The organism is Rhizobium leguminosarum (assembly GCF_010668065.1).
GTDB lineage: Bacteria > Pseudomonadota > Alphaproteobacteria > Rhizobiales > Rhizobiaceae > Rhizobium > Rhizobium leguminosarum_S.
Genome location: NZ_WUEN01000011.1, coordinates 57,672 through 113,884 on the forward strand (window position 1 = coordinate 57,672; position 56,213 = coordinate 113,884).

The window sequence follows — 56,213 nt, forward strand, 5'->3', positions numbered from 1 at the left end:
CGCGGACCACGGCAAGATCGTGTGAAATGAACAGACAGGCAATGCCCTGTTCTTTCTGCAGGTCGACCAGAAGCTCCAGGATCCTGCCGCGCACGGTCACATCGAGCGCCGAGACCGCCTCATCGAGCACCAGCAACGAGGGCCGTGTCGCAATCGCTCGCGCAATCGCCACACGCTGCCGCTGGCCACCGGAGAGTGCCCGCACCAGACGGCCGGCATGATCTGCGGTGAGACCGACACGCTCCAGGAGCTCGACGATCTCCCCGGGGCGCCGGTCTTTTGCGACGCCGTGGATGCGAAGCGGATCGTCGAGCACTGCATCAACGCTCGCCAACGGATTGAAGGCGGCGAGCGGATCCTGAAACACCATCTGCATACGTGCCCGCCGGCGGCGCAAAGGCGCGCCGTTCAGCGCGAGCCAATCCTCTCCCTCGAAGCGAATCGAGCCGGCATCGGCAGCAACAAGCCGCAGCAGGATGCGCGATAGCGTCGATTTTCCACTGCCGGAGGCGCCGACGAGGCCGAGCGTTTCCCCGGCCGCGATGGTCAGCGACACATTGTCGAGGGCGGCGACCCGACGGCCGGAGGAGGAAAACCCCTTCGACAGGTTTTCGATGGAAAGCAGCCCGTCGTTCATGACGCCACCTCTTCGATTAGCGGCGGCGTCGCGAGGTCGCGATGGCTGGCGATCAGGGCGGCGGTATAGTCGCTTTTCGGCGCAGAGAGCACCGAACGGACGGGGCCTGCTTCGACCAGCCTTGCATTGCGGAAGACAGCGATGCGGTCGACGAAGCCGGAGGCCAGCGCGATGTCGTGGGTGATGAAGAGCAGCGTCATGCCGTCCTCGCGCACCAGCCCGTCGAGCAGGCGGACGATCTCGGCCTGGACGACGACGTCGAGCGCGCTGGTCGCCTCGTCGGCGATCAGCAGCGCAGGTCTCGCGGCAATGGCCGCCGCAATCGCCACGCGCTGGCGCTGGCCGCCGGAAAGCTGATGTGGAAACGCCCGCATCGCCTTATCAGGCTGCGGTATCCGCACCCGCTCAATCAATTCCTCGGCCCTGGCATAGGCCTGTTTCCAGCTGAGGCCGAGATGGCGCCTGGCGCCCTCGGCGATCTGCTCGCCGATCGTCAGGACGGGATTGAGGCTGGAGCCCGGATCCTGGAAGACGAAGCCGAAATCGCGGCCTGGGCGGGGCGGATGGCCAAGGCCGGGCCAAAGTATCTCGCCGCCGACCGTCGTTCCCTCCGGCAGCAGACCGGCAAGCGCGCGGGCAAGCGTGCTCTTGCCGGAACCGCTTTCGCCGATGATCGCCAGCCTTTCGCCGGCGACGATATCAAGGTCGATATGATCTAGCGCGGCTGCACCGCTGCTGCCCCCATAGGTGACCGAAAGCTGTCGCAGGCTCAAAAAAATCCCGCTCATGCCGCCCTCACGCCATTGTCGCCAAGCGCCTTGCCGAGACCCTCGCTGAAGAGATGGACGCCGAGCACGGTCACGGCGAGCGCCGCACCCGGTATGACCGAGAGATAGGATGCCGAACGCAACACGCTGCGGCCCTCTGCGATCATCGAACCCCAGGTGGCGATATTGGGGTTGCCCAGACCCAGGAAGGAAAGCGCTGCCTCGGTAAGAATCGCACCGGCGACGATGGTGGCCGAAAGCGCCAGCACCGGCGGCAATGCATTCGGCAGGATTTCGCGGAAGGCGATCTCGGCCGGATGCATGCCGATCACCCTTGCCGAGGCGACATAATCCTGCTCGCGGATCGCAAGCACCTGCGCTCTCGTCACCCGCGCCGGGTCGGCCCAGGTGCCGAGTGCGATGGCAAGGACGACAACCGGCGTCGACACGCCGATGGTGCTGACGAAAGCGAGGGCGAGCAGGAAAGCCGGCACGATCTGGAAGGCGTCGACCACTCGCATCAGCGCCTCGTCGATGAGCCCGCCGGCAAAACCGGCCGCAAGGCCGACGCAGAGCCCAAGCACCATGGCCGCAAACGCCGCCGCCAGGCCAACGGCAAGCGAGGTTCTGGCACCATAGAGCAGGCCCGCCAGCACGTCGCGGCCGAGACGGTCGGTGCCGAGCGGAAACCCGGGATCGGTGAACGGCGCCAGCAGGGCGCGGCCGGCAATTTTCAGCGGATCGCCCGGCGAAATAACGGGAGCGAGCAGCCCGGCCACAAGCAGGACGAGAAGGATCGCAAATCCTGCCGCACCTTCCGGCGTGCGCAGCAGCCGCCGCAGCCAGCTCATGCGCCGCCCTCCGATGCGCCGATGCGCGGGTCGAGTGCGGCATAGACAAGATCGACGAGGAAATTGACCGAGATGACCAGGACGGCGCTAGTGACGATGATGCCCATCAACAACGGCGCGTCACGGCCGTTGACCGCCTCCTGCGCCAGCCGCCCGAAGCCCGGGATTGCAAAGATGCTCTCGATCACCACGCTCCCGCCGAGCATGGCCGCCGACTGCAGCCCGAGCATGGTGACGAGCGGCAGCAGCGCGTTGCGCGCGACATGGCGCAGCACGATCCGGCTCCGCGACAGACCCTTGGCCCGGGCAAAGAGCACGAAATCGAGCTTCCATGCCTCGGCCATGCCGCTGCGCATCACCCGCAGGAACAGAGCGAGATAGATCAGCGCCAGCGCACCGACCGGCAGAACGAGGTGATCGGCGATATCGAGCGCGCGCGAAAATCCTGTCTTGCCAGAAGCGATCGTCTCGACGCCGGCGATCGGAAACCAGCGCAGCTTCACCGAAAAGGCGATGCTCAGCACCAGTCCGAGCCAGAAGCTCGGAATGGCATAGACGATCAGCGAGCCGATCGACAGCAGCCGGTCACGCAGACCGCCCGGCCGCGCTCCGGCAAGGATGCCGAGCGCTGAGCCGAGGCCAAAGGATAGCGCCGTCGCGCTGCCCATCAGCAGCAGCGTATTGGGCAGGCGTTCGGCAATGAGCGCACCAACCGGCCGGCCGAAGGCGACCGACCAGCCGAGATCGAAGCGTGCGAGTGAGGAAAGATAGAGCCAGAGGCGCGCGAACATCGATTGGTCGAGGCCGTAGCTCTCGCGCAGCGACTGCCTAAGTGCGGCATCGCCGCCGCCGATCGAGCCGAGATAGGCGTCGACAGCATCGCCCGAGGCGGATTCAAGCAGGAAAAAGGTGAAGATCACCACGATCAGCAGCACCGGAATGCTGCTGATCGCCCTGCGCCTCAGGAGGATGATTGCACGTCTCACGCCGGACAGGGCCTCTGGAAGAGAATTGCCGCCGATCCTATCACGATTGCAGCGCCGTATCGCCCCAGTTCGAAACGGCCCAGCGCGGATTGTCCGAGACGTTGAGCACGCTGTCGCGTGCGACGGTGATGAAACCCCATTCCGCGACGTTGATCAGCGGCAGATCGGCGACGACGAGCTGCTGGAACTTGCGGTACAGATCGGTGCGCGCCGCCGTGTCGACAGTCTCCGAGGCCTGCTTGGTGATCTTGTCGAGCTCCGGATTGACGTAGCCGCCCTGATTGGAGAAGGGCACGCCCGCTGGCGTCCCGGACTGGACGAGAATGGTGGTGGAGATCGCCGGATCACCGCGGAAGACCGGCGGGCCGACGGCGAGGTCGAAGTCGTGGTCGGTATAAACCGCCTTCTGGTGCGCGGCCGCATCGGCATTGACGATCTCGGCATTGATGCCGATGACGGCGAGCGCCTGGCGAAGATAGTCGCCGAACTGCCTCGTCTCGTTGAAATAGGGCGCGGGGCGGAGTTTCAGCGTAAAGCGGTTGCCGTCCGGCCCTTGGCTGTAACCCGCCTTGTCGAGGATGTCGTTGGCCGCCGCAGGATTGAAATCATAGGTCGCGACATCCGGCGTATAAAACTGCGGCGCATTCTTCGGCACCGGGCCGGTCGAGGCGGCGGCATAATCGAGGAAGATCGTGTCGACCACGAATTTCTTGTCGATCGCCTGGGCGATCGCCTGACGGACCCTGAGATCGGCCAGTTCCTTGCGGCGATGATTGATCTCGACGACGAGCTGGTAGGTCAAAGCCTCGTAGCCCTTCGAGATCACCTTGATGCCGGCGACTTTCGAGATGCGGTCGAGATCGGCCAGCGGCACGGCCGAGAAGGCGGCAAGCTGGATTTCGTCTGCTTCGAGTGCTGCACCCGCCGACTCGCGATCGGGCAGCACGCGGAAGACGATCTCGTCGAGCTTCGGCTGCTCCTTGTCCCAGTAATTCTCGTTGCGCGTCAGCCGGTAATATTCGCCGGGCTTGTGTTCGGCGAACTTGAACGGACCGGTGCCGATCAGCGTGTTGTTGGCCGGGTTGGTGGCGATGTCGGTGCCGTCGAAAATGTGCTTGGCGACGACGCTGGTGACAACGGGCAGGGCGTTGCGGATGAGCTGGAACGGCGTCGGCTTTGAGAAGCGGAAGATGGCGGTGTAATCATCGGGCGTGTCGACGGCTTCGAGATTGGCGAAGACCAGGCGGCCGAGATTCTGCAGCGGTTTCCAGATGTTGAGCGCGGAGAAGGCGACATCGACCGAGGTGAACGGCTTGCCGTCGTGCCAGGTGACGCCGTCGCGCAGTTTGAAGGTGACCGAGAGGCCGTCATCCGAGCCCTCCCAGGAGGTGGCGAGGCGCGGTGAAAGCCCGTCCTTGCCGTCGAACGACGCTTCGGCCAGCGGCTCGATCACCTTGCTGGCGACGAAGAAGACGCCGTTCGAGGCGACGATGGCAGGGTTGAGGTTCTTCGGCTCGGAATCGGCCGCAACGATCAGCCGACCGCCGCCGGACGCGGTCTGCGCGAGCGCCTGTCGAGCGAGCGCCGTCGATGCAAGCAGCAGGGCAGTGCCCTTCATCAGCGTGCGCCTGGAGATAGATGATAAGGTCATGACCCCTCCTGATCGGTGAACAATTCGCACGACTATATTCGAAGCGAAAAGATCATTGCGACGGATATTAAATTCAAATGCGCAAGCCGGGCGAGATATTTTTCCGCCCCTTGCGCATTCGCCTGAGAAACCCGCGCCGGTCAGCCGCCGGCGGCAAGCCTGACCGGTTCTCCCGCCAGATTGCGATAAGCAGCACCCGGATGCGGGGCAACGAGACGAGGCCCCGCTCGCCCAAGTTTTTCCCGCAACGTTCCCTTGGCGTAGTCGGCCTTGTAGACGCCGCGCTTTTGCAATTCCGGCACCAGCAGATCGACGGCATCCTCAAAACTCTCGGGCGTCACGGCATAAGCAAGGTTGAAGCCGTCGACATCGGTATCCTCGATCCATTCCTGCATCAGATCGGCGACTGTTTGCGGCGATCCGACGAAAACAGGGCCGAAACCGCCGATGCCGACCCACTCGGCCATTTCGCGCACCGTCCATTCCTTGGTGGGATCGATTGTCGTGAAGGTCTCGACAGCCGATTGCACCGCATTGGTATGGCGGTGGCGCAGCACCTCGTCCGGTCCGAACTGGCCGAAATCGATGCCGGTCCAACCGGAAATCAGCGTCAGCGCGCCCTCGAAGGAGGCATATTTGCGATATTCGTTGAACTTCCGCTGTGCCTCTGCATCGGTTTCGCCGAGGATCACGGTCTGCAGATTGAAGGCAAGGATTTCGCGCGGGTTGCGGCCGACGCGTTCCGCCGCCTCGCGGACATTGGCGACGTAACGCTTTAGCACTGGCTTCGACGGGGATGCGACGAAGATGCACTCGGCATGGGCGCCGGCGAAATCCTTGCCGCGGCTGGAGGCGCCGGCCTGGTAGAGCACTGGCGTGCGCTGCGGCGAGGGTTCGCTCAAGTGAATGCCGGGCACGTTGAAATGCTTTCCGGAATGGCGGATCGGATGGACTTTTTCCGGATGGGTGAAGATGCCGGTTTCCCGGTCGCGGACGACGGCGCCGTCCTCCCAGCTTCCCTCCCAGAGCTTGTAGCAGACCTCGAGATATTCCTCGGCAAGGTCGTATCGGTCATCATGCTTGGTCTGCGCCGGCTGGCCGATATTGAGCGCGCCGCTGTTGAGGTAGGAGGTAACGATATTCCAGCCGACGCGGCCTTTGGTCAGATGGTCGAGCGTCGATATGCGGCGGGCGAAGGTGTAGGGGTGCTCGAAGGAGAGTGACGCCGTCAGGCCGAAGCCGAGATGCTCGGTCTCGTAGGCCATGGTTGGAATGAGCTGCAGCGGATCGTTGACCGGCACCTGCGCCGAATGGCGAAGTGCAGCATCGACATTGCCGTTCAGCACATCGTAGACGCCAAGCACATCGGCGATGAACAGCCCGTCGAACCTGCCGCGCTCCAGCGTTTTTGCCAGATGCACCCAGTAGTCGAGATCCTTGTAGGTTGAGGACTTGTCGCGCGGATGGCGCCAGAGCCCCGGCGACTGGTGTCCGACGCAATTCATGTCGAAGGCGTTCAGCCTGATTTCGCGGGTCATGTTTTCTTCCTTGGAATTAGGGATTGCTGCGGCCGAGGCCGTAGGTCAGCGCTAAGGCTCCGACGAGCACGGCGCCCTTGACGAAATCCTGGGTGTAATAAGGGGCGTTCAGCATGGTGAGACCGTTCAGCAGCACACCGACGAAGACCGCGCCGGCAATGGTGCCGAGCACGTTTGGGCGGCGCAGGTTGAAGACGGCAAAGCCGATCAACGCGGCAGCGACCGAATCCATCAGCAGCGAGCCGCCGGACGAGATATCGCCACGCCCGACGCGAGCAGCGATGACAATGCCGCCGAGCGATGCCAGCGTGCCCGATAGGACATAGGCGAGCGTCTTCAGCCGCACCGTCGAGGCGCCGGCAAGCCGGGTCGCGACCTCGTTGCCGCCGGTCGCAAACAGCAATCGGCCGATGCGGGTGCGCTCGGTGAGAATGAAGAGTGCGATGGCGACCACCGCCATCAGCACCACGGAAACGGGCAGGGTGCCGAGGATGCTGTAGCGGCCGATCAGCAGGAAGGCGGGGTCGTAGGCGCCGGTCGCCTTCGAGCCGTCGGGCAGGGTGAGGCCGGCCGAAATCGATCGGCCGGCGGTCGGGATCAGCTGCAGGCCGGAAAGCAGGAACATCATCGCCAGCGTCGCCAACAGATCCGGCACCTTCAGGCGCACGATGAGGAAGGCGTTGACGAGACCGACCAGGGCGCCAAAGGCGAGCACCAGCGGCACCGTCGCATAGGCATCAAGGTGCCAGACGATCATCGCATAACTCGCCGCCATCACACTCGATGCGGCCACCGCGCCGATCGACAGGTCGAAACCGCCGACCGCCAGCGTCACGGTGACGCCGGCGCCGAGAATGGCGACGACGGAAACCGCCTGCAGGATGCTCATCAGATTGGCGATATTAATGAAGGCGGGCTGAGCGAAGGTGAAACCGACGATCAGCAGCGCAAGCAGGATGAACACCGCGCCGGCGCGAAGGAACGCACCGAGAGCGGCAAGGCGGCTGCCGCCGGCCTGCGGCACCGCACCAGTTCGCGGCAGGGTCTCGTCATCGATCGTCGTCATGCGGATATTCCCTGGATGGCGGAATGAAAAGCAGCCTCGCCGGCCGCCGGTCTCAACACGTGGCGGTCGATGACGAGGATGCGGTCGGCCACTTCATAGGCCTCCTCCGGATCGGAGGTCGCAATCAGCGTCGCCCGATCGGTGCGGGTGCGGATCGCCTGGATAATGTCGCGGCGGGCGCCGACGTCGACACCCTGGAAAGGTTCGTCGAGCAGCAGCAGCCGGCTCGGTTCCGCCTCCCAGCGGGCGATCACCGCCTTCTGCTGGTTGCCGCCGGAGAGCGACCAGACCGAGGCGAGCGGGCCTGCTGCCTTGATGCCGAGACGGGTGATTGCCTGCTCGGCCTCGCGGCGCTCACGCCCGCCGACGAGGAAACCGTGCGGATACCATTTGCCAAGATGCGGCAGGCTGATCGTCGCCGACAGCGAATGGCCGGGCCATGCCGGCGGCATCAGTGAGGAACGATGACGGTCTTCGGCCACCATCGCCACACCTGCGGCGATCGCCTCGGCCGGGCCTTTCGGCCGGTAGGGCCGACCGCCGAGAAACATCGCACCATCGGCAAGCGCCGTCACCCCGAAGATCGCCGACAGCAGCCGGCTCTTGCCGGCGCCAAGCACACCGGTCACCGCCACCACCTCGCCCTCATGCAATGACAGATCGAAGGAGGCGGCCCCAGGGAGCAGGCTGATATCGCGCATCTCGAAAATCACTGGTCCGGTCGCAGGCCGCGCATCCGGCCGAGCCGCATCCAGTCTGCGGCCAATCATCGTCTCGATGGCGCTTGAAAAATCGATCGGCCGTGAGAAGGTGCCGACGACGCGGCCGCCGCGCATGACGAGCGCGCGGTCGGCGATGGCTTCGAGATCGGCGGTGCGGTGCGAGATATAGAGGATCGCCAGGCCCCGCTTGCGAAGCTCCAGCAGAATATCGAAGAGGCGGCGGCTTTCCTCTCCGGAAAGGCTCGCCGTCGGCTCGTCGAGGATGAGGAGGTCGGCGCGGTTGGCAAGCGCCCGGGCGATCGCCACCAGCTGCCGATCGGCGCTGGCGAGGTCACCGAAATCACGGTCCAGCGGCAGGGTGAAGCCGGCGGCGTCGAGCATCGCCTGCGCCGCACGGCGGATGCCGGCGCGCGAAACGAAGAAGGGTGTGCTGCGATCGGCGAACCGGTTGAGCAGCAGGGCATCGGCAACGGTCAGACCGGCCGCGCCGACGAGATCCGTCGACTGATGCACCGTGACGACACCGGCCCTTGCCGCTTCGGCCGGGCTGCGCGGTGCAAAGGGGCGGCCATTCAGATTGATCGTGCCACTATCGGCCGGAAGCACGCCGGAAAGGATCTTGACCAGCGTCGATTTGCCCGCGCCGTTTGCGCCCATCAACGCCACGATCTCGCCGCGTTCCATAGAAAAATCAGCGCCGGCAACCGCCCGCGTCGACCCGAAACTGCGGGTGATATTTTCAATGTGAAGAAGCGACATCGATAAAGGTCCGGGACTGCGATCGAAGCCGGAGTGTGCCCTGTCCGGGCGGTTGAACTCCAGGCACGCCTTTCCCCGGCGAACTGCCCTCGGGAAACAAAGAATCTCCCACAGCCCATAAAATCGGATCATTTACTCTACTAAAAACATAGAGATTATATCTAATAATCCAACGCGTCGCGAGGGCTGCCAGACCTGTCAGACGACGCTCCCGATTGCTAAAAGGAACGCGACGATGAAATCCCTCGCACGGCTCGCACTGTCCGCCGCCGTCATTCCGTTCATTTTCATTCAAGGCGCAAAAGCCGACGGTCTGTCCGGCGCTCCTGCCCCTTTCGACAAGGGCGGCGTCAAAGTAGCGCTGATCAGCTACATCTCGGCCGGCGATTTCTTCCAGGCGTACCAGGCAGGGGCTGAAGCCCAGGCCAAGGCGCTGGATATCGACCTGCGCATCTTCCCCGGCCGGCAGGATGCCGCCGAGCAGCGCGAACAGATCCTTCAGGCGATCAATCTCGGCGTCTCCGGCATCGTCATCGACCACGGCCTGCCGGAATCGCTCGGCGACGTCGTGCAGCAGGCGCTCGACAAGGGCATCAAGGTCGTGGCCTTCGACGTCAACCTCAACAACCCCAAGATTCCGCAGGTGGAGCAGAGTGATCACGAACTCGCGTCACTGGCGCTCGAACAGGTGGTGAAGGACAACGGCAACAGCTTCAACGCCGGCTATGTCTATGTCGCGGGCTTTGCGCCGCTCGACCGCCGCAACGAAGTCTGGGACAAGTTCAAGTCGGACAATAAAGGCGTGGTCGAAAAGGCCCGTTTCGGCAATGTCAGCGACACGACGGCAACTTCGACCGCCGATCAGGCGAAGGCCGTGCTCACCGCCAATCCCGATATATCGGTCATCTTCGCCCCCTATGACGAATTCGCCCGCGGCGTGAAGCTCGCGGCCAACGATCTCGGCATAGCAAGCAAGCTCAAGATCTATTCGGCCGACGTCTCGACGGCCGATATCCAGGAAATCACCGAGGAAGGCAGCCCTTGGGTCGCGACCGTCGCGACCAATCCTGCCGTCGTCGGCGCCGTCTCCATTCGCGCCGCAGCACTCGAAATCGCCGGGCAGAGGGTTCCCCACCAAATCACCGTGAAGCCGACGCTTCTGACGCAGGAAAGCCTGCGCGCAGCCGGTGTCAAGACGATCGAGGAGCTGGCCGAAAAGATCCCGGCCTTCAGCACGAGCGATGCGGCAACCGCCAGCTGGATCCCGGACAAGCTGTTCTGAAACCTCGCATTTCGATCCTTCCGGCGGAAGCGTGCGGCTCCCGCCGGATCATCTTTTTGGAGAATTGGAGTTCCGCCCATGAGCCAATCCAATGTCATCTTCGCGGCCAGCCGAAACCCGACGCGCGAAGACCTCTTTGTCCGTGCGGAGGAAATCTCTGCCGACCTGTCGCGGCGCGCCGCAGACCTCGACCGCGAAGGCCGTCCGCCGCTCGCCGAGATCGTCAAATTGAAGAATGCCGGGCTGCTCAATGCGCTGCATCCCACGCAAATCGGCGGCGGTGGCCTCGATTGGGTCGACGGGCTGAGGCTGGTGCGCATTCTCGCCCGTGGCGAGAGCTCGATCGGCCAGCTGCTCGGCTACCACTACGTCAATAGCCAGTACATCTATTGGGCCCTCGATGCGGCGCGCGCCCATGCGCTAGGCAGCGATACGGTCGCCAGGAACCTCTATTGGGGGGCGGCCGTCAATCCGCGCGATCCCGGGCTGGTGCTCACCCGTCGCGGCAACGGCTATGTGCTGAACGGACGCAAGTCCTTTTCCACGGCGGCTCGGGTGTCCGACTATATCAATGCCAATGCGACGCTCGACGACAAGATCGCCGGTTTCGCCGTGCCGACCAATCGTCAAGGTTACGTCGCCAATGACGACTGGGACAATATCGGCCAGCGCCTGTCGGACAGCGGTAGCGTCGAATTTCATGATTTCCCCGTTTACGAGGAAGATTTCGTCGGCGCGCCAGCTGCACCCGACGTGGCGCCGCCGGTGCTGTCGACCTTCAATACGCCGTTCATCCAGCTGGTCTTCGTCAATTTCTATCTCGGCACCGGGGAGGGCGCGCTGCAGGCGGCTGTCGATTACGTCCGCAACACGACCCGGCCGTGGATCACGTCCGGTGTCGAGCGGGCGGCGGATGACCCTTATATCCTCGAACGCGTCGGCGAATTCACCGCCGCGCTGAAGGCCTCGGCGGCCCTTGCCGACAGTGCGGCAGCCGCCGTGCAGGCGGGCCTTGCCCGCGGCCGCGACGTCACCGCGCGTGAGCGCGGCGAGGCGGCGGCGGAAGCCTATGCCGCCAAGGTCCACGCGACCCATGTCTCGCTCGACATCACCTCGCGCGTCTTCGAGCTGACGGGCGCTCGCTCGACCGCCGACAAATACCGTTTCGACCGGTTCTGGCGCAATGTCCGCACTCACACGCTGCACGATCCCGTCTTCTACAAGGCGAAGGAAGTCGGTGAATTCGTGCTGAACGACAAGATACCGGAGGTCAGCCTCTATAGCTGAGGCGGCCATCTTTCATCGAAAGCAAAAACCCCACTGCCGGCCCCGGCGGTGGGGTTTTCGGTTGGAAAACGGAGAGATTTCAGAGCGCGCCGTTCTTCGGCGGCGTTACGCCGTTCAAATGGTAGTTGCCGACGACGTGATATTTCCAACGCACGGGATCATGCAGCGTATGGGTGCGGGCATTGCGCCAGTGGCGGTCGAGGTTGAGGCTCGCCTGCACCGACGAAGTTCCGGCAAGCTCGAAGAGCGTGTTCGAGGCCTCGATCGCCACTTCGGTCGTCAGCACCTTGGCGGCGGCAACCGCCAGCGTCGCCGCGATCACCTTTTCCTCCGTCGTCTCGACCTGCGCGGCATCGACCTTGTGGCCGGCGCGCTCCACGAGAGCCGTTGCGGCTTCCAGGCGAATGGCGATCTGGCCGACCTTGGCGATCGTCAGCGGGTCGTCTGAGGCACGCTCAAGGCCGCTATCCATCCAGGGGCGCGATTTCGTCCTGATGAAGTCAAGCGTTTCGGCAAAGGCCGCCCGTGCAATACCGAGATCGACGCCGGCATGGATGATCTGACCAACGGAGCCGATCGTCGTCGGCCGCTCGAAGCCCTTGTGATGGAAGACCACGGAATCGGCGCTGACATAGACATTGTCGAGGATCGTCGTGCCGCTGCCGGTGGTGCGCTGGCCAAAACCGTCCCAGTCGTCGACGATCTCAACACCTTCAGTGCCCTTCGGCACGAAGGCCATGGTCAGGCGATCCTCCGGATCGAGCGCGAAGATGGTGATCCAGTCGGCGAAGAGGACGCCGGTCGAATAGAATTTGCGGCCGTTGATCCGGTAACCCGGACCGTCGCGGGTGATGCGGGTATTGTAGTGGCCGACCGTCTTGGTGCCGCGCTCGGAAAGCGCATTGCCGAAACGATCGCCGGCCAGCACCCGGCCGAAGAAATAACGCTGCTGCTCCTCGCCGCCGTCGGTTCTAAGCGCCTCGAGAATATAGAAATGGTTCTGCGGGATCTGGCCGATCGAGCCGTCCGCCTCCGACAGGATCGCGGTGATCTCGGCAAGCACGGCGTTGGAGACGTCGAGCCCGCCATATTGCGCCGGCACGGTGATCGCCAGAAGGCCTGACTGGGCGAGAAGATCGAGTTCGCTAAACGGCAGGATCCGGTCGGCGTCGCGCTCGGCGGCACGTGCGGCAAATTGCGCCGCCAGTCTACGGGCGGTGGCGATCGCCTCATCATCGCTGCCGATACGGTCGGCCACGGGCCGGATCTGGTCTGCTTGCCTCAGCACGGTGTTCATCGATGTCTCCAATTCTGACGAGCCTATCGGTGAAAGAAATTAAGCGTCGAGATAAGAGCACAAATTCTATAGATGCGATGGAAAATGAAAAGTGTTTGCTTATCAGGCTTCGACCGCCGCGATTAGTGTTGCGGTCCGACACTCTTGCGACGAAGTCGCCTGAGAAGCGATAAAATTCCTGCCCAGAACTGGCGCTTCCGGTCTCGTTTTGACGACGGCGACCTCCTACGTAACCGATGTCAGGTGCGTCACCGCGCCGGTTGCAGAAAGAACGCCCAATGCGGGGCAGGGCGGCCGCCTTGCCCGATCCATGAGGAAAATCATGACACGTTCACGGCAGTTGCGCCTCGGCGCCTTCATGCGTCCCGTCAGCCTCCATACCGGCGCCTGGCGCTATCCCGGTTCCTATCCTGACGCCAATTTCAATTTCGCCCATCTGAAGTCCTTCGCGCAGGCGCTGGAACGGGCGAAATTCGACGCCTTCTTCATGGCCGATCACCTTGCCGTGCTCAACATGCCGGTCGAGGCGCTACGCCGCAGCCACACCGTGACCTCCTTCGAGCCCTTCACGCTGCTGTCGGCGTTGGCGGCGGTGACGGAGCGCATCGGCCTCGTCGCCACCGCCTCCACCACTTTCGACGAGCCTTATCACATTGCTCGTCGTTTCGCCTCGCTCGACCATATCAGCGGCGGCCGCGCCGGCTGGAACATCGTCACGACGTCCAACCCCGACGCCGCGCTCAATTTCGGCCTCGACGAACATGTGGAGCATGGCGAGCGTTATCATCGCGCCCGGGAATTCTATGATGTGGTAACCGGGCTCTGGGATAGTTTCGCCGACGATGCCTTCATCCGCGACCGGGAAAGCGGCCTGTTCTTCGATCCAGAAAAGATGCATGTGCTCGGCCACAAGGGCGAGGAACTGAGCGTGCGCGGGCCGCTCAATATCGCCCGGCCGCCGCAGGGTTGGCCCGTCATCGTCCAGGCCGGCCAGTCTGACCCCGGCCGCCAGCTTGCCGCGGAGACCGCCGAGATGGTCTTCTGTTCGCCGCGCGATCTGGCCGCGGGCAGGGCGCTTTATGCCGATATCAAGGGTCGCATGGAAGCCATCGGCCGCAACCGCGACCATCTGAAGATCCTGCCCGCCGCCTTCGTCATCGTCGGCGACAGCATCGACGACGCCCGCGCCAAACGCGCCACGCTCGACAGCCTGGTGCATTACGACAGCGCCATCGCTTCGCTTTCGATCGCGCTCGGCCATGACGCTTCGGGCTTCGATCCCGACGCACCACTGCCGGCCGATATTCCCGACACCAATGCCAGCAAGACCGGCCGGGCACAGGTGCTGAAGCTTGCGGCGGAAGAAAATCTGACGGTGCGTCAGTTGGCGCAGCGTTATGGCGGTTATGCCGGCCTTGCCTTCGTCGGCACGCCAGCCAGCATCGCCGACGAGATGGAGCGCTGGCTTGACGAGGAGGGTTCGGACGGTTTCAACATCGTCTTCCCCTATCTGCCGCAAGGTCTGACCGACGTCACCGAACGGCTGGTTCCCGAACTGCAGCGCCGCGGCCTGTTCCGCAGCGAATATGAAGGCACGACGCTGCGTGAACATCTCGGATTGCCGCGGCCGGAGAACCGGTTTTTCGCCGCCAATGCGTAAGGCGCTACGGGCAATCCCCGCGCGGCAATACGATGGCGTAACCGTCAGAATTCGACGGTCCTGTTGTCGAAGCCCAGCCGCGCGGGTTCGAATTCCCTTTCATCAGCGGAGGGATCGCGCAATGCCTCAAACAGCGTCTTCGGCGTCCAGTTCACCTGAAATTCAGCATAGCTGACAAGGACATAGGCCGCTTCGCCGCGATCAGTGATCACCAGCGGCCGCTCGCTCGCTTCCTTCTTCGCCTTGCTCGGATTCCGGTTGAAGGCTGCGCCGGTCATGAAGGACATTTTCATCGAAACCATCCACTCTACATCAAGAGGGAATATACCCAACCTGCCGGTCTCAGACCATGGCCCCCACATCGAATGCATCGCTTTCGCCCGGCATCAGTTCGAGGGGCCAGATGATGTTGCGCTCGCCTCCCGGATAGAAATCTCGATAGGCCGGCATGTTGGCGAGAAGCATCCGGCCGAGCGCGACGCCGAGATCGTAGAGCGAGATGCGGAAGCAGCTCAGCGACGGCTGCAGGAACCGTGCGCGCGGAGCGTCGCGGAAGCCGATCACCGCAAGGTCGCGGCCGGGCATGACGCCCGATTCCATCAGGCGGCGGTAAAGGCCGATCGCCATCAGCTCGTAGATCAGGATCACCGCCGTCGGCCGCTCTTCGAGCAGCAGCAGCTCATGGGCCGCCTGATAGCCGCCCTGTTCGCTCGACTTGACGCGGATGACGAGCGACGGATCGAAGGCAATATCGTGCCGCTCGAGCGCCCGGCGATAGCTGTCGATAAAGAGATAGCCGAGGTTGGCCTCGCTCGACGGCGCGGTGATCGCGATCCGGCGGTGGCCCAGCGCGATCAGCCGCTCGACGGCATGGTCGGCCACGCCCTCGAAATCGAGATCGATCCATGGAAAATTGCTGGCCGAAAGGCTGCGGCCGAGCGCGACGAAGGGGATCTTCGCCCGCGACAGAAAGTCGATGCGCCGGTCGACGCGCTGCGTGTCCGAGATGATCATCGCATCGACGATGCGCCGCGCCACCATCCGCTTCAGATATTCGTGCGGATCCTCGTCGCTCGGGCAGGGCAACATGAGGAGATCGAGCTTGTGGCGGGCAAAGACGCTCTGCAGGCCGCTGGTGACGCCGAGGAAGAAGTTGTCGGCGTTCTCGACCGTCTCCTTGCTGGATTCGATCATCAATCCGATGACCTTCGTCTCCCCCTGCCTCAGGCTCCGCCCAGACTGGTTGGCGACATAGCCGAGTTCCTCGGCCGCCGCCAGCACCCGCCGGCGGGTTTCCTGATTGACATCGGGCTTGCCGTTCAGCGCGCGGGAGACCGTGCCGATCGAGATATTCAAGTGTTCGGCAAGCTGGCGAATCCCCTTCATCGCTGACGATTTTCCCCGGAGCATGATGCCGAAAAGTGTGCGCGGTTTTCGGACGACATCATGCTCCATTTCTATAATTCAGATCCGTCCGGATCTGGGCCCGTAATTTCCCATTTGCCGTCTATTGACACCGCAAAATGTTTTCGCCTACAGTCGTAAACGTTTACGGAGTGCGTGTCACGAGGAGAGTTGACACCGTTCCCTTGGAGGAAATCGTGAAATTTAGTGCCATTCTGTGCGGGTGCGGAGCTATGTCCAAAGGTTGGTTGCGCGCCATCGCTTCCAACCCTCTGCTGGCCGACTCCGTCACCATCGTCGGCCTCGTCGACCTGAATCGGGAGACGGCGGAAAAGCTTGCCTCGGAGTTCGGCCTCGACGGCGCCGTCATCGGTTCGGACCTGTCCGACGTCATCGCGGCCACAAAGGCCGACCTGGTCTTCGACATCGTCATTCCGGCTGCGCGCTACGACGTCGTTTCCACCGCACTCAAGGCCGGCTGCCATGTGCTCAGCGAAAAGCCGATGGCGGCCTCGCTTGCCGAGGGCGCCGCGCTGGTCGATCTTGCCGCCGAGACCGGCCGCATCCACGCCGTCATCCAGAACCGCCGCTTCATATCAGGCGTCAGGCGCCTTCGCCGCTTCGTCGAAAGCGGCGCGATCGGCGAACTCACCGGCATCCATTGCGACTTCTTCCTGGCGCCGCATTTCGGCGGCTTCCGCGAAGAGATGGACAATGTCCTGCTTCTCGACATGGCGATCCACACCTTCGATGCAGCGCGCTACGTCGCCGACAGGAAGCCGCTTGCCGTCTATTGCGTCGAGCGCAATCCGAAGGGTTCGTGGTATCGGCACGGCGCCTCGGCCAACGCCATCTTCGAATTTTCCGACGACATCGTCTTCACCTATCGCGGCTCCTGGTGCGCCGAGGGCGAGCGCACCAGCTGGGAGAGCCAGTGGCGTCTCGTCGGTTCGAAGGGAATGCTCACCTGGGATGGCGAAGAGAGTTTCAAGGCGACTGTTACCGGCGAAGAGCCCGGCCTTCTACGCGGCTCAGTTGCCGTAAACGTTCCCGGTCCGGAACATGACGAGGAAACCCATGGCCACGCCAGCGTCATCGCCGACTTCATCGCGGCGATCGGCACCGGCAAACGGCCCGAGACGGTCAATTCCGACAATATCCGAAGCCTTGCCATGGTCTTCGGCGCGATCGAAAGCGCCAAGACGGGCAGGCGCGTCGAAATTTCAGCATAGGATGACGTGACGTGAGCAACCCTGCAAAATCCATTCGTATCGGCACCATGGTCAGCGGCAACAAGGGCGATGCCGCCACCCGCATCGGCGAGATCGCCGGCATGGGCTTCGAAAGCTTCGAACCCTTCTTCTGGCAGACGACCAAAGGGCAGAACCTTGCCGAACTCGGCAAGCGCTGCCTCGATGCGATCGGCGACCGCGACATCACCATCTCGACGCTCGGCATGTTCGGCAATCCGCTGGAAGAGAGCGCGATCGACCTCGAGACGCTGCAGGGCTGGAAGGATTGCATCGACAATGCCCATCACTTCGGCGCCACCTGCGTTGCCGGCTTCACCGGCCGCATCCGTGGCAGGCCGCTGACCGACAGCCTGCCTCGCTACAAGCAGATCTGGAGCGAGCTTGCCAAGCGTGCCGCCGACAAGGGCGTCAAGATCGCCTTCGAGAATTGCGCCATGGACGGCAACTGGGCAAGCGGCGACTGGAACATCGCCCACAATCCCGATGCCTGGGAACTGATCTTCAACGAGACGCCGGACGACAATATCGGGCTGGAGTGGGAACCGTGCCATCAGATGGTCTATCTGATCGACCCTTTGCCGCAGATCCGCAAATGGGCCCACAAGTTCTTCCACGTCCACGGCAAGGACGCGACCATCCGCTGGGAGGTCATCAAGGAACACGGCATCTTCGGCAAGGAGAAGTTCGTCTTCATGCGCACGCCGGGCTTCGGCGACAGCAACTGGACCGACATCATTTCCGAGCTGCGCCTTGCCGGCTGGTCGGGCTCCATCGATATCGAAGGCTGGCACGACCCGGTCTATCGCGACGCGCTTGAAATGACCGGCCAGGTCTATGCGCTCAACCACCTCAAGCATGCCCGGGGCGGCGAATTCGTCGTCGATCCGGTCTGATGATATCGTGGCCGGCAAGGAGGAATTGCCGGAAACGGGGATAACCACAAAGGAGGAGAACCATGGCTATCCGCAAATATGCAATTCTGGGCGCTCTGGCGCTTGCAGGCATCTCGCTCACCGGCCTTTCGGCCAGGGCCGAAGACGTCACGCTGACGCTCTGGTCGCTGGACAGGGACATCCAGCCGGCGCCGAACCTCGTCAAGGAGTTCAACGCCCAGAACAACGGCATCAAGATCGAGTATCGGCTGATCCAGTTCGACGACGTCGTAACCGAGGCCATGCGCGCCTATGCGACCGGCCAGGCGCCCGACATCATCGCCGTCGACAATCCGGAGCATGCGCTGTTCTCGTCGCGCGGCGCTTTCCTCGATCTCACCGACATGATCTCCAAGTCGACGGTGATCAAGCCGGCAAACTATTTCCCCGGACCGCTGAAATCCGTGGAATGGGACGGCAAGTATTTTGGCGTGCCGAAGGCGACGAACACGATCGCGCTCTACTACAACAAGGACATGTTCAAGGCGAAGGGCCTCGATCCGAACAAACCGCCGCAGACCTGGGACGAACTCGTCGAGGATGCGCGCAAGCTGACCGACCCCGCCAAGAACGTCTACGGTCTCGCTTTCTCGGCCAAGGCCAATGAGGAAGGCACCTTCCAGTTCCTTCCCTGGGCTCAGATGGGTGGCGGCAGCTATGAAAATATCAATGCCGACGGCGCGGTGAAGGCGCTTGAGGTCTGGAAGACGATCATGGACGAGAAGCTCGCTTCTCCGGATACGCTGACGCGCGGCCAGTGGGATTCGACCGGCACCTTCAACTCAGGCAATGCGGCAATGGCGATCTCGGGTCCCTGGGAACTCGACCGCATGAGCCAGGAAGCGAAGTTCGACTGGGGCGTCACCCTGCTTCCGGTTCCGAAGGAAGGGGCTGAACGCTCGTCGGCCATGGGCGACTTCAACTGGGCGATCTTCGCCACCAGCAAGCATCCGGCCGAAGCCTTCAAGGCGCTCGAATTTTTCGCCTCGCAAGACGACAAGATGTTCAAGAATTTCGGCCAGCTTCCGGCCCGTTCCGACATCTCGATCCCCGAGACCGGCCAGCCGCTGAAGGATGCCGCCCTCAAGGTCTTCCTCGAACAGCTGAAATACGCCAAGCCGCGCGGGCCCCATCCGCAATGGCCGAAGATCTCCAAGGCGATCCAGGACGCCATCCAGGCAGCCCTGACCGGCCAGATGAGCCCGAAGGAAGCGCTCGACCAGGCGGCCGACAAGATCAAGGCGGTTTTAGGGTAAGAAGCGGTTCGCTGCAATCGATCCAGTGAATCGATTGCAGCGACGAACGCCCTGAGCCCAGAGCGAAGGGCCGGGGGCGCCACTTGTTCCTCTTCTTCCCCCAGGGGGAGAAGAGACAACTCAACCATTTCCTCCCGGCAGGGGCCGTCTTCCGCATCATGCGCCAGGCGGCCCCGTTCGGAGGATCGGAGGACGCATGAAGAGGATATTGATGAGCGTCAGGGACGGTCGCGGTTTCGATATCGTACTGGTCGCTTTCCCGCTCGGTTTTCTGTTCCTGATGGCGGGGTTGCCGCTGATCTACAATGTCGTGATGAGCTTCCAGGAGGTCGACATGTTCAGCCTCGGGACCTTCTCGCGTCCCTTCGTCGGCTTCAAGAATTATACCGACCTCTTCGCGCAGCCGGAAACGCTGCCGATCCTCTACAACACCGTCATCTTCGTCGTCGGCTCCATCGCCGGCCAGTTCCTGATCGGCTTCGGCCTGGCGCTGTTCTTCTGGGTCAATTTTCCCGGCGCCTCATGGATGCGCGGCCTGTTCCTGGTCTCCTGGGTGATGCCCGGCCTCGTCGTCGGCGCCATCTGGAACTGGATTCTCTCGGGCGATTTCGGCGTGTTGAATTTCATTCTCAAGGAAAGCGGCATCATCTCCGGCAACATCTTCTGGCGCTCGGACCCGCATTATTCGCTCTATGCCGTCATCATCGCCAATGTCTGGCTCGGCACCTCGTTCAACATGATCCTGCTGTCCGTCGGCCTTGCCGGCATCCCGGCCGATCTCTTTGAGGCGGCCGAACTCGACGGCGCCAATGTCTGGCAGCGCTTCTGGACGATCACGCTGCCGATGATGCGCTCGACCATCGGCGCGATCATCGCACTCGGCCTGATCTTCACGCTGCAGCAGTTCGATCTTTTCGCCGCGATTACATCGGGCGGGCCGAACAATTCGTCGAACGTCACGCAATACTGGGCCTGGGATCTCTCCTTCCGCCAATACGACTTCGCCAAGGGCGCGACGATCTCCGTCATCATGATCGTCTTCGTCATGTTCGCGTCCGTCGTCTATGTCCGGTCCACACGCCATGAGGTGCGCGGATGAATACGACGAACCGCGACCGGCTGATGCTCGCGATATCGATCGTCATGGCGGCGATCTATCTGTTCCCGCTCTACTGGATGTACATCACCGCGCTGAAAAGCGGCTCGGAGATGTTCGCGACGCCGCCGAGCTTCTGGCCGACCTCGCCGCAATGGGGCACCTATGCCGCGGTCTGGGAAAGCCGCGACATGGGCCGCTACCTCTGGAACTCACTGGTCATCGCTCTTGGTTCCGTGGCGCTGATCACCCTGCTCGGCGTCGGCTGCGCCTATGTGCTTGCCAGGTACCGCAACGTCTGGGTGGATATCGGCCTGTTCCTGATCCTGATGCTGCAGGTCCTGCCGGCCTCGCTGATGATCACGCCGATCTTCGTCGGCTTCTCGCAGATCGGCCTGCTTTCCACTCCGCGCCTTGCCGTCATCATCGCGGTCGCGGCAAAGAGCATGCCTTTCTTCGTCATCCTGGTGCGCGCCACCTTCATGAGCGTTCCCCAGGAGCTGGAGGAGGCGGCACTCGTCGACGGCAATTCGCGCGTCGGCGCCTTCTTCAACATCGTGCTGCCGCTGGCCCGCAACGGCATCCTGGTCAGCGCCATCCTGATCTTCATGCAGGCCTTCGGCGAATTCGTCTATTCGAAGTCGATGATCCAGGCGGCCGAGCTTCAGCCGGCAAGCGTCGGTCTCAATTCCTTCATGGGGCCGAACACCAACGAGTGGAACAACATCATGGCCTACGCCACGATGTATGTGACGCCGATCCTTGCAATCTTCGTTCTCTTGCAGCGCCGCATCGTATCCGGCCTCACCTCTGGAGCCCTCAAATGACCACACAGATCGAGCTCAGAGGCGTCAACAAATACTACGGCGCCTTCCACGCCCTGAAGAATATCGACCTCTCGATCGCCAAGGGCACTTTCGTTGCGCTCGTCGGCCCGTCGGGCTGCGGCAAGTCCACGCTGCTGCGCTCGCTTGCCGGCCTCGAAAGCATTTCGTCGGGCGATCTCAGGATCGCCGGCGAGCTGATGAACGGCGTGCCGCCGCGCAAGCGCGACGTCGCCATGGTGTTCCAGTCCTATGCGCTCTATCCGCATATGACGGTCGAGGAGAACCTGACCTACAGTCTGCGCATCCGCGGCATCGCCAAGGCCGAGGCCAAGAAGGCCGCCGAGGACGTGGCGGCGACGACAGGTCTTTCGCATCTCCTGAAGCGCTATCCGCGCGAGCTTTCCGGCGGTCAGCGCCAGCGCGTCGCCATGAGCCGCGCCATCATCCGCCACCCCAAGGCCTTCCTGTTCGACGAGCCGCTGTCCAATCTCGATGCTGCGCTGCGCGTCCACATGCGCAAGGAAATCCGGTCGCTGCACGACCGACTGCACGCCACCTTCGTCTACGTCACGCACGACCAGGTCGAAGCGATGACGATGGCCGACCATGTGGTGGTGATGCGCGACGGCGTCATCGAACAGCAGGGCGCGCCGCTCGACCTCTACGACCGGCCGGCGAACCGGTTCGTTGCCGGTTTCATCGGTTCGCCGGCCATGAATTTCATCCCCGCGATCGCCGCGGAAGACGGAAAGAGCCTGATCCTGGATTTCGGCGCGGTGAAACAGACGCTTGCGATATCACGCACCATCGAGCCTGGGCGTAAGCTCATGGCAGGCATCCGGCCGGAACATATCGTCGTCGTCGAGCCCGGGCATGGCAGCTTCGATGTGCCGATCGCCTTCGTCGAATCGACCGGCTCGTCGACCTTCATCGTCGCGGAGACCCAGCCGGAACTGACGATCGTCGAGACGCGCCGCGACAGGGTCAAGGCTGGAGACATGATCGGACTGTCGGTCGATCCGGGCCAGGTCCATCTCTTCGACGCGTTAACGGATCACCTGATATAACCTCAGTCGAGCAGCCGGTCGGGCAGAGCAACCGTCGTCTGATTGTAGGAGACGTTGCCCGCCTCCTTGATCTTGCCGCGGGAAGCATGCCTCCGGGTCTCAAAGAACTACAGAACGGACAGTGCGTGCCGCGGTCAGGTCATGATCACTCGGGCGGGGCGTTGTGCGTGTCGTGAATATTACAATTTCATGACGCTTCTGGAATAAAAGCCAAGAAACTCGCGATCCGTGCAATGTCATGGAACTTTGAAAAAGTGGTCATCGCGCTGCAATAATCGCGGTTCAAACAGCCCCGCACAAGCGGGGGCGCCATGCGCAAGAAAAATGTTCTACTCATTGTCGTTGACCAATGGCGAGCCGATTTCGTTCCGCACGTTTTGCGTGCCGACGGGAAAATCGATTTCCTGAAGACGCCTAATCTCGACCGGCTCTGTCGCGAGGGCGTGACCTTCAGGAACCATGTGACGACCTGCGTTCCCTGCGGTCCCGCCCGTGCGAGCCTGCTCACCGGCCTCTATCTGATGAACCATCGCGCCGTGCAGAACACGGTGCCGCTCGACCAGCGCCACCTCAACCTCGGCAAGGCGTTGCGCGGCGTCGGCTACGATCCGGCGCTGATCGGCTATACGACGACGGTGCCGGATCCGCGCACCACTTCGCCGAACGATCCGCGCTTCAGGGTGCTTGGCGACCTGATGGACGGCTTCCATCCGGTCGGCGCCTTCGAGCCCAATATGGAGGGTTATTTCGGCTGGGTGGCACAGAACGGCTTCGAGCTGCCGGAGCATCGTCCTGATATCTGGCTGCCCGAGGGCGAGGACGCCGTTGCCGGCGCCACCGACCGTCCGTCACGCATTCCGAAGGAATTTTCGGACTCGACCTTCTTCACCGAGCGGGCGCTGACCTATCTCAAGGGCCGCGACGGCAAGCCCTTCTTCCTGCATCTCGGTTATTACCGGCCGCATCCGCCCTTCGTCGCTTCCGCTCCCTATCATGCCATGTACCGGCCGGAAGACATGCCCGCGCCGATCCGCGCAGCCGATCCGGATATCGAGGCTGCACAACACCCGCTGATGAAATTCTATGTCGACAGCATCCGGCGCGGCTCCTTCTTCCAGGGGGCCGAAGGGTCAGGTGCAACGCTCGACGAAGCGGAACTGCGCCAGATGCGCGCGACCTATTGCGGCCTCATCACCGAGGTCGACGATTGCCTTGGCCGGGTCTTCGACTACCTCGACGAAACCGGACAGTGGGACGATACGCTGATCATCTTCACCAGCGACCACGGCGAGCAGCTCGGCGATCATCACCTGCTCGGCAAGATCGGCTACAACGATCCGAGCTTCCGCATTCCGCTCGTCATCAAGGACGCCGGCGAAAATGCACGCGCCGGCTCAATCGAAAGCGGCTTCACCGAGAGCATCGACGTCATGCCGACCATACTCGACTGGCTCGGCGGAAAGATCCCGCACGCCTGTGACGGCCTGTCGCTGCTGCCCTTCCTGAGCGAGGGCCGGCCGCAGGATTGGCGCACCGAATTGCACTACGAATACGACTTCCGCGACGTCTATTATTCCGAGCCGCAGAGTTTCCTCGGCCTCGGCATGAATGATTGCAGCCTCTGCGTCATCCAGGACGAGCGATACAAATACGTTCATTTCGCAGCGCTGCCGCCGCTGTTCTTCGATCTGCGGCACGATCCGAACGAATTCACCAATCTCGCCGACGATCCGGCCCACGCCGCGCTCGTGCGGGACTATGCGCAGAAGGCGCTCTCCTGGCGCCTGAAACATGCCGACAGAACCCTGACCCATTATCGCTCCGGCCCCGAGGGCCTGAGCGAACGCAGCCATTGATCCGAACCACCAGAGAACCCAAGGAGATATTCCCATGGTCACCTTCACCCGTCGCGGTGCTCTCGGCCTTGCCACCGGCGTCGCCAGCTCGCTGATCCTGCCGCGCTTTTCCATCGCCCAGGCAGACAACCGTCCTTCGATCACCATCGCCGTCCAGAAGATCTCGAACTCGAACACGCTGGACACGTTGCGCGAACAGTCGAATGTCGGCCAGCGCATCTTCAATTCGTCGCTCTGGGAAAGCCTGATCGGCCTCGACTGGCTCGGCAACCTCTCGGCCGTTCCGTCGCTCGCCACCGAATGGCGCCGCATCGACGACAAGACCGTCGAGCTGAAACTGCGCCAGGGTGTCAAATTCCACAATGGCGACGAGATGACGGCCGAAGACGTCGCTTTCTCCTTCAGCAAGGAACGGATGTTCGGCGATACGCAGCCGAGCACCGGCAAGACGATCTTCGTCACCGAAAAGAACCCGCTCGGCCGCGAAAGCAAGGAGCTGCCGGTCGAAATTCCGGCCGTCGCCCGCCGTATCTGGCCGGCCCTGCTCGGCATCGAAATCGTCGACAAATACACCGTCCGCTTCGTCAACGGTTCGCCTGACGTGACGATGGAAGGCCGCATCTCCGTTGCCGCCAGCGCCATCGCCAATCGCCGCAGCTGGGATGAGGCCAAGAGCTATCTCGACTGGGCCCGCGCACCGATCACGACCGGTCCCTACCGCGTCGCCGAATTCAAGCCGGATACCTACCTGATCTACGAAGCGCATGACGAGTATTGGGGCGGCCGTCCTCCGGTGAAGCAGATCCGCTTCGTCGAAGTTCCGGAAGTCGCCTCGCGCGTCAACGGCCTGCTGTCCGGCGAATATCACCTCGCCAGCGACATCCCGCCGGACCAGATCGAAGGCATCGAAAAGAACGCTGCCTTCGAAGTCCAGGGCGGCATCATCACCAACCACCGCCTGACTGTGTTCGACAAGACCCATGCCCAGCTCGGCAACCCGCTGGTTCGCCGCGCCTTCACGCATGCCATCGACCGCCAGGCGATCGTCGACTCGCTCTGGGCGGGCCGCACCCGCGTTCCGGCCGGCCTGCAGTGGGACTTCTATGGCGACATGCTGGTCAAGGATTGGACCGTGCCGGAATACAATCCGGATCTCGCCCGCCAGCTCCTCAAGGAAGCCAACTACAAGGGCGACCCGATCCCGTATCGCCTGCTGAACAACTACTATACCAACCAGACCCCGACGGCGCAGATCCTCGTCGAAATGTGGGCGCAGGTCGGCCTCAACGTGCAGATCGAGATGAAGGAAAACTGGCAGCAGATCCTCGAAAAGACGCCGACGCGCGCCGTCCGCGACTGGTCGAACTCCGCCAGCTTCCCCGATCCGGTTTCCTCAATCGTCGCCCAGCACGGTCCGAACGGCCAGCAGCAGCAGGTCGGCGAGTGGACCAACCCCGAAATGAACACCCTGTCGACCTTCCTCGAGACCAGCACCGATCGCGCCAAGCGCCATGACGCTTTCGCCCGCATGCTGCAGATCTGCGAGCGCGAAGACCCCGCCTACACAGTTCTCCACCAGAACGCCGTCTTCACCGCCAAGTCGAAGTCGATCAATTGGAAGGCCGCGTCGGCCTTCGCCATGGACTTCCGCCAGGGCAACTGGTCCTGATCAAGGCCCGACGACATCAGCGAGCCGGGGGAAACTCCGGCTCACTGCCATTTGGTACACCGGCTATCCGGAAACCAGGCAAGCCCGACAGGCACGAACATGATGCCGAAAAGTGTGAGCGGTTTTCGGACGACATCATGCTCTCGTTCGGATCTGGCGGCCGGCGGGAATGCGAGAAGGAGAGGCTGAAATGCCATTGGTCGAAATTTCCAATTTGAACGTCGCTTTCAGCGGTATCGCAGTCCTGCACGGCGTCGATCTGGCGATCGAGAAGGGCGAGGCGGTGGGTCTCGTCGGCGAATCCGGCTGCGGCAAGTCGGTCACCTGGCTGGCGGCACTCGGGCTCCTTCCTGGAAAGGCTTCCGTCTCAGGCAGCGTGCGTCTCGGCAGCGATCAGCTGATCGGCGCGTCGCGCACGAAGCTCGAAAGCATACGCGGCGGCCGCATCGCCATGATCTTCCAGGACCCGTCGAGCTCGCTCAACCCCGTCATCCGCGCCGGGCGCCAGATCGCCGAAGCCGTCGAACTGCACCGCGGGCTGACCGGCAGGGCCGCCCGCAACGAGGCCGTCCGGCTGATGGAAATGGTCGGCATTCCCGACGCGGTGCGCCGTTTCGACAATTTTCCGCATGAATTTTCCGGTGGTCAGAACCAGCGGCTGATGATCGCCATGGCGCTCGCCGGCAATCCTGACCTGCTGATCGCCGATGAGCCAACGACGGCGCTGGACGCGACGATCCAGGCGCAGATCCTCGATCTGCTGATTTCAATCCGCGAGAAAACCGGCATGGCGATCGTCTTCATCAGCCATGATCTCGGCGCGGTGTCGCAGATCTGCGAACGCGTCTGCGTCATGTATGCCGGCAACATTGTCGAGAAATGCCCGACGGAATCGTTGTTCCGGTCGCCGCGCCATCCCTATACGCACGGACTTTTCGATGCCATTCCGCGTATCGATGCCGGCCGCGACCGGCTGGCACCGATCCCCGGCACCGTGCCGCAGCCCGGCCGGATGCCCGGCGGCTGTGCCTTTGCGCCGCGTTGCAGCCATGCCTCGGAACTCTGTCATAACAAGGTGCCGCCGCTCGTCGCACTTGACGACGACCGTGCAACCGCCTGCTTCCATCCGCTCAGTGCCGGCGCCACCGCATCGAAGCCGAACCTCATGCAGGCCCAGCAGGGAGTGGCATGGGCATGAGCGAACATCAGCTGATCGAAGCGAACGACCTCGTCAAGACTTATACGATGCGTCGCGGCGTCTTCGGAAAGCCCAGCCATGTCCGGGCGGTCGACGGCGTTTCACTGTCGGTCGCGCCGAAGACGACGCTCGGCATCGTGGGTGAATCCGGCTCAGGAAAATCGACGATGGGCCGGCTACTGCTCGGGCTCGAAGCTCCGACCGAAGGCAGCGTCCGCTTCGACGGGGAGGCGATGCCGGCACTCAGAACGCCGCGCTGGCGTAGCCTGAGGGCGCGCATGCAGCTGGTCTTCCAGGATCCGCTGGCAGCCCTTGACCGGCGCATCTCGATCGGCGCTCAGATCGGCGAACCGCTTGCCATCCATGCCGTCGGAAGCGAGGAGGAGCGGCGCGAACGTGTCGACGAACTGCTCGTCGCCGTCGGTCTTCGCCGCGATCAGGCGGAGCGTTATCCGCACGAGCTTTCGGGCGGTCAGCGCCAGCGCGTCGTCATTGCACGCGCCATTGCCACCAATCCGGAGCTTCTGGTCTGCGACGAACCGGTCTCGGCTCTCGACGTCTCGATCCAGGCGCAGGTGATCAACCTGTTGCGCGACCTGCAGGAAAAGCGCGGCATCGCCATGGCCTTCATCAGCCATGACCTGAAGGTCGTACGCAACATCGCCGATCGCGTCGCGGTGATGTATCTCGGCCGGATCGTCGAGGAAGCAGCCTCGGAGGATATCTTCCGCAGCCCGTTGCATCCCTATACGCAAGCACTGGTCTCCAGCGTTCCGGTTCCCGGCACGGCGCTGCGCGACCGTATCATCCTGCAGGGAGAACCGCCGAACCCGGCTTCCCGGCCTGCCGGCTGCGCCTTTCATCCCCGCTGCGGCCATGCGGTCGCGCGCTGTCGCGTCGAGACGCCTGAACTCGTCACCGTCGAGGCGGGCCGAAAGGCCGCCTGCCACCTCGTCACGCCCGCATCCGCATCAACGCTCATGGAGAGCTGAGCCATGATCCGTTTCTTCCTGATAAGGGCGTTCCGCGCGCTGATGACCATCGTGCTGGTGGTGACCTTCGCCTTCGTCGTCCTGCGCCTTTCCGGCGATCCGGCCCTGACGATCATGGGTCCGGAAGCGCCGCCGGAAGCGATCCGCGCCTTCCGTGCCGCCTGGGGTCTCGATCAGCCGATCTGGGTGCAGTATCTGCGCTATTTCGGCGCGATCGCCCGCGGCGATCTCGGTATCTCGATGCGCGACGGCCAATCCGCAATCCAGCTCGTGCTCGACCGCATTCCGGCAACGTTGGAGCTGACGATCCCAGCCCTCATCCTTAAGCTCGTGATCGGCATTCCGGCCGGCGTCTACGCCGCCCTCCACCGCGACAGCTCGACCGACCGCGCCGTCATGGCGAGCGCGGTGGTCGGCTTCACCATGCCGAGCTTCGTGCTCGGCCTCGTGCTGGTGCTGATCTTCTCAGTCACGCTCGGCCTGCTGCCGTCGGGCGGCCAGGACAGCTGGATGCATGCCATTCTGCCGATCATCACCATGAGCATTGGTGGTGCAGGCATTCTTGCCCGCTTTGCCCGAAGCGCGATGATCGAGGTGCTTGGCCAGCCCTATATTCGTACGGCCAGCGCCAAAGGCACTGCCTGGCGAAACGTCGTCTGGGGCCATGCGCTGCCGAATGCGGCGATCCCGATCGTGACGATCGCCGGCTTCATGGTCGGCACGCTGATCGCCGGCGCCGTCGTGGTGGAATCGCTGTTCTCCTGGCCCGGCGTCGGCCGGCTTCTCGTCGTCGCCGTCTCCAACCGCGATCTCGCCGTCGTCCAGTGCATCCTGCTGTTGGTGGCGGCGACCATGGTGTTTTCGAATTTCGTCGTCGACATCCTTTACGGCTATCTCGACCCGCGTCTGCGCAGCAACCAGGCAAGGCATTAGGGAGCGAACCATGACAAATATCTCTGCTCAACCGGCGACCGTCATCCACGAAGTGCGCGAGAAGAAGAAGCGCGGCGTGCCCGCTTTCGTGATCATCGGCTTCGCCTGGATCGCCGTCGTGATCCTGATCGCGCTGACGGCCGACTGGATCCGGCCCTACAATATCACCGCCTTCGACCTGAAGAACCGGCTGTCACTGCCCGGCAATGCCGCGCATTGGCTCGGAACGGACGAACTCGGCCGCGATGTTCTCTCCCGCCTCATCGTGTCGATCCGCATCTCGCTGCTGATCGCCTTCGGCGCAACGCTGATCTCGGCCTTCGTCGGCACGACGCTCGGCTTTCTCGCCGCTTATTTTCGCGGCGTCGTCGAGCAGCTCGTCGTCATGCTTGCCGATTTCCAAGCGGCCATGCCCTTCCTCATCATGGCACTTGCCGTGCTCGCCTTCTTCGGTAGTTCGCTGCCGTTGCTCATCTGCCTGATGGGCTTCTACGGCTGGGAACGCTATGCGCGCATCGCCCGCGGCCTTGCCATCGCCGCCAGTGGCCAGGGTTATGCCGCCGCCGTCACGCAGCTCGGCGCCAAGCCGGCCCACGTCTATCTCAAGCATATCCTGCCGAACATCGCCTCGACGCTGATCGTCTCGATGACGCTGACTTTCCCCGAAATCATCCTGATGGAAAGCAGCCTTTCCTTCCTCGGCCTCGGCGTGCAGCCGCCGATGACCAGCCTCGGCAACATGGTCGGCTACGGGCGCGAATATCTGACCCGCGCGCCCTGGATCATGCTGGCGCCGTCCTTCGTCATCATGCTGACGACGCTGTCGATCAGCATCACCGGCGACTGGCTGCGCGACAAGCTCGACCCGACGATCGGCTGACCGCCTGCCGGTCGAGCTTCGATCGGCTGGCAAGAAAAACAGATCCTGCACGTTCATTGCTGTTGACAATAGCGAGCAATCGATATTGTCTTGTAAAGCGGTTTACTAAACCGCTTTACAAAGGGTTCAGTCAATGGCCAAGGGAACGACACCGAGCCTGAAGGATGTTGCGGCGGCCGCCGGCGTGTCGGTCACCACGGTGTCGCGTTTCGTCAACGGCAGTCTCGATCTTCCCTTTCAGACCAAGAAGCGCATCGAGGATGCGATCAAGACGCTGAACTACCGGCCGAACCCGCATGCGCGGCGGTTAAGCAGGGGGCGCTCGGACACGATCGGCCTCGTCGTGCCCGATATCGCCAATCCCTTCTTCGCGACGCTGGTCGCCGCCGTCGAGCAGGCGGCCGATGAAAAGAAGCTCGCGGTCTCCTTGCACGCCACGCTCAACCGGCCGGGACGCGAGATCGAATATCTGCAGCTGATCGAGCGCAATCACGTCGACGGCCTGATCTTTGTCACCAACCATCCCGATGATGGCGCGCTTGCCGCGCTGATCAACGGCAGCGGCAAGGTCATCATCGTCGACGAGGACATTCCCGATTCAAAGGCGCCAAAGCTGTTCTGCGACAATGAGCAGGGCGGTTATCTCGCCGGCCAGCATCTGGCTGAGCAAGGCCATCGCCATGTCCTCTTCATCGGCGGCGACGAGCGCATGATCAGCGCCCGCAGGCGTTATGACGGCCTGCTGAAGGCGCTCAGGGAACGGCATGGCGGCGAAGCCCGGGCCGATCGTTATGCCGGCGAATATACGATCGAATACGGCCGTGCGGCGGCGCTCGACTATCTCTCCGGCGACCGAAAGGCGATGGCGATCTTTGCCAGCTCCGACGAGATCGCCATCGGGCTTGTCGAGGTCTTCAGAAGCCGAGGCGTCTCGATCCCCGGCGACATCTCGGTCATCGGCTTCGACGATGTCGGTCCGCTTCATCTCTTTGCGCCGCCGCTGACCGCCATCCGTCAGCCGGTGCGTGAGATCGGAAGGCGGTCGCTGGAACTGCTTCTGGAAACCAATTGGCACGAGTGGAAACCATCCGCCTCGGAAGAACTCCTGCCTGTCGAAATCGTGGTGCGGAACTCCGTTGCGCCGCCTGCGAAATAATAATCAGCAACGTCAAAAAACCAAAAGAGGATGAGAACATGACATTGAATTTGACAAGACGAACGATGATCGCAGCCGCCGGCTTTACGGCATTGACCTTCATCGGCCTCACCGGCGCTCAGGCGCAGGAAAAGAAGACCGTCGCACTGGTGCAGATCAACCAGCAGGCGCTTTTCTTCAATCAGATGAATGAGGGCGCCCAGAAGGCGGCCGACGCTGCCGGCGTCAAGCTGGTGATCTTCAACGCCAACAACGAGACGACCGCTCAAAACAGCGCGATCGAAACCTACGTCCAGGAAAAGGTCTCCGGTCTTGCCGTCGTGGCGATCGACGTCAACGGCATCATGCCGGCGGTCAAGCAGGCGGCCGATGCCGGCATTCCCGTCGTCGCCATCGACGCCATCCTGCCTGATGGCCCGCAGAAGGCGCAGATCGGTGTGGACAATGCCGCAGCCGGCGCCGACATGGGCAAATACTTCGTCGACTACGTCAAGGCGAACATGGGCGGCAAGGCCAAGCTCGGCGTCGTCGGCGCGCTGAACTCGTTCATCCAGAACATCCGCCAGGATGGCTTCGAGAAGACCCTGAAAGGCGTCGACGGCATTGAGATGGCCGGCGTCGTCGACGGCCAGAACATCCAGGACAACGCTCTTGCGGCAGCTGAAAACCTGATCACCGCCAATCCTGACCTGACCGCAATCTACGCCACCGGCGAGCCGGCCCTGATGGGGGCGATCGCCGCCGTCCAGAGCCAGGGCAAGCAGGACAAGATCAAGGTGTTCGGCTGGGATCTGACCGCCGAAGCCATTGCCGGCATCGATGCCGGCTTCGTCGTCGCCGTCGTCCAGCAGGATCCGTCCGCAATGGGCGGTGCTGCCGTCGACGCGCTCGTCAAGGCCTCGGCCGGCGAGGCCGTCACCAAGACGATCTCGGTGCCGATCACCATCGTGACCAAGGAGAATGTCGAGCCGTACCGGGCCGTCTTCAAATGATCGGCAACGGACAGCATGATATCGCTGTCGCCGGTTCCGGAGGGGTCGCACCCTCCGGAACCGGAACATCCGGCAGCACCCGATCCGACCCGCGCATCTCGCTGCGCGGCATCCGTAAGTCCTTCGGCTCGCATCAGGCGCTACGCGGCGTCGATCTCGACATCTTCCCGGGCGAATGCCTGGGTCTCGTCGGTGACAATGCCGCAGGCAAGTCGACGCTGACCAAGATCATCTCGGGAACCTACATTCCCGATGCCGGCACGATCACGATGGAAGGCGAAGAAGTTCGCTTCTCCGGCCCCGCGGATGCGCGTGGGCGCAACATCGAAATGGTGTTCCAGGATCTCAGCCTCTGCGATCATATCGATGTCGTCGGCAATCTCTTCCTCGGCCGCGAGCTCAGCCGCGGACCGTTTCTCGACACCAGGACGATGTTGTCCGAAGCGCGCAAGATGCTGGATTCGCTTGAGATCCGCATCCCGAGGCTGACCGGCAAGGTTGCCCAGCTCTCCGGCGGGCAGCGTCAGGCGATCGCCATTGCACGCGCCGCCTCCTTCAAGCCCAAGGTGCTGATCATGGACGAGCCGACATCGGCGCTTGCCGTCGCCGAGGTCGAAGCGGTTCTGGCCCTGATCAACCGCGTCAAGGCAAACGGGGTCTCGGTGATCCTCATTACCCACCGGCTGCAGGATCTCTTCCGGGTCTGCGACCGTATCGCGGTGATGTACGAGGGCACGAAGGTGGCCGAACGGCAGATCGGCAGCACCAATCTCGAAGATCTCGTCAGGCTGATCGTCGGTGAAGGAGCCAGACAATGACGGCTTATACGGAACGCGGTCACGGCTCGCGCGTCGCCGATTTCTTCGGCGAACACGCACAGGTCCTGTCGATCGCCATCTTCTTCCTGGCCTGCATGATCTTCTTCTCGATCGGCAGCGAAACCTTCTTCACGCTCGGCAACATCCTGAACATCATCAGGCAGGCGGCCCCCATCCTGATCGTCGCCATCGCCATGACCTTCGTCATCATTACCGGCGGCATCGATCTTTCGGTCGGCTCGCAGGTCGCCCTCGTCAACGCGGTGGCGGCGATCGTCATGGCGATGGGTGTTCCCTGGCCGTCTGTGGTCATCGGTATGCTCGTGCTCGGCGGCTTCATGGGGCTGGTTCAGGGCTGGTTTACCGCCTATCAGGGCATCCCGGCCTTCATCGTCACACTTGCCGGCCTCTCGATCCTGCGCGGTCTGGCGCTCTATCTGACCCAGGGCTATTCCATTCCGATCAAGGATGCGCCGGGCTTCTTCGCGCTCGGCCGGGGCGAAATCCTCAGCTTCCCGATCCCTGCGGTCATTGCCGTCGTCATCGCCATTCTCGGTTACGTCGTCATCACCGCGACCAAATATGGCCGCCAGGTCGTGGCGGTCGGCTCCAATGCAGAGGCGGCCCGGCGTGTCGGCATGCCCGCCAAATGGATCATCGCCTCGGTCTATATCATCTCCGGCATCGCCTGCGCCGTCGCCGGCCTGCTGATCGCCGCTCGCCTCGGCTCCGGTTCGTCCAATGCCGCGGTCGGCTTCGAGCTGCAGGTAATCGCCGCTGTCGTGCTCGGCGGAACGTCGCTGATGGGCGGACGCGGCACCATCCTCGGCACCGTGCTCGGCACGCTGACCATCGCCGTCATCGGCAACGGCCTGATCCTGATGCATATATCGCCGTTCTTCACCCAGATCGTCACCGGCGCCATCATCCTCGTCGCCATCTGGCTGAACACGCGCATCTTCACGGCCAATTTCCATTTCCGGCTGGGCAGGAAAGGATGAAGCGATGAGCGAACAGACAGCAGAAAGCCTGTCCGAAGCGCATGTCCGCTCCGGCAAGGTGATGACCGTTACCGGCCCCGTTTCGGCGGATGCGCTCGGCGTGACGCTGATGCACGAGCATATCCTCAACGACTGCCGCTGCTGGTGGCACGCGCCGAAGACGCCGGAACGGCAATATCTCGCCGAAAGCTTCGTCTGCATGGAGATCCTCGGCGAACTCCGGCAGGACCCCTTCGTCAACAAGCACAATATCACACTGGATGACGAACATCTGGCGGTGGCCGAACTCAAGGATTTCGCAACGGCGGGCGGGCGCACCGTGGTGGAGCCGACCTGCAAGGGCATCGGCCGCGATCCGCTGGCACTGAAACGTATCTCCGAAGCGTCAGGCCTCAATATCGTGATGGGGGCGGGCTATTATCTCGGCTCCTCGCATCCGGAAGGCGTCGCCGCGATGAGCGTCGATGACATCGCGGGCGAAATTGTCCGCGAGGCAAGGGAAGGCGTCGATAGCACCGGTGTCAGGATCGGCCTGATCGGCGAGATCGGTGTCTCCTCGGATTTCACCGCCGAGGAGGAGAAATCGCTGCGCGGCGCTGCGCGGGCGCAGGTGCTGACCGGACTTCCCCTGATGGTGCATCTGCCAGGCTGGTTCCGTCTCGGCCACCGCGTGCTCGACGTGGTGGCGGAAGAGGGGGCGGATCTCCGTCACACCGTGCTTTGCCACATGAACCCATCGCATGACGACATTGCCTATCAGAGCGAGCTGGCGGAGCGTGGCGCCTTCATCGAATATGACATGATCGGCATGGATTTCTTCTATGCCGACCAGCAGGTGCAGTGCCCGAGCGACGAGGAGGCGGCGCGTGCGATCGTCCGTCTCGTCGAGGCCGGCTATCTCGACCGGATTCTCCTGTCGCACGACGTCTTTCTGAAGATGATGCTGACGCATTACGGCGGCAACGGCTACGCCTACATCCTCCGCCACTTCCTTCCCCGTCTGGAGCGGCACGGCCTCGACACGACGGTTCTCGACGAGATGATGCGCGGCAATCCCCGACGCGTCTTTGACGCCAGAGCCTAGCTCTATCCATTCAATCGATCACAGGTAAACGCAGACCATGACCAAGAAAATCCTCCTTGTCGGCGAGAGCTGGGTCAGCTCGGCCACGCATTACAAAGGCTTCGACCAGTTCGGCAGCGTCACCTTCCATCTCGGCGCCGAACCGCTGGTCAAGGCGCTCGCCGGCAGCGCCTTCGAACTCACCTATATGCCGGCGCATGAGGCGGTGGAGAAATTCCCATTCGATATGGCGGGGCTCGATGCCTATGACGCCATCATCCTCTCCGATATCGGCGCCAACTCGCTGCTGCTGCCGCCGGATGTGTGGCTGCATTCGCGCACCGTGCCGAACCGTTTGAAGCTCCTGAAGGCCTGGGTGGAGAAGGGCGGCGGTCTGCTGATGGTCGGCGGCTATTTCTCCTTCCAGGGCATCGACGGCAAGGCGCGCTGGCGGCGTACAGCCGTCGAAGACACGCTGCCGGTCACGTGCCTGCCTTATGACGACCGCGTCGAAATCCCTGAGGGAACCGTTGCCGAGGTGATGAAGCCTGAGCATCCGACGATGCAGGGCCTCGAAGGCGTCTGGCCGGTGCTTCTCGGCGTCAACGAAGTCGAAGTGCGCGATCGTGCCGATGTCGAGGTCGTCGCGCGCCTGCCCGAGGATCAGGGCGGCCACCCGCTGCTCGTCGTCGGCACGCACGGCGCTGGCCGGACGGCAGCCTGGACATCGGATATCGGCCCGCACTGGCTCTCGCCCGCCTTCTGCGAATGGGAAGGCTACGGCAAGCTCTGGAAGAACATCCTCGGCTGGCTCACCGAAAAGCAGGCGTGAGTTTACCGCGCACGGAATTGAAAAGGGGAATGACATGCAGGAAATTTCGGACAGGCCGTCCAACGCCATCAGGGATATTTTCGGCAGGGACAAGGTTCTGATCGGCATGATCCATTGCCCGGCCTTTCCGGGCGCGCCGCGCTACCGGGGGGCTGCGATGGATGCGATCTACGACGCCTGCATGCGCGACGCCGAAGCTTGCGTGGAAGGCGGCCTGCATGGCCTGATCATCGAAAATCACGGCGACGTGCCGTTTTCGAAGCCCGAGGATATCGGCCCCGAGACGACCGGCTTCATGTCTGTCGTCACCGACCGGATCGCGCGCGCGGCCGGCATTCCGCTTGGCGTCAACGTGCTGGCCAACGCGCCGATCCCGGCCTTCGCCATCGCCATGGCCGGTGGCGCCAAATTCATCCGCGTCAATCAATGGGCCAATGCCTATGTCGCCAATGAAGGTTTCATGGAGGGCAGGGCCGCCGAAGCCATGCGCTATCGCTCGCTGCTGAGGGCCGAGCACATCAAGGTCTTTGCCGACAGCCACGTCAAGCATGGCAGCCACGCTATCGTCGCCGACCGCTCGATCCAGGAGCTGACGCGCGACCTTGCGTTCTTCGATGCCGACGGCGTTATCGCCACCGGCCAGCGGACCGGCAATTCGGCAACGATGGAGGAGATCGAGGAGATCGGCGCGGCGACGCACCTGCCGCTGCTCGTCGGCTCCGGCGTCAACAAGGACAATATCGTCGATATTCTGAGCCGCACCAATGGCGTCATCGTCGCTTCCTCGCTGAAGCATGGCGGCGTCTGGTGGAACCCCGTCGATATCGAGCGGGTGCGCGCCTTCCGGGCGGCGGCCGAACCTGGACTGGAGGGTTGAGCATGGCAGAAGAGAGCCTTTCAGACCGCATCCTGCGCGAGAACAACGCCGTCTTCCGGACGATGCTTGCCCACCGCTTCGTCGAGGACGTCAAGAACGACAGGCTGAGCAAGGAGGCTTTCGAGCGTTATCTCGTCTATGAAGGCGCCTTCGTCGACAGCGCTATCTCGATCTTTGCCTATGCGGCGGCGACCGCCGGGACGATGCCACAGAAGCGCTGGCTGATCGCGGTTCTCGACGCGCTTGCCAACGAGCAGATCGCCTATTTCGAGCGTACCTTCGCCAGCCGCGGCATCGATCCCTCATCCTTCGACACCGGCATCGCGGAGGTCGAGGCCTTTCGCGCCGGCATGCTGGAGATCGCCCGCCAGGGCGGCTTCCTCGATACGGTCGCGGCGATGTTTGCGGCCGAGTGGATGTATTGGACCTGGTCGAAGGAAGCGGCCAGTTGCCCAATCAGCGATCCCCTCTTGAAAGAATGGGTCGACCTGCATGTCGATCCGAATTTCGCCGCCCAGGCGCAATGGCTGAAGAATGAACTCGACATGACAGGAGAAACGCTGGAAGAGGATGAAAAGGCGCGGCTCAGCGCGATCTTCGGCCGGGCGATGCAGCTCGAGATCGATTTTCACGATGCGCCTTACCTCTAGAGCAATTCCAGGAAAAGTGCGAAGCGGTTTTTCCGTCCGGAATTGCGTAAAAACAAAAGGTTAGAACGGTTCTGCGCTTTCATGAAAAGCTGAACCGTTCTAAGCTCCACCTTGCGAAAGCGGATGCATGCGCGCCTACATAATCGGTAACGTCGCCATCGACGAAACCATCGCCGTTTCCGAACTTCCCCTCATCGGTGCCTCCATCCTGGGCAAAGCCGGGGGCAGCGATCTCGGCGGCAAGGGCACGAACCAGGCGGTCGTCATGGCCCGCTGCGGCGTTCCGACAACGCTGGTGGCGCCTGTCGGCAAGGATGCGAGGGCCGATACGATACGCCATTACCTCGCGGACGAGCCGCTTCGGAGCGAACTGATCGAAATGGAAGATGCATCGAGCGACGTCTCGATCATCTTCCGGCTGCCGGGCGGCGAGAATGCCATCGTCACGACGACGGAATCGGCGCAGAGCCTGTCCCTGTCCGATGTCAGGCAGATCCTGTCGACGGCCGGTCGCGGCGATTTCATGATGCTGCAGGGCAATCTGTCCGACCAGACGACCCGCGACATTCTCGAACATGCAAGAGCGATCGGCATGGTCACCGCCTTCAATCCCTCGCCGGTGCGCGCCTATTTCTCCGATCTCTGGGATCTGATCGACATCGCCTTCCTCAACAAGGGCGAGGCGCAGACCCTGACCGGGACAACAGGCAGGGATGCTGCCGAATATCTGCTGAGCCGCGGGCCGCGCGAAATCGTCCTGACGCTGGGCGGCGACGGCGCGACGCTCGTGAACCGGCACGATAGCATCGAAGTGCCTGCCGAGGTCTGCGATGTTGTGGATACAACGGGCGCAGGCGATACCTTCATGGCCGCAGCACTTGCATCCTGCGCGCTGCGCGGGCAGCGGCTGGACAGGCTAGCCATCGAACACGCAGTTGCAGCCGCAGCCATCACCGTCTCAAGACATGGAACAAGAAAGGCATTTCCGACCATTTCCGAGCTTGAAGCGATCCTGAGATAGCCGGCTCGGTGTAGCGTGCAGCTTCATAAAACCATCATCAGCCTCTGCGAAGGGATGGGCTCCTCGCGATTCACTCCATCATATCAGCAGCATCCGGACTTTTCTCATGACATCTTCCCCGACTTCCGCGCGTCTTTCCCCGACCGCCTCGTCCCGCCTTGTCGTGCTTGCCGAAACGGTATTGAAGGCGGGCGAAACGGCCCGCGGCTCCCTGAGGCGGCGCACGTCCCAGGAAATGCTCGCCAAGGCGCCGCGCGACTATCAGACCGAAATCGATGTCGCCGTCGAGCGGATCATCGTCGACGAGATGGCGAAGGCCTTCCCGGACTATGCCATTCAGGGCGAGGAAGCCGTCGGCAACCGCACGGCGGGTCCGGAAACGCCTGTTATCTACATCGACCCGATCGACGGCACGACCAATTACGCCTGGGGCATCCCGCATTTCGGCATGACGATCTCGATCGTCGAAAGCGGCAGGCTCGTCATGGGCGTCGTCTATGACGCCATGCAGGACGAGCTGTTCAGCGCCGAGATCGGCGGCGGCGCCTATCTGAACGGCGAACGCATCCGCTGCGCCAATGTCGGCGACATCGAGAACGTGCTCGTCGGCGCCGGCCTGCCGATCCCCGGCCAGGTCAAGGCGGTTCCGGAAGAGGTCTATTTCGATGCGATCAAACGCCTGATGGCCAATACGGCGGGTGTGCGCCGCCTCGGCTCGGCGGCGCTGTCGATCGCCTATGTCGCTTGCGGCCGGCTGGACGGATTCTTCGAAGACGGGCTCGCGATCCATGATTTCGGCGCCTCGGCGCTACTGGTCGAAGAGGCGGGCGGCATCGTCACCCGTTTTTCCGGCGCTAAGGTTGTCGGAAAGAGCGATATCCTGGCCGCCAGCAAGGCGCTGCATCCCTGGTTGCTCGAAGGCTTCCAGAGTAAGGCGTGAACGGGCGCGCCCGATAGAAGCCGGCTGCCTAGACTGGCAACAGCTCGACCTCGGTATCGCCCTTTGCCGGCGTCGACTGATGGACGAGCTCGTTGTCGCGGAAGACGAAAAAGCCGGCGAAACTCGGCTCGACTCTCATCCCGGCCCGGATCCGATCGTCCGGCGCCACCATCGCCTTCAGGCGGGTGCCGTCGGCAAGATCGACATCGACCATCTTATGGGTGCCGAAATCGACGATGCGATGGACTGTCGCAGCATCGACCCGGCCCGAGGAACGGATCGTCAACGCTTCCGGGCGGGCGGCCAGCGTCACCGGCCCATCCTCGACAGGAACCGCAAGCGGGAAGAGCGGATGTTCGCAGACGCCGTTTCTGGTCTGACTCTGGACAAAATTCATCGAGCCGATGAAACCGGCGACGAAGGCCGTCTGCGGCTGCCGGTAGATGGTGCTCGGCGGCGCGATCTGTTCGGTGCACCCGTCGCGCATGACGACGATGCGGTCGGCGAGCGCTAAGGCCTCGTCCTGGCCATGGGTGACGAAGAGCGTGGTGATGCCGAGGCGCTGCTGAATATCGCGCACTTCCTCCCGCAGCCTTTCTCGTAAGTGCTGGTCGAGGCTGGCGAAGGGCTCGTCGAGCAGAAGGATCTTCGGCTCAAGCACCAGCGAGCGGGCAAGCGCGACGCGCTGCTGCTGACCGCCTGACAGTTGCGTCGTCATCCGGCGGCCGTAGTCGGCAAGGCCGACCAGCGCAAGCGCATCCGCGACACGCTCACGGATTTCGGATTTCGGCAGCCGGCGGAGCTTCAGGCCGAAGGCGATGTTGTTGAAGACATCCATGTGCGTCCAGAGCGCATGGCTCTGGAATACCATACCGGTCGGGCGTCGCTCGGGCGGCAGCGTCGTCACATCCTTCGCGTCGATGCGGATCGTTCCGCCGCTCGGGCGCTCGAAGCCGCCGATCATCCTGAGAAGCGTCGACTTGCCGGAACCGGATGGGCCAAGCAGGCAGACGAGTTCGCCGTCGCCCACTTCGAGCGAGAAGTCGCGAACGGCAAAGGTGGTCCCGAACAGCTTCGAAACGCCCTCGATCGAAAGATGTGCCATTCTCAAACCCTTCCTTGAACTGGTACGCGCCTCATGCGCCGAAGCCTCGTGCGAATGCGCCGGTGCCGATCACGCGGCGGGCAAACATCAGCGCGATGAAGGACGGCACCCACAACATGACTGACAGTACGGCGCCGTATTGCACGACGATCTGGTTGTTGATGAAGCTGATCATCAGCACCGGCATGGTGCGGATCTGAGGCGCGCCGATCAGCCAGGCACCTTCGGTCTCGTAGAAGGTGCCGACGAAGGTCAAAAGCAGTGCGGCTGCGATCGTGGGTCCGGCCTGCGGCAGGGTGATCGACCAGAAGACGCGCAGCGGGGTTGCGCCGGCATCGCGCGCCGCCTCTTCCATGCGCCGGTCGACATTCTGGAAGGCTGCGACCGGAATCCAGATCATCAGCATCAGCGTGCCGACGAGCTGGATCAGCACAACGCCCCAGAAAGTGCTGATCAGGCCGAGCTGCAGGAAGATACCGGCAATGGCAACGAGCAGGCCGAATTTCGGAAAGGCATGCGATGCGAGAAACGACAGGAACAGGATGTTCCTGCCGGGAAAGCGCATGCGCGCGAAAGCATAAGCAGCGGGAAGGCAGATCACGGCGGAAAGAATGGTCACCGTTGTCGTCAGCCGCAGGCTGAGGAAGAGAGCGTCCCAGACATCCGGACGCGCCAGCGTCTGGCCCCAGAAACGCAGGCCGAATTGCTGCGGGATTACCGATGGATAACGCCAGACCTCGGTGAAGGCCCATGTTCCGACGACGATCAGCGGCAGCGCGATGAACAGCGTCAGCAGGCACGCGAAGAGCAGGCCGATCCAGTCGAAGCGAAGATCCGTTCCCGATCTACCGGCACTCATGGCTGGGCCTCGCGGTTGCGGGCGATCGACCTGATATAGAAGATACCGAAGACTAGGCAGAAGCCGAATGTGATGACGGCCTGGGTCATGGCGTTCAGCGGGTCGTTCATGTCGGCGAAGGTGCGCTGCATGAACGGCCCCATCATCTCCGGCGATGCGGAGCCGAGCACATAGGGCAGGGTGAAGGCGGAGAAGATGCCGAGGACGGCGAAGGACGCCGTCACCAGCAGGGAATTGCCCATGCGCGGCAGAATGATCGCGATGAACACCCGGAGCGGGCCTGCGCCAACATCGCGTGCGGCCTCGATAGAGCTGTTCGAAACGGAGGAAAGCCCGGCCGTCAGCATCAGCACCGTCAAGGGAAGATTGTCCCAGACGAGGCCGATGACCGGTCCCCACGGCGTCAGATAGGGCGTTCGCAGCTTCGGCAGGCTTACGGCATTCAGCAACAGGTCGACGGTGCCGTTCGGCCCGATCGTCCTGATCAGTGCATAGGCAAGGATGATCGACGGCACGAACATCGGGAAGATCGCAAGAGCCTGCACATAGGCGGCAAGACGCCCTTGCGAGAACCGCAGGTAAAGCGCGATCGGAAGGCCGATCGCCAGAAGCAGAATGCCGCAGACGGCGGTGGTCCAGAGCGTCAGCCACAAATTGCCGAGGCTGTAGCTGTCGGTGAAGAAGAAGCGGTAGGAGGCAAGCGAGAATTCCGTCGCGCCGTCAGGGCCTCGAACGAAGATCGTGCCGACGACCGCCGAAAAGATCGGAAAGACGATCAGCCATGCGAGCAGGAGGACCGGCAGGGCAACGAGGAGGAGCCCGATAGAGCTCCCCCTGTTGATGGACCGGTGACGGCGCAGAACCGCCGGCGCAGTATCGGTGGACATCAGGTGCGGCTGATGCCCGGAGCAACGTTGCGATACCAGCCGTCAGCGATCGCCTTTTCCCAATCGCCACCCGGGAAGGTCGGGATGGTCGCCGGAATGACGTCGGCATATTTCTTGCGGAGATCGTCGGAGATGTGGTCCCAGGAGACGGCAGGGAAACCGCCGATCCCGGTGATGATCGCTTCCTGCATTTCCTTCGTCAGCATGAATGCGGCAAGCTTCAGGGCCGCATCCTTGTTGGCGCCGTTCGAGAAGACGGTGATGCTGGAGAAGCCGCCGCAAAGGGCAAGATCGCTAAGCTGCACCAAGCCGGTCGTATCAGGCAGTACGCCCTGGGAGATTGCCTGCAGCACCTGGTCCGACCAGACCGGCACCATGGTGACGACGCCCTGGGCGAGCAGCTGGATCGACTGGGTGTTGCCGGCCGTATAGGCGCCCCTGTCATAGAGCGCCGGGGCGAGGTCGTTGAGGATCTTCCAGGCCGGCGTCAGCGTCTCAGTGGCGAAATCGGCGGTGAAATTGTCGATCTTGAACTTCTTCGGATCGCGGCCGTTCGCTTCATGGATCGCGCGGCGGACGAAATTTCCGCCCGAACCGCCCTTGTCGGGACGGTTGTAGATGAACTGGCCCGGATTGGCCTTGATCCAGGTGGTGAGCTGATCCCAGCTCTTCGGCGCATCCTTCGGATCGAGCTTGGTCGTGTCGTAAGCGAGAAGCACCTGCGAACCGCGATAGGGAAGGGAGTATGGGGTATCGAAGGCAAGCGGGTTGATATGGTCGTAGCCTTCGATGTTCTCGCCGGAGAACTTGACCCAGAGGCCGGCATCGATGCCGCCGGACGGCAGGCGCGGATCGAACTGCTCGAAAAGGTCGGCCTGCGGATCGGTCTTCGTCTTCAGCGCGGCGAGCGCACGGTCGGCGATGGCGCGCAGGCCATTATTGTCGCCGGCATCGGTCACCTTCAGGGCGACACCCGGATGCGCCTTTTCGAAGGCCGGGCGGATGGTGTTGTTCCAGAGGTCGACGATGTTGGCATCCGAACCGCTGTAGAGGTCGATCGTGCCGGCCGCAGCCGATGCGAAACGCGGAAGAGCCAGCAGACCGGCTGCAGCCGACGATGTGATCAGAAATTCGCGTCTATTCATAACCCGTCTCCATCAGGTGTCGAGGCTCAGCCTCCGCAGGATTGTCCAAGGCCTTGCTAGCGCCGGCGCGTAACATCGACATGACAGGATCGGGCGTCTCGGCAGGGAAATTGCACAGCTGTGCTAATTGCGCCGTGTGGAAATCGGCGGCAGGAGACACTATCTCTTGCGGAAAAGGAGATATCCAATGACCGAAGAACGTGCAGTCCTCGCCGGTGGTTGCTTCTGGGGCATGCAGGACCTCATCCGCCGATACAAGGGTGTGATTTCGACCCGCGTCGGCTATAGCGGCGGAGATGTGCCGAATGCCACCTACCGCAACCACGGAACCCATGCCGAGGCGATCGAGATCGTCTTCGACCCCGCAAGGATCAGCTATCGGGAAATCCTCGAATTCTTCTTCCAGATCCACGACCCGAGCACGCGCAACCGCCAGGGTAATGATGTTGGCTTGAGCTACCGCTCGGCGATCTTCTACGTCACCCCTGAGCAGGAGCGCGTCGCCAGGGATACGATCGCCGATGTCGATGCATCAGGCCTGTGGCCCGGCAAGGTTGTCACCGAAGTCGTGCCGGTCAGCGATTTCTGGGAGGCCGAACCCGAACACCAGGATTATCTGGAGCGGATTCCGAACGGCTATACCTGCCATTTCGTCCGGCCCGGCTGGAAACTGCCGGTCCGCCAGAAGATCGCCTGAAATTGATCAGAGCTCCATCGCCGCGCGGCTGGTTTCCAGAAGCGCGGCGACGAGATTTGCCCGTGGCGAGGATCGCGTCACCACGATGACGACCGTGCGCACGGCGGACGAGCGGGGCAGGGGCAGCTTGACGATATCTAATCCCCCCGGCCAGGGCGGCGCCCAATCAGGCACGATCGAGATCCCGAGACCGCGATCTACCATCACCGCGATCGCCTCCAGCGCGTCGAGCTCATAACGCTCGACCGGGCGGATGCCGATCTCGCGCAGATATTCGTCGGCGATGTGACCACCCCACTGGTTGCGGTCGTAGCGGATGAAGGGCAGGGTCTGCAGCAGTTCGAGCGGATCCGCGCCTTCGCAGTCCCGCGGCGCGATCAGCACCAGGGGTTCCTGGCGCAGCTTGTTGAAGGTCAGCGTCTTCTGCATCGGAAATCGCGGTTCGATGATGAAGGCTGCGTCCAGCGTGCCGTTCAGAACCTCGGCATAGAGATCCATCGACGCGCCCGGCTTGAGGAAGATTTCGATCAGCGGATAGTCCTGCGCAAGGCGGTGGAGAATGCCGGGAACGAGACCGGTCAGCGCCGTATTGATCGCCCCGATCCGCATCTCGCCCGAAATCGTCGCGGTACCGGCCATCGCCTTCAGGTCGCGTGTATCGCGCACCAGATCCCGGCAACGTTCGAGAATGGCAAAACCGGCTTCCGTCGGCCGCATGACACGGCCGGAGCGCACCAGCAGTCGCACCCCGAGCTCGGCCTCCAATGCGCGGATACGCTGGGCAACAGCGGCGGGCGTGAGGTTCAGCCGCTGGGCGGCCTCCGCCAGCGAGTGCCGCTCGGCAACGACAATGAAGGTTTCGAGAAAACGCGTATCCATCGATAGTTTTTCTATCTCTTGAACGAAGCAGAAGCCATATTTTATTTATAGTCCATTGCTCCGAAAGATGGCCGATCATTGAGGAGACGGATGGAATGGATTTCGGCCTGAAGGACAAGACGGCCCTGGTGCTCGGCGCCGGCGGCGGATTGGGCAGCGCGATTGCCGTCAAGCTTGCGCGCGAAGGCGCCAGAATTGCCGCGGCGGATATCGATCTCGCCGCCGCTGAGAAGACCACGGCGGCAATCGAATCCGAAGGCGGCAAGGCACTGGCTCTGCAATGGGACCTTTCCGATCTCGGTTCGATCGATGCGCATGTCGCTGCAATCGAACAGCAGTTCGGACCGGTCGATATCCTCGTCAACAATACCGGCGGCCCGCCGCCAACCACCGTCTCCGGCCAGGATCCGATGCTATGGAACCAGTATTTCCAGAGCATGGTGCTCTCCGTCATCGCCATTACCGATCGCGTGCTGCCTGAGATGCGGGCGCGCAAATGGGGGCGCATCGTCACCTCGACCTCGTCGGGCGTGGTCGCGCCGATCCCCAATCTCGGCATCTCGAATGCGCTGCGCCTGTCATTGGTCGGCTGGTCGAAAACGCTGGCGCGTGAGGTCGGGCGCGACGGCATCACCGTCAACATCGTCCTGCCGGGCCGGATCGCCACCGGCCGCATCACCTTCCTCGACGAGCAGAAGGCCAAACGCGAAAACCGCTCCATCGATGACGTCGTCGCAGAAAGCACCGGCAGCATTCCGCTCGGCCGCTATGGCCGGCCGGAAGAATATGGCAATGTCGTCACCTTCCTGGCAAGCGAACCTGCCTCCTATCTCACCGGATCGGTAATCCGCGTCGATGGCGGCATGATCCAGAGCATCTGACAGAAACCGAATTGGAACCGAATACCGATGGCCCTCAGCGCTGAAGCGATAGCAACCCTCAAGACCGTCTCGACGGCGACCCTGACGACCGTTCTTCTGAAGAAGGGCCTGCGGAACGTCTGGATCCGCGGCGCCGTTCCCCTGAAGCCCGGCCAGCCGCGCATCGTCGGTCCGGCCTTCACCCTGCGCTTCGTGCCGGCTCGCGAAGATCTGGCGACGCCGGCATCCTGGGCTTCGCCGATCTCGACCCGCGCCGCGATCGAGGCGATGCCGGAGGGCTGTGTCGCCGTCGTCGATGCGATGGGCGTTACCGATGCCGGCATCTTCGGCGATATTCTCTGCGCCCGCATGCAGAAGCGAGGCGTTGCCGCACTCGTCACCGACGGCGTCGTGCGCGACCTTGCCGGCGTGCTTGATGCCAACCTGCCGGTCTGGTGCAGCGGCGTCGCAGCACCCCCCTCGGTCGCCGGCCTCACCTTCGTCGCCTGGCAGCAACCGATCGGCTGCGGCGGGGTTGCAGTCTTTCCTGACGACATCATCGTCGTCGACCAGGACGGCGCAGTGCTGATCCCCGCCGATCTGCTCGACGCCGTGCTGGCGGAAGCGCCGGAACAGGAGCGCATGGAAGCCTGGATCATGACCAGGATCGATGAAGGCGTATCGCTGCCCGGCCTGTACCCGATGAACGCCGAAACAAAGGCGCTTTACGAGGCCTCGAAGAAGTAGACTCCGGGGAGGGCGTTCTCTATTCGGCGTCAACCTCGGCCTTGTGCCGAATATCTGCTGAGCCGGCAGTAGATCCTCGGGACAAGCCCGAGCATGACGAAAGTGGAGTTGGCCGATTTGGTCAACAGTCAGACGGGTCGCAGCTTTGCGACCCTTTTTGCTGACCGATCTAAAGCTCCTGCGATAAGCCGGAAAGCTTCCGCCGCCGTTCAATACCGAGGCACATAATCCAACCCGCCATCGATCCGCGCCGGGCGCCCGTCCAGGAAAAGCTCACCGATGCGCGGCGCCGAGCGGGCGATGACCTTGCCGCGGCGGATCACCGCCAGCCGGTTGGGCTTTAGCCGCAGTGCTTCCAGCGTGTCGCAGGCCTGAAGGATGACGAAGTCGGCGTTGCATCCCTTTTCGAGACCGTAACCCGCAAGACCCATCGTCTTCGCAGAATTGACGGTCAGCGCGTCGAAGATCCTCTTCTTGTCGTCGATGCCGGCCATCTGGGCGACGTGGATTGCCATATGGCCGACCTCCAGCATGTCGCCCGATCCCATCGAATACCAGGGGTCCATGACGCAGTCGTGCCCGAAGGAAACGTTGAGCCCGGCATCCATCAGCTCGCGCACGCGGGTCATGCCGCGGCGTTTCGGATAGGTGTCATGCCGGCCCTGCAGCATGATGTTGATCAGCGGATTGGGGATGACGTTGATCTCGGCCTCCGCCATCAGCGGAATGAGCTTGGAAACATAATAATTGTCCATCGAATGCATCGAGGTCAGATGCGAGCCGGCGACGCGCCCCTGCAAGCCGAAGCGGATGGTTTCGGCAGCCAGCGTCTCGATATGGCGCGAGAGCGGATCGTCGGTTTCGTCGCAATGGATATCAACAGGCAGGCCGCGATCGGCGGCGATCCGGCAGAGCGCCTCGACCGACGCCGTACCTTCGCCCATCGTCCGTTCGAAGTGGGGAATGCCGCCGACGATATCGACGCCCATGTCGAGGGCGCGGTTGAGCGCATCGATCGCGCCCGGCGAGCGGTAGTAACCGTCCTGGGGGAAGGCGACCAGCTGCAGATCGATATAGGGCGCGACCTTCTCGCGAACCTCGATCATCGCCTCGACGGTCACAAGCCTGGGATCACTGGTATCGACATGGCTGCGGATGAAGAGCAGGCCCTGCGTGACCGCCAGATCGCAATAGCGCAGCGCGCGATCGACCAGTTCCTCCTTCGTCACGATCGGGCGCAGCTCTCCCCAGAGCGCGATGCCCTCGAGCAGGGTACCGGACACGTTCATGCGCGGCAGGCCGAGCGACAGCGTGGCGTCCATATGGAAATGCGGATCGACGAAGGGCGGGCTGACCAGCCGGCCGGTCGCGTCGATCTCTTCTCCTGCCTGCGCCTGGAGATTAGGCTCGACAGCGAGGATCTTGCCGCCCTGGATACCGATATCGATCCCCTTTCGGCCATCGGGGAGATTTGCATTTCTGACGATCAGATCGAACATCGGAGCCTCATTGGACAGAAGTGGTTCAGCGTTCGCCGCGCCGATAGGGCTGCATCAGCGCCTGCGGAACGCGGGCGCGGCGGGCCATGACGGCAAGGGCGGCAATGGAAAGGATATAGGGCGTCATCAGAAAGAGCTGGTAGGGCACGAGCCCGCTCAGCGCGGTTTGCAGCCGAAGCTGGAAGGCGTCGAAGAAGGCAAAGAGCAGGGCGCCGAACAGTGCGCGGCCGGGCCGCCAGGAGGCGAAGACGACGAGCGCGATGCAGATCCAGCCGCGCCCCTGCACCATGGTCGGAAAGAAGCTGTTGAACGCCGACAAAGTCAGGAAAGCGCCGCCCATTCCCATCAGCGCGCTTCCCATGATGACCGCGCCATAACGCACCTTCATCGGATTGACGCCCTGGGCTTCCGCCGCATGCGGGTTTTCGCCAGTCATGCGGATTGCAAGCCCGACTGGCGTGCGGAAGATGATGTAGGCCATCAGCAGGGCGATCATGATCGCGAGATAGGTGGGCGCCGTCTGCGTGAAGAAGGCTGGCCCGATGAAAGGCAGCGTCGAAAGACCAGGTATCGCGATCGGTTGGAACGGCACGATGGTGGGCGGGGTATTGGCAAGCGGCACGATCAGCCGGAAGACATAATAGCTGAAGCTCGAGGCAAACAATGTGACGCCGAGACCGGAGACATGCTGGGAGAGGCCGAGCGTCACCGTCAGGCCCGCATGCAACAGGCCGAAGACGCCGCCGGCCACCGCCGCAATCAGCAGGCCGGTCCAGAGATCGGCCCCATGATAGACGGAAAGCCAGCCGATCATCGCACCGAAGGTCATGATGCCTTCGATGCCGAGATTGAGCACACCCGCCCGTTCGCAGAGTAATGCGCCGAGCGTGCCGAAAATCAGCGGCGTGGCGATCCGCAGAATTGCCGCCCAGAGCCCGGCGGAAGCGATGATGTCGAAGAGCTGCATCATCGCCGGATCCTGTATTGGGTGAAGAATAAGGCAATCAGCATCGTCAGCAGCGACAGCGCCACCGTGACATCGGCGATATAGGTGGGTATGCCGAGGCCCCGGCTCATGCCATCCGCGCCCACGAACATGGTGGCGGTGAAAATGGCGGCGAAGACGACGCCGAGTGGATTGAGGTTGGCGAGCATGGCGACAACAATACCCGCATAGCCGAAGCCGGGCGACAGATCGGTCGTCACATAACCCTTGACGCCCATCACCTCGATCGCCCCCGCCAACCCTGCAAGCCCGCCCGAAAGGCAGGCGACCTTCACCAGCGTTCTGCCGAGCGGGACGCCGGCGAAGACGGCCCCACCGGGATTGAGGCCCGCGGCGCGCGACTGCATGCCGAACACGGTGCGAGATTGGACGAAATGGACGATGACTGCCAGCCCGATCGCGATCACAAAGCCGATATGCAGGCGCGAGCGGGCGATCAGCTTCGGCAGCATGGCATGATCGCTGACGGATTGCGACTGCGGCCAGCCAAAGGCGAGCGGGTCCTTGAGGATGCCGTCGATCAGCATCGAGACGAAAAGCACGGCGATGAAATTCAAGAGCAGGCTGGTGACGACCTCATCGACGGAGAAGCGCAGCCGGAGCCAGAGCGGGATCAGGATCAGCACCATGCCAGCAATGGCGCCGACCAGCAGCAGCAGCGGAATGAGAATGGGGGCGGGAAGATTGCCGAGCAGTTTCGAGCTCGCCGCTGCAACGGCGATGGCGCCGAGATAGAACTGGCCCTCCGCACCGATATTCCAGAGCCGCGCCCGGAAGGCGACGGCGGCGGCAAGCCCCGTCAGCATCAGCGGCGTTGCCCGCGTCAGCGTTTCGGTCGCCGACAGCCGCGAGCCGAAGGCGCCGGTCAGGATGCGCCAATAGGCATCGATAACAGGCGCGCCGGCGATTGATATCAGGATGCCGGCCAGCGCCAGCGCTGCGATCACCGCGATCACAGGCGTGACGATCAGCAGGTAAAGCGGACGGTGCTCGCGGCGCTCAAATCGCATGGTCGACCTCTGGGTTCTCCTGCCATTCGCCGGCCATCATCAGCCCCAGCCTGCGGGCATCGGCGCTTTCGGCCGCGACGGGCGGGGACAGGCGGCCGCCGACGATTGCCTGTATGCGATCGGCAAGCGCGATCACCTCGTCGAGGTCTTCCGAGATCAGCAGCACGGCGGTACCCTGCCGGCGGGCTTCGAGCAGGCGCGCGTGCACGGCGGCCACGGCCCCTTCGTCGAGACCGCGCGCCGGTTGCGCGGCAATCAGGATGCGCGGCCGCCGATGCAGGTTGCGGCCGAGAATGAGCTTTTGCATATTGCCGCCGGAGAGCAGCCGGGTGCGGATCGCTGGCCCGCCGCCGCGGACATCGAAGCCGTCGATAATTTCGCTCGCAAAGGCCATGCCCGCCTTGCGGTTGACGAGGCCATGGCGCGAAAAGGCAGGCGAGGCGATGCGCTCCAGCACGGCGTTTTCCCAGATCGCCATTTCGCCGATCACGCCCTCCTCGTTGCGGTCCTCGGGAATGCGGCCGATGCCGGCGTCGACGACATCGGAAACACTAAGATTGCCGATGGCTTCCCCGAACAGCAGCAGGTCGCCGGCGCTGTGTGACAGCGTGCCGGAGAGAAGATGCGCCAGTGCAGCCTGGCCATTGCCCGAAACGCCGATGATGCCGAGGATCTCGCCCTGGTGCAGCCTGAAGCTGATCGATTTCAGCCGATCGATGCCGCCGGTGCGCACCGTCACATCGGCCGCTTCAAGGGCGACGGCACCGGGTGTCGACGGCTCGCGCACGGGCCGCGTCACACGGCGGCCGACCATCAGTTCGGCGAGTTCCGCCTTGCTGGTGTCCGACGCCTTGCGTTCGGCGACCATCTTGCCGCCGCGCAGCACGACGATGCGGTCGGCCGCCGCCATGACCTCGTCGAGCTTGTGCGAGATGAAGATCAACGACAGGCCCTGGCGGGCCATTTCCTTCAGCGTCGTGAACAGCCGTTCGGCCTCGATATTGGTCAGCACCGCCGTCGGCTCGTCGAGGATCAGGATGCGGGCATCGTTATAGAGCGCCTTGAGGATCTCGACGCGCTGCTGTTCGCCGACCGACAGGTCGCCAAGGCGGGCATCCGGATCGACCTTGAGGCCGAAACGTTCGGAAATTGTGAGCAGCTTCTTCCGTGCCGCTGACGTTCCCGAGCGCCAGGACCACAGTCTTTCCGTGCCGGTCATGACATTTTCGAGAACGGTCAGATTGGGCGCGAGCGAGAAATGCTGATGCACCATGCCGACGCCGGCGCGGATCGCTGCGCGCGGCTTGCCCTGCGGTACCTCCGTGCCCTCGATCAGAATGCGGCCGGCGTCCGGCATGTAGTGGCCGAAGAGGATGCTCATCAGTGTGGTCTTGCCGGCACCGTTTTCGCCGAGCAAGGCCACGACCTCACCCTTTGCAAGCGTCATCGAGATATCGTCATTGGCGAGATTGTCGCCGAAGCGCTTGCTGACGCCGATAATTTCCAGCACAGGCCCGGTCATGACGGCAGTCCTGCGACGGGGAAACGATGCTGCCATTGCCCCTCGGCCTCCAGGCGGGCGGCAAGCGACAGCAGACGCGGCTCGTGGCCCATCGGCGCCATGATCTGCACCGGCAGCGGCATGGCATGCTCATCCTGTCCGAAAGGCAGTGTCAATGCAGGAAAACCCGAAATATTGGCGAGGCAGGCAAGCGGCGCAAATGCCGTCATCCGCTCGAGATGTAGATCCGTGTCGGCATGATCGGATGGAAAGGAGCCGATCACAAGAGGCGCGGAAGACAGCATCGGCATCAGGATGCAATCGACCCGGTCGAATAGTGTCCAGAGGTTACGGCTCACCAGGACGGCATTGTTCAGCGTGTTCCAGAGCGATGTCGCGGGAAGCGCCCGTCCGCGCGCCGCAAAGGCCTGCGTCAGAGGCTCAGGCCCGCTGTCATCGAGAGCCGCCGCCTTCATGAGTGCTGCGAGGTTGACGGAGACGATATCGGCGAAGGCGCGACCGCTGGCGGCGACGGCCCATTCGAAGTCGGCCCAGGCCAGTGGAACGACTTCGTGTCCGTCGCTCTCCAGCGCACGGGCCGCACCTTCCACGGCTTCGAGCCGAACGTTGTCTGTCGGGTAGGCCGATCCGGTATCGGCAAGCAGGCCGATCCGCAAACGGCCGTTATCGCTATCGACAGGGGAGGGGTCGGGAAAAGGTCCTCGCGACTTGCCGCTCAGCCTGTCGAAAATCAGCGCGGTATCCCGAACCGAGCGGCAGACCGCGAGTTCGCTCGCGATACCGGCCAAGTGGTTGCCGAAGGATGGCCCGCCGGGGATAGCGCCGCGCGTCGGCTTCAGTCCGACGAGGCCACAGCAGGCGGCGGGCACACGGATCGAGCCACCGGCATCGGTGGCATGCGCAATCGCGACGATCCCGGCGGCAACCGCTGCCGCCGCACCGCCGGAGGAGCCGCCCGCGGTTCGTGCGGGATCGAGGGGATTGCGACAGACAGGCCCGATCGCCGGTTCGCTGGCGAGCGACAGGCCGAATTCCGGGCTGGTCGTCAGGCCGAAGAGGCAAAAGCCGGCGTCGCGGAAACGGGCAGCCAGATCGGAATCCGCTTCGCCGCCCCTTCTTTCGAAAAGACCGGAACCGGCCGTGACCGGCAGCCCGGCAAAGGGGCCGCCAAGATCCTTCGCCAAGGTCGGCACGCCGGCAAAGGGCCTGGCGGCAAAGCGATCGGGCGCGCTCCGCCGCTCACTGTCGCGGTCGTCGGCCGAAGCGAAGCCCATGGCGGCATCGAGATAGGCGATGGCGCCGAGCGGCTCCCGCCGCGCAGTTGCCTCAAGAGAAGCCTGCATCGCCTCCGCAGCGCTCAGGCTGCCATGCCTGATCGCTGCCGCCAGATCCGTCGCATCGCCACGCATCAGCCGAATTACTTCGGCTCGTCCATCATCTTCGGAACTTCGAAGGTGCCGGCCTTGATCTCCGCCCGCTTGGCCTCCATCGCAGCCTCGGCTTCAGCAGGCGCCACGCCCTTCACGAAGACGATGTCGCTGCCGCCTTCCTTCATCAGGCCGTAGGACGTGTAGTTCCTTCCAACAGGCTTTCCGGCAGCGACATCGGCGATCGCAGCGTCCAGGATCGGGCGGAAATACCACATGGCGTTGGCAAACACCGTATCGGGATAACGCGGCGTGTAGTCGATCAGCGAGCCGACCGACTTGATGCCGCGCTCCTTGGCGGCATCGGCAGTACCGATGCGCTCGCCGAACAGGATATCGGCGCCGGCGTCGATCTGGGCAAGGCCGGCTTCGCGGGCCTTCGGCGGATCGAAGAAGGTGCCGATGAACGAGACGAGGTGCTTTGCATCAGGGTTGACCGCCTTGACGCCCGCCGCGAACGCATTGATCAGCATGTTGACCTCTGGGATCGGAATGGCGCCGACCGACCCGACGACATTCGACTTGGTCATCTTGCCCGCCAGCATGCCGGCAAGATAGGCGCCGTCATGGTTCCAGGTGCCGAAGACGCCGAAATTGTCGCCGGCCTGCTCGCCGCTCGAACCCAGCACGAAAGCGGTATCGGGATAGTCGGCCGCGACCTGCCGGGCCTCTTTCTCCACCGCATAGGCCTCGCCGATGATCAGCTTGTTGCCCTGTTCGGCATATTCGCGCATGGCGCGCGGATAATCGGTGCCGGAGACACCTTCGGAGAAGACATATTCGATCACGCCTTCCTTGGCCGCGTCCTGCAGGGCCTTGTGCAGACAGGAGTTCCAGGCATTTTCGACCGGCGACGCATGAATGCCGGCAACCTTCAGCGGCACAGCCGCCCTTGCCAGCGGGGCAAAGCCGCTGACCCCAAGCGCAATGCCGGACGCGATCACTGCCCGGCGTGAAATCAGGATATCTTTGGTCATTGATTGTTCCCCTTTTTTACCATTTGGTTCAAAAATCATAGTAGCGCCCAAAAATGTGTCAAGCAGCGAATGGGCTTAAAAATCAGGCTGTTCAATCTGTTGCGCCTTGCGTTCTGCAGCCATTTTTTCCGAACTGAATGGCGTCGCGGCTTGGCGCGACGCCATTGGCAGGATATGCAAGGATCATTGGGGTCGGGGGACATGAAATGGGGGAAGAAGAGGGCGCCTCGCGGCGACCGATCGCGAGCCGGTCGTCGTCCTGGGCTATCGGCCTCAGCGCGTGGCTGGCGCGGAGCGGCGCGACACCGAACGGCATTTCGCTTTTATCGGTCGTATTCGCGGGTATAGGCGCAGCGCTCATCGTTTTCACAATACATCCGATTGCCATGGTTTGTGCCGCGATCTCGGTGCAACTGCGGCTCGTCTGCAATCTGCTGGACGGAATGGTCGCGATCGAAGGCGGCAAGAAAACCAAGAGCGGGCCGCTCTACAACGAATTCCCCGACCGGGTCGCCGACAGCCTGTTTCTCGTCGCGGCCGGCTATGCCTGCGGCTTTGGCTGGCTCGGCTGGCTGGCTGCGCTGCTTGCCGCACTCACCGCCTATATCAGGGTCTTCGGAGGATCGGTCGGACTTCCCCAGGACTTCAGCGGCGTCATGGCCAAGCAGCGCCGCATGGCGGTGCTGACGGCGGGCCTGCTGGCCCAGAGCGTCGAGACGCTGATATCCGGCAGCCACTGGTCGCTGATCCTGGCATGCGCGGTCATCGCGGCCGGCAGCCTTGTCACCTGCATCACCCGCACGTTGAGGCTGAAACATTCCCTGGAGAGACTATGATCGCGATTATCCGTCGGTTTCTCGTGCTGCTCGTCCGTATCCTGGTCGGCGCCCGAAGCGAGTGGCGGGGCTGCGCGCCCGATCCCAGTCGCCGCATCTATTTCGCCAATCACAACAGCCATATCGATACCGTCGCCGTCATGGCCGCCTTGCCCTGGCCGGTGCGCCGGATGACCCATCCGGTTGCGGCGCGGGACTATTGGGGAACGAGCGCCTTTCGCCGTTTCATCGCAGAGAAAGGCCTGCGCGCCGTCTTGATAGACCGCAAGCCTCCGCCGGACACCGACCCGCTGGCTCCGATAGAGCGCCTGCTTGAGGAGGGGCGCTCAGTCCTGATTTTCCCGGAAGGAACGAGAAGCACCAACGATGAGATCGCCCCGTTCCGCAGTGGCATCTTTCGCCTTGCCTGCCGTTTTCCGGATGTCGATCTCGTGCCGATCCATCTCGACAACCTTCAGCGCATCCTGCCGAAGGGAAGCATGCTGATCGTGCCGATCACCTGCACGGCGCGCTTCGGCAAGCCGCTCCGCGTCGAACCAGGCGAGGAAAAGACCGAATTCCTGGCCCGCGCCCGCGCTGCGGTCATTGAGCTCGCAGATGGGGGGCATAGCGCATGACCAGCCTGTTCTCCATCGTGCTGGCCGCCATCCTCGGCCTGCTTGCCGCTGCCTCCGCGATCGGTTTTATCCTTCAACGGCGCGCGACCGAACCCGGCTCCGTCGCTACGGTCCAAAACCTCAACGCCCGTATCCGCTCCTGGTGGATCATGGTCGCAGTGTTCGGCGGCGCGATCCTGCTCGGCGACACGGCGACGGTCATCCTGTTCGCATTCCTGTCCTTTATGGCGCTTCGCGAATTCTGGACGCTGACACCATCGCGGCGCGGCGATCATCTGGCGCTTTTCCTGTCCTTCTTCGTTGTGCTGCCGCTGCATTACATGCTGCTCGGAACGGAGTGGTACGGCCTGTTTGCGATCTTCATCCCGGTCTATGCCTTCCTGATCCTGCCGGCGGTGGCGACCTTGACGGGTGACGTCAACGAATTCCTCGCCCGCAGCGCCAGGGTGCAATGGGGATTGATGCTGACGGTCTATTCGATCAGCCACGCTCCCGCTCTGCTCATGCTGGAGACCGGCACGCCGTCGGCGCTCCTTCTCGTCTATCTGGTCGTGGTCGTACAGCTCAGCGACGTCTTCCAGTATGTCTGGGGCAAGCTCCTCGGAAAGCACCGTTTCTCGCCGAATATCAGCCCGTCGAAGACGATCGAAGGGCTGGTCGGAGGCGGCGCCTCGGCCATCCTCGTCGGAACGCTGCTTTATCGCCTGACGCCTTTCTCGCCGCTGCAGGCCGCTGCCATCAGCACGGTCATCGTCGTCGCGGGCTTCTTCGGCGGCTTCGTGCTCTCGGCCATCAAGCGCGATCTCAATGCCAAAGACTGGGGCTATGTGATCGAAGGCCATGGCGGCGTGCTTGACCGCCTGGACTCCATCACCTTCGCCGCACCGCTATTCTTCCACATCGTCCGCTATTGGTTCACCACCT

The 56,213-nt window shown here is 62.9% G+C and carries 53 protein-coding genes (2 of these 53 cut by a window edge); 31 read left to right on the top strand and 22 right to left on the bottom strand.

The window, feature by feature from the left end:
* From GR198_RS25575 to GR198_RS25610, 8 genes are all read right to left on the bottom strand, one after another.
* Positions 1 to 637 carry the 5' portion of an ABC transporter ATP-binding protein gene (locus GR198_RS25575; RefSeq protein WP_029875329.1) on the bottom strand. The gene continues 143 nt to the left of window position 1, outside the view, so the window shows 637 of its 780 coding nt (coding positions 1–637); the start codon lies at positions 635 to 637; its stop codon lies beyond the left edge, outside the window.
* Positions 634 to 1,425 carry an ABC transporter ATP-binding protein gene (locus GR198_RS25580; protein WP_029875330.1) on the bottom strand — a complete coding sequence of 264 codons (792 nt, stop codon included), beginning with the start codon at positions 1,423 to 1,425 and terminating at the stop codon, positions 634 to 636. Before GR198_RS25580 ends, GR198_RS25575 begins: the two co-directional genes overlap by 4 nt.
* Positions 1,422 to 2,255, bottom strand: a complete 834-nt coding sequence (locus GR198_RS25585) for an ABC transporter permease (RefSeq protein ID WP_029875331.1) — start codon at positions 2,253 to 2,255, stop codon at positions 1,422 to 1,424. The genes GR198_RS25580 and GR198_RS25585 overlap by 4 nt, the downstream gene beginning before the upstream one ends.
* Positions 2,252 to 3,241 (bottom strand): ABC transporter permease, encoded by a 990-nt coding sequence (locus GR198_RS25590; RefSeq protein WP_027667117.1) that lies wholly within the window; start codon positions 3,239 to 3,241, stop codon positions 2,252 to 2,254. Before GR198_RS25590 ends, GR198_RS25585 begins: the two co-directional genes overlap by 4 nt.
* 40 nt (positions 3,242 to 3,281) lie before the next feature.
* Entirely contained in the window at positions 3,282 to 4,892 is a 1,611-nt protein-coding gene (locus GR198_RS25595) for an ABC transporter substrate-binding protein (protein ID WP_164069755.1), read from the bottom strand.
* A 140-nt stretch (positions 4,893 to 5,032) separates the two neighbouring features.
* Positions 5,033 to 6,430 (bottom strand): LLM class flavin-dependent oxidoreductase, encoded by a 1,398-nt coding sequence (locus GR198_RS25600; protein WP_029875333.1) that lies wholly within the window; start codon positions 6,428 to 6,430, stop codon positions 5,033 to 5,035.
* A gap of 16 nt (positions 6,431 to 6,446) precedes the next feature.
* Positions 6,447 to 7,496: an ABC transporter permease gene (locus GR198_RS25605; protein WP_029875334.1), complete on the bottom strand. Its 1,050-nt coding sequence runs from the start codon at positions 7,494 to 7,496 to the stop codon at positions 6,447 to 6,449.
* Complete coding sequence (locus tag GR198_RS25610; protein WP_029875335.1) at positions 7,493 to 8,977, bottom strand: sugar ABC transporter ATP-binding protein; 1,485 nt, start codon at positions 8,975 to 8,977, stop codon at positions 7,493 to 7,495. Before GR198_RS25610 ends, GR198_RS25605 begins: the two co-directional genes overlap by 4 nt.
* Positions 8,978 to 9,212: 235 nt before the next feature.
* Here GR198_RS25610 and GR198_RS25615 point away from each other — a divergent pair, with 235 nt between their 5' ends.
* Both GR198_RS25615 and GR198_RS25620 read left to right on the top strand, forming a co-directional pair.
* A complete protein-coding gene (locus tag GR198_RS25615; protein ID WP_029875336.1) occupies positions 9,213 to 10,259 on the top strand; it encodes a substrate-binding domain-containing protein in 1,047 nt (348 codons plus the stop codon).
* A gap of 78 nt (positions 10,260 to 10,337) precedes the next feature.
* A complete protein-coding gene (locus GR198_RS25620; RefSeq protein ID WP_029875337.1) occupies positions 10,338 to 11,546 on the top strand; it encodes an acyl-CoA dehydrogenase family protein in 1,209 nt (402 codons plus the stop codon).
* 79 nt (positions 11,547 to 11,625) lie between these two features.
* On the opposite strand, the gene GR198_RS25625 is transcribed toward GR198_RS25620, so the two are convergent.
* Positions 11,626 to 12,843, bottom strand: coding sequence for an SfnB family sulfur acquisition oxidoreductase (locus GR198_RS25625; protein ID WP_029875338.1), 1,218 nt, complete (start codon positions 12,841 to 12,843; stop codon positions 11,626 to 11,628).
* Between the two features lie 322 nt (positions 12,844 to 13,165).
* On the opposite strand from GR198_RS25625, the gene GR198_RS25630 reads away from it, so the two are divergent.
* Complete coding sequence (locus tag GR198_RS25630) at positions 13,166 to 14,503, top strand: LLM class flavin-dependent oxidoreductase (RefSeq protein WP_029875339.1); 1,338 nt, start codon at positions 13,166 to 13,168, stop codon at positions 14,501 to 14,503.
* A gap of 44 nt (positions 14,504 to 14,547) precedes the next feature.
* Here GR198_RS25630 and GR198_RS25635 read toward each other — a convergent pair whose 3' ends face one another.
* Together GR198_RS25635 and GR198_RS25640 are read right to left on the bottom strand one after the other, a co-directional pair.
* Positions 14,548 to 14,796, bottom strand: coding sequence for a type II toxin-antitoxin system Phd/YefM family antitoxin (locus GR198_RS25635; protein WP_245274986.1), 249 nt, complete (start codon positions 14,794 to 14,796; stop codon positions 14,548 to 14,550).
* A gap of 49 nt (positions 14,797 to 14,845) precedes the next feature.
* Entirely contained in the window at positions 14,846 to 15,889 is a 1,044-nt protein-coding gene (locus GR198_RS25640; protein WP_029875340.1) for a substrate-binding domain-containing protein, read from the bottom strand.
* A gap of 215 nt (positions 15,890 to 16,104) precedes the next feature.
* Here GR198_RS25640 and GR198_RS25645 point away from each other — a divergent pair, with 215 nt between their 5' ends.
* The 22 genes from GR198_RS25645 to GR198_RS25750 all read left to right on the top strand — a co-directional run bounded on the left by GR198_RS25645 (position 16,105) and on the right by GR198_RS25750 (position 39,216).
* Positions 16,105 to 17,139 carry a Gfo/Idh/MocA family protein gene (locus GR198_RS25645; RefSeq protein WP_029875341.1) on the top strand — a complete coding sequence of 345 codons (1,035 nt, stop codon included), beginning with the start codon at positions 16,105 to 16,107 and terminating at the stop codon, positions 17,137 to 17,139.
* Between the two features lie 11 nt (positions 17,140 to 17,150).
* Positions 17,151 to 18,053 (top strand): sugar phosphate isomerase/epimerase family protein, encoded by a 903-nt coding sequence (locus GR198_RS25650; RefSeq protein ID WP_003549267.1) that lies wholly within the window; start codon positions 17,151 to 17,153, stop codon positions 18,051 to 18,053.
* Positions 18,054 to 18,115: 62 nt separating this feature from the next.
* Positions 18,116 to 19,348 carry an ABC transporter substrate-binding protein gene (locus GR198_RS25655; RefSeq protein ID WP_029875342.1) on the top strand — a complete coding sequence of 411 codons (1,233 nt, stop codon included), beginning with the start codon at positions 18,116 to 18,118 and terminating at the stop codon, positions 19,346 to 19,348.
* A gap of 196 nt (positions 19,349 to 19,544) precedes the next feature.
* Entirely contained in the window at positions 19,545 to 20,447 is a 903-nt protein-coding gene (locus GR198_RS25660) for a carbohydrate ABC transporter permease (protein ID WP_028743425.1), read from the top strand.
* Entirely contained in the window at positions 20,444 to 21,271 is an 828-nt protein-coding gene (locus GR198_RS25665) for a carbohydrate ABC transporter permease (RefSeq protein WP_003549270.1), read from the top strand. Before GR198_RS25660 ends, GR198_RS25665 begins: the two co-directional genes overlap by 4 nt.
* Positions 21,268 to 22,338, top strand: coding sequence for an ABC transporter ATP-binding protein (locus GR198_RS25670; protein ID WP_029875343.1), 1,071 nt, complete (start codon positions 21,268 to 21,270; stop codon positions 22,336 to 22,338). The genes GR198_RS25665 and GR198_RS25670 overlap by 4 nt, the downstream gene beginning before the upstream one ends.
* A gap of 311 nt (positions 22,339 to 22,649) precedes the next feature.
* Positions 22,650 to 24,194: a phosphoric/sulfuric ester hydrolase PehA gene (gene pehA, locus GR198_RS25675; protein WP_029875344.1), complete on the top strand. Its 1,545-nt coding sequence runs from the start codon at positions 22,650 to 22,652 to the stop codon at positions 24,192 to 24,194.
* A 34-nt stretch (positions 24,195 to 24,228) separates the two neighbouring features.
* Positions 24,229 to 25,863: an ABC transporter substrate-binding protein gene (locus tag GR198_RS25680; protein ID WP_029875345.1), complete on the top strand. Its 1,635-nt coding sequence runs from the start codon at positions 24,229 to 24,231 to the stop codon at positions 25,861 to 25,863.
* Between the two features lie 190 nt (positions 25,864 to 26,053).
* Positions 26,054 to 27,061: an ABC transporter ATP-binding protein gene (locus tag GR198_RS25685; protein WP_032984809.1), complete on the top strand. Its 1,008-nt coding sequence runs from the start codon at positions 26,054 to 26,056 to the stop codon at positions 27,059 to 27,061.
* Positions 27,052 to 28,053, top strand: a complete 1,002-nt coding sequence (locus GR198_RS25690) for an ABC transporter ATP-binding protein (protein ID WP_029875347.1) — start codon at positions 27,052 to 27,054, stop codon at positions 28,051 to 28,053. Before GR198_RS25685 ends, GR198_RS25690 begins: the two co-directional genes overlap by 10 nt.
* 3 nt (positions 28,054 to 28,056) lie before the next feature.
* Positions 28,057 to 28,986, top strand: coding sequence for an ABC transporter permease (locus GR198_RS25695; protein ID WP_017957478.1), 930 nt, complete (start codon positions 28,057 to 28,059; stop codon positions 28,984 to 28,986).
* A 10-nt stretch (positions 28,987 to 28,996) separates the two neighbouring features.
* On the top strand, positions 28,997 to 29,866 hold the full coding sequence (locus GR198_RS25700) for an ABC transporter permease (protein WP_029875348.1): 870 nt from the start codon (positions 28,997 to 28,999) through the stop codon (positions 29,864 to 29,866).
* 133 nt (positions 29,867 to 29,999) lie between these two features.
* Positions 30,000 to 31,022 (top strand): LacI family DNA-binding transcriptional regulator, encoded by a 1,023-nt coding sequence (locus tag GR198_RS25705; protein WP_029875349.1) that lies wholly within the window; start codon positions 30,000 to 30,002, stop codon positions 31,020 to 31,022.
* 38 nt (positions 31,023 to 31,060) lie between these two features.
* The gene (locus GR198_RS25710; RefSeq protein WP_029875350.1) at positions 31,061 to 32,014 is read left to right on the top strand and encodes an ABC transporter substrate-binding protein; all 954 of its coding nucleotides are present in this window, start codon (positions 31,061 to 31,063) and stop codon (positions 32,012 to 32,014) included.
* Positions 32,011 to 32,832, top strand: a complete 822-nt coding sequence (locus GR198_RS25715) for an ATP-binding cassette domain-containing protein (RefSeq protein ID WP_029875351.1) — start codon at positions 32,011 to 32,013, stop codon at positions 32,830 to 32,832. The genes GR198_RS25710 and GR198_RS25715 overlap by 4 nt, the downstream gene beginning before the upstream one ends.
* Positions 32,829 to 33,833 carry an ABC transporter permease gene (locus tag GR198_RS25720; protein WP_029875352.1) on the top strand — a complete coding sequence of 335 codons (1,005 nt, stop codon included), beginning with the start codon at positions 32,829 to 32,831 and terminating at the stop codon, positions 33,831 to 33,833. The genes GR198_RS25715 and GR198_RS25720 overlap by 4 nt, the downstream gene beginning before the upstream one ends.
* A gap of 4 nt (positions 33,834 to 33,837) precedes the next feature.
* Positions 33,838 to 34,917 carry a phosphotriesterase family protein gene (locus GR198_RS25725; RefSeq protein WP_029875353.1) on the top strand — a complete coding sequence of 360 codons (1,080 nt, stop codon included), beginning with the start codon at positions 33,838 to 33,840 and terminating at the stop codon, positions 34,915 to 34,917.
* A 37-nt stretch (positions 34,918 to 34,954) separates the two neighbouring features.
* Positions 34,955 to 35,728, top strand: coding sequence for a glutamine amidotransferase (locus GR198_RS25730; RefSeq protein WP_029875354.1), 774 nt, complete (start codon positions 34,955 to 34,957; stop codon positions 35,726 to 35,728).
* A gap of 34 nt (positions 35,729 to 35,762) precedes the next feature.
* The gene (locus tag GR198_RS25735; RefSeq protein WP_029875355.1) at positions 35,763 to 36,605 is read left to right on the top strand and encodes a BtpA/SgcQ family protein; all 843 of its coding nucleotides are present in this window, start codon (positions 35,763 to 35,765) and stop codon (positions 36,603 to 36,605) included.
* Between the two features lie 2 nt (positions 36,606 to 36,607).
* The gene (locus GR198_RS25740; RefSeq protein ID WP_029875356.1) at positions 36,608 to 37,255 is read left to right on the top strand and encodes a TenA family protein; all 648 of its coding nucleotides are present in this window, start codon (positions 36,608 to 36,610) and stop codon (positions 37,253 to 37,255) included.
* 127 nt (positions 37,256 to 37,382) lie between these two features.
* A complete protein-coding gene (locus tag GR198_RS25745) occupies positions 37,383 to 38,276 on the top strand; it encodes a ribokinase (RefSeq protein WP_029875357.1) in 894 nt (297 codons plus the stop codon).
* 106 nt (positions 38,277 to 38,382) lie between these two features.
* Entirely contained in the window at positions 38,383 to 39,216 is an 834-nt protein-coding gene (locus tag GR198_RS25750; protein WP_029875358.1) for an inositol monophosphatase family protein, read from the top strand.
* A gap of 28 nt (positions 39,217 to 39,244) precedes the next feature.
* Here the strand turns inward: GR198_RS25750 and GR198_RS25755 are convergent, their stop codons facing one another.
* The 4 genes from GR198_RS25755 to GR198_RS25770 are packed head-to-tail and all read right to left on the bottom strand — an operon-like array spanning position 39,245 to position 43,212.
* A complete protein-coding gene (locus tag GR198_RS25755) occupies positions 39,245 to 40,321 on the bottom strand; it encodes an ABC transporter ATP-binding protein (protein ID WP_029875359.1) in 1,077 nt (358 codons plus the stop codon).
* 31 nt (positions 40,322 to 40,352) lie between these two features.
* A complete protein-coding gene (locus GR198_RS25760) occupies positions 40,353 to 41,180 on the bottom strand; it encodes an ABC transporter permease (RefSeq protein WP_029875360.1) in 828 nt (275 codons plus the stop codon).
* Positions 41,177 to 42,067, bottom strand: a complete 891-nt coding sequence (locus tag GR198_RS25765) for an ABC transporter permease (RefSeq protein WP_027667153.1) — start codon at positions 42,065 to 42,067, stop codon at positions 41,177 to 41,179. The genes GR198_RS25760 and GR198_RS25765 overlap by 4 nt, the downstream gene beginning before the upstream one ends.
* A complete protein-coding gene (locus GR198_RS25770; protein WP_164069756.1) occupies positions 42,067 to 43,212 on the bottom strand; it encodes an extracellular solute-binding protein in 1,146 nt (381 codons plus the stop codon). The genes GR198_RS25765 and GR198_RS25770 overlap by 1 nt, the downstream gene beginning before the upstream one ends.
* 187 nt (positions 43,213 to 43,399) lie before the next feature.
* On the opposite strand from GR198_RS25770, the gene msrA reads away from it, so the two are divergent.
* On the top strand, positions 43,400 to 43,909 hold the full coding sequence (msrA, locus tag GR198_RS25775; RefSeq protein ID WP_029875362.1) for a peptide-methionine (S)-S-oxide reductase MsrA: 510 nt from the start codon (positions 43,400 to 43,402) through the stop codon (positions 43,907 to 43,909).
* A 6-nt stretch (positions 43,910 to 43,915) separates the two neighbouring features.
* Here msrA and GR198_RS25780 read toward each other — a convergent pair whose 3' ends face one another.
* Positions 43,916 to 44,788 carry a LysR family transcriptional regulator gene (locus GR198_RS25780; RefSeq protein ID WP_164069757.1) on the bottom strand — a complete coding sequence of 291 codons (873 nt, stop codon included), beginning with the start codon at positions 44,786 to 44,788 and terminating at the stop codon, positions 43,916 to 43,918.
* Between the two features lie 95 nt (positions 44,789 to 44,883).
* Here GR198_RS25780 and GR198_RS25785 point away from each other — a divergent pair, with 95 nt between their 5' ends.
* Positions 44,884 to 45,669, top strand: a complete 786-nt coding sequence (locus GR198_RS25785; protein ID WP_029875364.1) for an SDR family oxidoreductase — start codon at positions 44,884 to 44,886, stop codon at positions 45,667 to 45,669.
* Positions 45,670 to 45,696: 27 nt separating this feature from the next.
* Positions 45,697 to 46,395, top strand: coding sequence for a ribonuclease activity regulator RraA (locus GR198_RS25790; RefSeq protein WP_029875365.1), 699 nt, complete (start codon positions 45,697 to 45,699; stop codon positions 46,393 to 46,395).
* 209 nt (positions 46,396 to 46,604) lie between these two features.
* Here the strand turns inward: GR198_RS25790 and GR198_RS25795 are convergent, their stop codons facing one another.
* The 6 genes from GR198_RS25795 to GR198_RS25820 are packed head-to-tail and all read right to left on the bottom strand — an operon-like array spanning position 46,605 to position 53,836.
* On the bottom strand, positions 46,605 to 47,894 hold the full coding sequence (locus GR198_RS25795) for an amidohydrolase family protein (RefSeq protein WP_029875366.1): 1,290 nt from the start codon (positions 47,892 to 47,894) through the stop codon (positions 46,605 to 46,607).
* A gap of 25 nt (positions 47,895 to 47,919) precedes the next feature.
* Positions 47,920 to 48,864 (bottom strand): ABC transporter permease, encoded by a 945-nt coding sequence (locus GR198_RS25800; protein WP_029875367.1) that lies wholly within the window; start codon positions 48,862 to 48,864, stop codon positions 47,920 to 47,922.
* On the bottom strand, positions 48,861 to 49,910 hold the full coding sequence (locus GR198_RS25805; RefSeq protein WP_029875368.1) for an ABC transporter permease: 1,050 nt from the start codon (positions 49,908 to 49,910) through the stop codon (positions 48,861 to 48,863). Before GR198_RS25805 ends, GR198_RS25800 begins: the two co-directional genes overlap by 4 nt.
* The gene (locus GR198_RS25810; RefSeq protein ID WP_164069758.1) at positions 49,900 to 51,432 is read right to left on the bottom strand and encodes an ABC transporter ATP-binding protein; all 1,533 of its coding nucleotides are present in this window, start codon (positions 51,430 to 51,432) and stop codon (positions 49,900 to 49,902) included. The genes GR198_RS25805 and GR198_RS25810 overlap by 11 nt, the downstream gene beginning before the upstream one ends.
* Positions 51,429 to 52,841 carry an amidase gene (locus GR198_RS25815; protein ID WP_029875370.1) on the bottom strand — a complete coding sequence of 471 codons (1,413 nt, stop codon included), beginning with the start codon at positions 52,839 to 52,841 and terminating at the stop codon, positions 51,429 to 51,431. Before GR198_RS25815 ends, GR198_RS25810 begins: the two co-directional genes overlap by 4 nt.
* An 8-nt stretch (positions 52,842 to 52,849) precedes the next feature.
* The gene (locus tag GR198_RS25820; protein ID WP_029875371.1) at positions 52,850 to 53,836 is read right to left on the bottom strand and encodes a BMP family protein; all 987 of its coding nucleotides are present in this window, start codon (positions 53,834 to 53,836) and stop codon (positions 52,850 to 52,852) included.
* 206 nt (positions 53,837 to 54,042) lie between these two features.
* Here GR198_RS25820 and GR198_RS25825 point away from each other — a divergent pair, with 206 nt between their 5' ends.
* The 3 genes in view from GR198_RS25825 to GR198_RS25835 are tightly spaced (each overlapping or abutting the next) and all read left to right on the top strand, a layout consistent with a single transcriptional unit that may run on beyond the window.
* Positions 54,043 to 54,672 (top strand): CDP-alcohol phosphatidyltransferase family protein, encoded by a 630-nt coding sequence (locus GR198_RS25825; protein ID WP_029875372.1) that lies wholly within the window; start codon positions 54,043 to 54,045, stop codon positions 54,670 to 54,672.
* On the top strand, positions 54,669 to 55,289 hold the full coding sequence (locus GR198_RS25830) for a lysophospholipid acyltransferase family protein (protein ID WP_012760083.1): 621 nt from the start codon (positions 54,669 to 54,671) through the stop codon (positions 55,287 to 55,289). Before GR198_RS25825 ends, GR198_RS25830 begins: the two co-directional genes overlap by 4 nt.
* On the top strand, positions 55,286 to 56,213 hold the 5' portion of the coding sequence (locus GR198_RS25835) for a phosphatidate cytidylyltransferase (RefSeq protein WP_012760084.1). The gene runs 2 nt beyond the window's last position; the window shows 928 of its 930 coding nt (coding positions 1–928); it begins with the start codon at positions 55,286 to 55,288; only part of the stop codon is in view: it crosses the right edge, with 1 base visible at position 56,213. Before GR198_RS25830 ends, GR198_RS25835 begins: the two co-directional genes overlap by 4 nt.

What these genes read in the sequence shown, in the direction of transcription:
- GR198_RS25580 (WP_029875330.1), bottom strand. Translation starts at nt 1,425, where the DNA reads ATGAGCGGGATTTTTTTGAGCCTGCGACAGCTTTCGGTCACCTATGGG.
- GR198_RS25585 (WP_029875331.1), bottom strand. Translation starts at nt 2,255, where the DNA reads ATGAGCTGGCTGCGGCGGCTGCTGCGCACGCCGGAAGGTGCGGCAGGA.
- GR198_RS25595 (WP_164069755.1), bottom strand. Translation starts at nt 4,892, where the DNA reads ATGACCTTATCATCTATCTCCAGGCGCACGCTGATGAAGGGCACTGCC.
- GR198_RS25600 (WP_029875333.1), bottom strand. Translation starts at nt 6,430, where the DNA reads ATGACCCGCGAAATCAGGCTGAACGCCTTCGACATGAATTGCGTCGGA.
- GR198_RS25605 (WP_029875334.1), bottom strand. Translation starts at nt 7,496, where the DNA reads ATGACGACGATCGATGACGAGACCCTGCCGCGAACTGGTGCGGTGCCG.
- GR198_RS25610 (WP_029875335.1), bottom strand. Translation starts at nt 8,977, where the DNA reads ATGTCGCTTCTTCACATTGAAAATATCACCCGCAGTTTCGGGTCGACG.
- GR198_RS25615 (WP_029875336.1), top strand. Translation starts at nt 9,213, where the DNA reads ATGAAATCCCTCGCACGGCTCGCACTGTCCGCCGCCGTCATTCCGTTC.
- GR198_RS25620 (WP_029875337.1), top strand. Translation starts at nt 10,338, where the DNA reads ATGAGCCAATCCAATGTCATCTTCGCGGCCAGCCGAAACCCGACGCGC.
- GR198_RS25625 (WP_029875338.1), bottom strand. Translation starts at nt 12,843, where the DNA reads ATGAACACCGTGCTGAGGCAAGCAGACCAGATCCGGCCCGTGGCCGAC.
- GR198_RS25630 (WP_029875339.1), top strand. Translation starts at nt 13,166, where the DNA reads ATGACACGTTCACGGCAGTTGCGCCTCGGCGCCTTCATGCGTCCCGTC.
- GR198_RS25635 (WP_245274986.1), bottom strand. Translation starts at nt 14,796, where the DNA reads ATGAAAATGTCCTTCATGACCGGCGCAGCCTTCAACCGGAATCCGAGC.
- GR198_RS25640 (WP_029875340.1), bottom strand. Translation starts at nt 15,889, where the DNA reads ATGAAGGGGATTCGCCAGCTTGCCGAACACTTGAATATCTCGATCGGC.
- GR198_RS25655 (WP_029875342.1), top strand. Translation starts at nt 18,116, where the DNA reads ATGGCTATCCGCAAATATGCAATTCTGGGCGCTCTGGCGCTTGCAGGC.
- GR198_RS25660 (WP_028743425.1), top strand. Translation starts at nt 19,545, where the DNA reads ATGAAGAGGATATTGATGAGCGTCAGGGACGGTCGCGGTTTCGATATC.
- GR198_RS25665 (WP_003549270.1), top strand. Translation starts at nt 20,444, where the DNA reads ATGAATACGACGAACCGCGACCGGCTGATGCTCGCGATATCGATCGTC.
- GR198_RS25670 (WP_029875343.1), top strand. Translation starts at nt 21,268, where the DNA reads ATGACCACACAGATCGAGCTCAGAGGCGTCAACAAATACTACGGCGCC.
- pehA (WP_029875344.1), top strand. Translation starts at nt 22,650, where the DNA reads ATGCGCAAGAAAAATGTTCTACTCATTGTCGTTGACCAATGGCGAGCC.
- GR198_RS25680 (WP_029875345.1), top strand. Translation starts at nt 24,229, where the DNA reads ATGGTCACCTTCACCCGTCGCGGTGCTCTCGGCCTTGCCACCGGCGTC.
- GR198_RS25685 (WP_032984809.1), top strand. Translation starts at nt 26,054, where the DNA reads ATGCCATTGGTCGAAATTTCCAATTTGAACGTCGCTTTCAGCGGTATC.
- GR198_RS25690 (WP_029875347.1), top strand. Translation starts at nt 27,052, where the DNA reads ATGGGCATGAGCGAACATCAGCTGATCGAAGCGAACGACCTCGTCAAG.
- GR198_RS25695 (WP_017957478.1), top strand. Translation starts at nt 28,057, where the DNA reads ATGATCCGTTTCTTCCTGATAAGGGCGTTCCGCGCGCTGATGACCATC.
- GR198_RS25700 (WP_029875348.1), top strand. Translation starts at nt 28,997, where the DNA reads ATGACAAATATCTCTGCTCAACCGGCGACCGTCATCCACGAAGTGCGC.
- GR198_RS25705 (WP_029875349.1), top strand. Translation starts at nt 30,000, where the DNA reads ATGGCCAAGGGAACGACACCGAGCCTGAAGGATGTTGCGGCGGCCGCC.
- GR198_RS25710 (WP_029875350.1), top strand. Translation starts at nt 31,061, where the DNA reads ATGACATTGAATTTGACAAGACGAACGATGATCGCAGCCGCCGGCTTT.
- GR198_RS25715 (WP_029875351.1), top strand. Translation starts at nt 32,011, where the DNA reads ATGATCGGCAACGGACAGCATGATATCGCTGTCGCCGGTTCCGGAGGG.
- GR198_RS25720 (WP_029875352.1), top strand. Translation starts at nt 32,829, where the DNA reads ATGACGGCTTATACGGAACGCGGTCACGGCTCGCGCGTCGCCGATTTC.
- GR198_RS25725 (WP_029875353.1), top strand. Translation starts at nt 33,838, where the DNA reads ATGAGCGAACAGACAGCAGAAAGCCTGTCCGAAGCGCATGTCCGCTCC.
- GR198_RS25730 (WP_029875354.1), top strand. Translation starts at nt 34,955, where the DNA reads ATGACCAAGAAAATCCTCCTTGTCGGCGAGAGCTGGGTCAGCTCGGCC.
- GR198_RS25735 (WP_029875355.1), top strand. Translation starts at nt 35,763, where the DNA reads ATGCAGGAAATTTCGGACAGGCCGTCCAACGCCATCAGGGATATTTTC.
- GR198_RS25740 (WP_029875356.1), top strand. Translation starts at nt 36,608, where the DNA reads ATGGCAGAAGAGAGCCTTTCAGACCGCATCCTGCGCGAGAACAACGCC.
- GR198_RS25745 (WP_029875357.1), top strand. Translation starts at nt 37,383, where the DNA reads ATGCGCGCCTACATAATCGGTAACGTCGCCATCGACGAAACCATCGCC.
- GR198_RS25750 (WP_029875358.1), top strand. Translation starts at nt 38,383, where the DNA reads ATGACATCTTCCCCGACTTCCGCGCGTCTTTCCCCGACCGCCTCGTCC.
- GR198_RS25755 (WP_029875359.1), bottom strand. Translation starts at nt 40,321, where the DNA reads ATGGCACATCTTTCGATCGAGGGCGTTTCGAAGCTGTTCGGGACCACC.
- GR198_RS25760 (WP_029875360.1), bottom strand. Translation starts at nt 41,180, where the DNA reads ATGAGTGCCGGTAGATCGGGAACGGATCTTCGCTTCGACTGGATCGGC.
- GR198_RS25765 (WP_027667153.1), bottom strand. Translation starts at nt 42,067, where the DNA reads ATGTCCACCGATACTGCGCCGGCGGTTCTGCGCCGTCACCGGTCCATC.
- GR198_RS25770 (WP_164069756.1), bottom strand. Translation starts at nt 43,212, where the DNA reads ATGAATAGACGCGAATTTCTGATCACATCGTCGGCTGCAGCCGGTCTG.
- msrA (WP_029875362.1), top strand. Translation starts at nt 43,400, where the DNA reads ATGACCGAAGAACGTGCAGTCCTCGCCGGTGGTTGCTTCTGGGGCATG.
- GR198_RS25780 (WP_164069757.1), bottom strand. Translation starts at nt 44,788, where the DNA reads ATGGATACGCGTTTTCTCGAAACCTTCATTGTCGTTGCCGAGCGGCAC.
- GR198_RS25785 (WP_029875364.1), top strand. Translation starts at nt 44,884, where the DNA reads ATGGATTTCGGCCTGAAGGACAAGACGGCCCTGGTGCTCGGCGCCGGC.
- GR198_RS25790 (WP_029875365.1), top strand. Translation starts at nt 45,697, where the DNA reads ATGGCCCTCAGCGCTGAAGCGATAGCAACCCTCAAGACCGTCTCGACG.
- GR198_RS25795 (WP_029875366.1), bottom strand. Translation starts at nt 47,894, where the DNA reads ATGTTCGATCTGATCGTCAGAAATGCAAATCTCCCCGATGGCCGAAAG.
- GR198_RS25800 (WP_029875367.1), bottom strand. Translation starts at nt 48,864, where the DNA reads ATGATGCAGCTCTTCGACATCATCGCTTCCGCCGGGCTCTGGGCGGCA.
- GR198_RS25805 (WP_029875368.1), bottom strand. Translation starts at nt 49,910, where the DNA reads ATGCGATTTGAGCGCCGCGAGCACCGTCCGCTTTACCTGCTGATCGTC.
- GR198_RS25810 (WP_164069758.1), bottom strand. Translation starts at nt 51,432, where the DNA reads ATGACCGGGCCTGTGCTGGAAATTATCGGCGTCAGCAAGCGCTTCGGC.
- GR198_RS25815 (WP_029875370.1), bottom strand. Translation starts at nt 52,841, where the DNA reads ATGCGTGGCGATGCGACGGATCTGGCGGCAGCGATCAGGCATGGCAGC.
- GR198_RS25820 (WP_029875371.1), bottom strand. Translation starts at nt 53,836, where the DNA reads ATGACCAAAGATATCCTGATTTCACGCCGGGCAGTGATCGCGTCCGGC.
- GR198_RS25825 (WP_029875372.1), top strand. Translation starts at nt 54,043, where the DNA reads ATGGGGGAAGAAGAGGGCGCCTCGCGGCGACCGATCGCGAGCCGGTCG.
- GR198_RS25830 (WP_012760083.1), top strand. Translation starts at nt 54,669, where the DNA reads ATGATCGCGATTATCCGTCGGTTTCTCGTGCTGCTCGTCCGTATCCTG.